Consider the following 56,525-nt stretch of genomic DNA (forward strand, 5'->3'; position numbering starts at 1 on the left):
CAAACCTTCTTTGGCAATAGCTTCTCCATCAGAATCTCCTAAAAGCAAAACTTTGAGGCCTAGGAAAATTGGAATCAAACCGAGCAAACCTAAAATCTCTTTACTAGGAATATAATCTAAGACAAATGCAAAAAGCAAACTTAGTAATATTAGACTAACAGAGCCTAGAAATTGTCCTAAATAGATGTTGATGATGTCTTTTCTGCTTTTTCTTTTGGCAAAAAATAACATTAGGATAATAAGTAAGTCTACGGCTGTCCCAGAATACAGGATTATTGAAGTAACAACATTTTGAATCATAAAACACCTCATTCAAATATATTTTTGAATGTATTCTAACATTAAACTTTGTAGATGTCAAAGAGGTCATACTGAATAATTGTTTTTTGTTCTTCATCTTATATTCACAATGCAAAATAAATTTTGGAATTTTTTTCAAAAAAAGTTAAATTGTATCAATTTCAGAACTCACACTTCAATCGCCCATTCTGGAGATATTAAAGGTGGGTACGTTTCTATTCCCACAAACTCCTTGTCAATGGAAACAAACACGTACCCACAGGGTAAATGGAAATAGAAACTGAAATTTTCTAGCTATTACTTCTACTCATTCCAAAAATTTTCTCACTCTGATACTTCCCCACCATAAAGCAAAAAGCCTTGGTTTCAAGGCTTTTCAGTATCCCTTTCGTTCCAATATTTCTAGGCTTTTACGAGCAGAGCAACACACTCGACGTGTGCTGAGAGCTTTCTTCTATACTAATAGACGAAAGTGAGTAAAAGTGATTTTAGAATTATACTGTGGAACGAAACAGTAGTCCTAGTATTGACTATCTTTCTAAAATCTCTTCAATAAGCGATTCTCCCCCTCTAGCTAATAATTCCTGAATTTTATCCTATGTATGAAATCAATTAACTTCATAGGTCACATGCCTTAGCATATCTGCTGCAATCTCATTTATTGGGTAAGGATAGTTCCCCTTCAATATCTGATAAGAGAGATTTGCAAATACATCCGCATCTTCAAAATCTTTTAGAAAAACTCCTATAGCTTGAATGGACCGATTGAATCAACTTTTTACCCTGTGCCTCATCAATTTGCATAAAGCGCAACAACGCTCTTACAAGAACACTACCTTTAAAGATACATTTTTTACACAAGTTCGCACCTGTCATTTCATAGATATAGCTCTCAACATCAGAATCAAAATCCCTGCTTTCGATCTTATCCCAAATCATTGTCTCAAAGTTTTCAGCTGTTCTAATATGGAACCACCTATTTAGGTAATTTAACATATCAATTGCATCGTCATATCTATAGTCCGGATTAAGATTTGGAGCTTTTTCACTTACTGGACGCAAGAAGTACGAAAAGTCTTCTGGATTTCTCGTCATTACAAAGTTAATAATACATCCTAATGGAAAAACATCACTTCGTTTATCAGCATCTTTCAATAAAGTTAGTTGCTCGGGAGCACAATAGAAAAGTTCCCCAAAGGACGCAGTACCCATAGTTTGGTGGGAAGTTAGAGTATTTAGGTTCTTTCCTAATCCAAAATCAGCTAGTTTTATGATATTATCCACAAAGAAAATATTTGTCGGGCTTAAATCTCGGTGTAGGACACCTCTTTGGTGAACGAGGGAGATTGTATGCACAATTTGTCGAATAATGTTTATTTTAGACTTATCACTTAAAGAACTCGCTTTTACAAAATTCTCTAATGTACTATCAGCTCTCTCCATAGTATACGAACAGCTATCTAGGTCAAAATCATATACACGAATAATACCATTGTTCTTTTTAGAAAGTTGATAGACTTTGGATAATCTACTCAAAACATTATTCATGAAAATCATAACTTCTCGCTTATTCCAAAGTTTAGGTAAAGTTTCCTAACCATCATCTTTATAGTTAATAATCACATATATTATTATTGACTATGATAATGTTGATGTGGCTGTGTTCTATCTTCGATATGACAATGACTATCTATGCATGCTTCACCTACACGCTCCAGTTCGATGTTCACATGTTTGATACCTTGTAATTTTAAATTTTCTCGAATGACTTTTTTTATATCACTTTTATCTTTATTTAGCACGATATGCATCATTGCAAGAGCATTAACACCATCAAGTGTCCATACATGTAAATGGTGGATACTTTCAACCCCATCAATCGCTAACACATTTGAGATAATCGCATCAACAGGCATATTAGTTGGCGTTTTTTCCAACAAAACATCAATAATCTGCTTACCATTTTTTAAAGCATTAGACAATACAAACGCCGATACAGCAACTGACATTAAGGGATCAATAATAGTCATATTGGTAAATTTCATTATAATTGCCCCTAATAGAACGACTAGCCATCCCAATACATCTTCAAGCATATGTAAATTTACTGCTTTTTGATTAAGTGACTCGCCTGACCTTGTAAAATAAGTAGCGCCTGCGTTCACTGCTACACCAACGATGGCAAAAATAATCATACCGTCATAATGTACATCCACAGGTGTCGCGATTCGCATGACACCGTTATATAAGGTGATTATTGAACCTACGACCAATACTGTTGTTGTCACCAAACTTCCTAATACAGAATATCTACTATATCCAAATGTATAAGCAATATCTGGTTTTTGCTTACTTTTCTTTTCTAATAAATAAGAGATCGCAATACTGATGGCATCACCTAAATCGTGTATGGCATCTGATATAATTGCTATACTCCCTGTCAATAGTCCGCCAAGTATTTCAAAAATTGTAAATGATAAATTTAATAGTAAAGCTATCAAAATATTTCTTTCAGTTTTCATTAAGTACAACTCCCTTCAAAAATGAGCTAGAAATTAGATAAACATTTTGGTATACTTGTAATATAAACTATACCTTTACGGTAATGTCAAGAGGAATTTCATGAAATCTTTTTTAACAATCGGTCAACTTAGTAAACTATCGAATATACACATTAAGGCTCTACGTTACTATGAATCCATTAATATTTTAGAACCAACATACATCGATCCAAATAACTCATATAGGTACTATTCTCATGCTACCGTCCTATATGTAAAAACTATTAAAATATGCGCTGACTACGGGATTCCACTAAAGACATTTCGTCATTTTATCAACGAAAAAAATGAAATACTAATGGATGAAATACTGCAGTTAGCACAAAAAATTATAGAAGAAAAAGAACAGACTCTAAAAAAAGATAAAGCCCATATAGAAGATTTTAAATTGCAAATTAAACTATCAAAGCAGTTAGATCAAACATCTCACTATCATATGGAAACTAATGATGAGGATTATCTATTAATTCCTTTCGAAGGGGAGATGCTATCTGATGATTATTATGTTAAGATAAATGATATACTTACTGCGTTATCGTTGTCGTCAGCAGCTTTCAATCAAAGAGTTGGATGCTATTTTAAAAGGAGTAAAGATTCTTGGATACAGTATTTAGCTTGCAAAATAAAGCATTTTTCTAATCATAAACTAGAAAATACACTCTGCCTAAAGGGGGCTCATGTACACGGAGAGCACATCACAAAGGAAAATATCATTCAAAGGATTAATGAGCTAAATACCGATCAAGATATTCAAGAAATACTAATCTTAGAAACTATCGAAAGTCCTTATAAGTTTACTAACCCTCACTTAGAATTAAGATATTTTTTATGAAACGATCACACCTCTTCTCCTATTCGATATAACCATGCACATTATTTAATCTCAAAAAATCTCAACTCCGAAGTACTCCAAGAAGTCTTGGAGACAATTGACATTTGTAAAAAATGGCAAACTACCTACCACCTTTCTTATCACTATCGGAGATACTGGCGAAAGGTTCTTATCCGCCTAAGAACGAAGGGAATACTTTTTAGAGACCAAAGAAGTTTGTAAACTATTTGGTAATAAAATGATGCTGATGAAAATCAATGAATACTTACAAAAGTTTGACAAAGATAAAGATTTATCACATTACTTTTAGTGTCTCTATCTACAATTTTATTAGTTGCATGTTCTAACCAATCAAGCAATTCTTTAGATGGCGAATGCCGTTGAATAAACGAGAGTAGAAATGAAGTTGCCTTTACCATTTCAGGTAACAAAGGAAATAGCAACAAAGGAGAGGCCGACAACTTTACAAATGATAAAGACAGTGCAACAATCGAACTGACTGGCTCTAATATCATAAACCGAAAAGAGAATTATACCTTCAAGGATGACGTATTCACTGTAGATATTTCAGGAACAAAGCAGGAGTATTACAAAAAGGATAGTGAAGAAATACAGCGACAAGTAAAACCCTCAAACTATTTGATATTCTTTATACAATAAAAACGCTTTTGTACTGACCTCAAAAGTTAGATTTTTCTGTCTAACTTTTTGGGGTCAGTACACACCCGCATAGCGGGTGTTTTTTTGTCTCGCACATAGCGGAGTGAGACAGACTAATAGTCACATAATAAAAAATTTACTTAAAGTCAGATTTTAAATACTGTAGAGTAGTTCTTTCTAAAACTTACTCCCAAATTTTTTTGCTCGTATAATTCATCAGGGGTTTGGGGATTCTCCCCAAAATAAAAAACAAATATAAGCTCAAAAGTGTCAGTCTGACCTTTACTGATGTTTGTTTTTTGCGATAGTGTGTATACACTATCTGAGCTCGCAAAGACCTAACTCCATTTTCAGTGATTTCCCGTACTTTATCCGGTGCCTCACATTGTCCGTACAAGGATTTTTAACGACTACATGATAAAAACGCTGACCACCATCAGCGTTTTTGTTGTTTTATTTAAAACTATTCTATCAAAATGACTGGAAGACTATCACTTCTTAGCTATTCGTTGCTTGTCTTCCTTCACTTGTTTCTCTACAAGTTCTACAAGTTCCTCCATCAACTGACCTAATTCCATCAAATCATGTTGGGAAATTTTCCCAAACTGTGTTGCGCTTTTAGCGATGCTATTAATTGCTCTACCAACAGATAGTAACCTGTCAGTCAGCAGCTGATATTCTGGAAAACTAACTAGCCAAGTTTCAAAATCAGGTTTTAATAATTGCTTTCTAGCAAAACGAGAAAAGTTTGAAAACCCATCTTGCTTCATTTTCTCTAACAGTTTTTGATTTTCTTCTTCAGACAAAAAGACTTGTTTAATTACGTTCCTAATTCTCCTTTTATCCATTAAGCTCCCTTAGATAATAATTTCCGTTTCTTTTTCTTGTGGTAACGAGTTAACTCCTTTTCATAATGTGAAACTAACCTTCTGCTATAGTCCATAGCTCTGTAGGCTTGACTATCTTGAGACTGATCTGCAATTTTAGATAATTGCCTTAAATTATTTTGAATACGTCTTAGAGAATAAATCAATTCATCAAACTGAGAGTCATCAAATTGAATAAAGAGTGACGTTTCCTTAAAAAGCATCCGACGAGCGTAATTAGAGAATGTTTGTAAGCCTGTATCATTTACTAGTTGATTAAGTACTTCATTCTGCAATTCCGTCACATAAAACTTCTTTAAAATAGTTCGGATACGTTCAGACATAACGGACCATCCTTAAATATCGGTCTGCCTGCTTAGTATCATATCGTCTCAACTCTCCTACCAGTTCTAAATAATCAATCATTAATGCTTCTGATAAGTTCGGAAAATCGTTATCTGAGGTCTGACAAATGATTTCAAGTTGATTTGTGATTTCTCTGATAGAAAAGCTGTAGTCCTCCGTCTCACTTTCATAGTCTCTCTTGAGAGCCTGATAGCGGTCGTACTCCTCTTGTGACTTAAATCCAGTCACTAACATATTTTCTAATTGATAATATACTGTCATCACTTGTTATCCTCCTAATCTTTCCATATATCCATAGCTGCTATGAAATCTTCAGATACTTCCACATTTGAAATTTCTAATGGACAGTAGTCTTTTTCAGATGCTATCACTTGGTCAGCAGTTATAAACCCTCTAGCTTCCCAATTCATTAGTATCCCTTTAACATAACTCATGTTTTGTTTCTTTGGCTCAAGCTCAGCTGTTTTCTGAATAGCTAACTGCAACAAGGAATGATTAACCGCGAATCCTTCTAATAATACTTTCTCCTGTTGGGTTAATTCTCGATGCCATAGTGTTTCCATTAACCAGATGTCATCAGTCAGTCGTGATAAGATTGGATTATTATCTAATCCTATCTTATCTTGACTTAACTTATCTTTACCTATCCTATCTTTACTTATCTTATCTTTAATTATATTGTGGTTCTCATCTGGATCCAGACTGGCTCCAACTTGGAGCCGAGTATTTTGAAGATAATTAATCAAGCGTGGTCCTAGATTTAGACAGTCCAACAACTGATGATCCTTCAGATAATCTATAAGAAGTTGACGATGACTACTCGGTGTGTAACGATCTGCTTTGATGGTATTCTGCTCAAAGAAATCCTTGATAAAGTAAACCATTTCATTGTTTAACAAGAGTAAATACTGCTTAAGAGTTAATAAATTTAAACTGTCCTCATTAGCATTAATCATCCGCATAACAGGAAAAGCTTCAACAATACCATCATCGTCTGCATTGACTACCAAGTGACAGTAAAGCGCCTGCGCTTCAAGTGGTAGGCGTAAAAATCGTTGTGTCTGCACCACCGTCTTACTCAACATTCGTCTATTACCCATCCTTTACCTCATCTTTCATATTGTTTCAACCAACGTGTAACCGCACGTTTATCGTACAGAGTCACACCATCAATAACCATTGTAGGCATTCCTTCTCGTGTCCACTTTTGAAGGGTTGTCGTTGACACATCAAGCCATCTAGAAAGGGCTGCCATCCGAACCATGGGTTTATATAATTCTTTATCCTCTAGCGCTCTTTCAATAGCTGTAGAGACCATTTCATCATAATGTGCCCTTAACTGTTTTTCCAAAACTTTGGGAAGTTGAACAACTAAAGTCGCTTCTTCAGACATATTATTACCTCGTTTCTATTTCTCAATTAAATAAACTCCGAAATTTGTATATTTTATTATACATTTTAAATTATAAATACTTTTTGTATTCTTGTCAAGTGACATTATACTTTTTGTATTAAATGTGTTAAAATATCAAGTAGGAGGTAACTATGACTAATAATATAGCTAAACTTATCGAAGAAAGTGGCAAAAAAATAAAAAGTATCAGTGAAACACTTGATATATCCTATCCAACATTATCTAGCTATAACCAAGGAATACGAAAGCCCAAAAAAGAAAATGCTCAAAAACTGGCAGACTATTTTGGTGTCTCAGTAGCATACATCCTTGGGATTGATGATGAGAAACACGCTCCATCAAAACTGAAGATAGTCGCTGATAGTTTTAAAATATCCGAAATTACTTCTGTAACGCCTTTTAAGAGTGATATGGAAAAACTTAAGAAAAGTATCGAGCTTGGAGAAATTCATTTGTCTATGCCCTTAAACGAGGTTTTCTCAGATGACTTTAGACGTATTCTTTCTAACTACTTGGTGGATTATGAAGAAACGTTTATCAATGACTTAATTAAGTTTATGAATAACCAAGGCCAAAAATCGGATATTTGGAAAACATGGATACAAACCGAAGAGTTTCAAATTAGACGAGCAGATCGCAACAGAAAATAGACTAATATTTCTCAATTACATAAGCTCCGAAAACTTAGAAACGGAGAATGATTATGTCTATTCATAAATACGAAACAAAAAAAGGATTTTTTTACTATGTCAGCTTTTATATCGGTTTAGATGAATACGGCAAAAAGAGACGACATCTAAAACGAGGCTTTAAAACTAAGAAAGAAGCTAGGCTATATGAAGCTAGGCTAGAAACTGGTCAACTTTCAGAAGTACTAAAAGCATCCAGGCAAAACACCAATATCAGCTATCAGGATTTATATCAAGAATGGTTTCAAGCTTATCAAAACACTGTCGAAGCCACCACCGCTGCAAAAACTAAGGATATATACCGAATTCATATCCTTCCAATATTTGGTCATAAGTCAATTAGTAGTATCAGTCCATTGGAGTGTCAAAATTTTATTACAGAAAAATCAAAGACCTTCAAAAATATGAAGCATATCAAATCTTATACATCTAAAATATTTGATTTTGCTATCAACATGAACTATATTGACAAAAATCCAATGTCAAATGTTATCATGCCGAAAATAAAAAAAGAGAAATCAGAAAATTTCTGGTCTCTTGAAGAATTGCATCGCTTTTTGAAAATCGTAAAAGAGATTGAACCCTATAAGCATTTTGCTTTATTTCGCTTACTGGCTTATAGCGGTTTACGGAAGGGAGAACTTTACGCTCTCAGATGGGGAGACTTAGATTTTGATAATAATCTACTGACCATCAATAAGAGTATCGGTAGAATTGATGGCCATGCTATTGAAAAAGGTACTAAAAATAGTTTTTCAGTTCGCTCAATATATTTAGATAGTGAAACCATTGACATCTTAAAGCATTGGCAAGAACTTTATAGGCAGGAACAAAATCAGTTAGCGATTTCAAAAATTGCCAAAATTGACCTTTCTAATGAGTACATGTTTACCTACTTGACAAACTCGGACCAGATTGAACCTTTACATGCGGACTATCTCAATAATATCCTCAAACGGATTATCAGAAAATACAAGTTAAAACCTATCAGTCCACACGGATTTCGACATACTCATGCTACCCTTATGACAGAAATCGGAATCGACCCAACTAATACCTCTAAACGTTTAGGACATGCAAGTAGTCAAATGACACTTGATATTTACACTCATACTACAAAAACTGGAGAGCAAAATTCCATCAAAAAATTTGCGGACTATCTCAATCAAGCAAAATAATATCTCTTGATTGAGATTTTTTCTAGAATAAAGTTTCTAATAGGTTATCAAAAAGGATATCACAACATCAAAAATATCAAAAAAGCACCTTGCGAAATCTTCGCAAAGTGCTCTGAAACGTTGATATAACTGGATATTAACGTTTTGAGAATTGTGATGCCTTGCGGGCTTTTTTGAGCCCTGGTTTCTTACGTTCAACCATACGAGCATCACGTGTAAGAAGACCAGCGCGTTTCAATGAATCGCGGAAATCTGGATCTACTTGAAGCAATGCACGCGCGATACCGTGACGGATCGCACCTGATTGACCACCGTAACCACCACCGTTCACGTTAACGAAAACGTCGTATGAACCTTGTGTTGAAGTTACTGCGAATGGTTGGTTGATCACCAAACGAAGGTCAGCGTGTGGGATGTACTCTTCTACATCTTTTTTGTTTACTGTGATTTTACCAGTACCTGGGACCAAACGTACGCGTGCAACCGCGTTTTTACGACGACCAGTACCTGTGTATTGTGCTTGTGCCATTTAGATTACGTCCTTTCCCTTAGATAAGACCTGAAATATCAAGTACTTCTGGTTGTTGTGCAGCGTGAGTGTGCTCAGCTCCTACAAACACTTTCAACTTCATGCCTTGTGCACGACCAAGTGTGTTGTGTGGAAGCATACCCTTAACTGATTTTTCAATCAAACGAACAGCGTTTTTAGAACGCAATTCACCAGCTGTGATTGATTTCAAACCGCCTGGGTGCAATGAGTGAGTGTAGTACACTTTGTCAGTTGCTTTTTTACCAGTCAATTTCACTTTCTCAGCGTTGATAACGATAACGAAGTCACCAGTATCAGTGTGAGGTGTGAAAGTTGGTTTGTTTTTACCGCGAAGAACGCTAGCAACTACTGCTGAAAGGCGTCCAAGAGGTACATCAGTAGCGTCTACGACATACCATTTACGTTCAACTTGGCCTGGTTTAGCCATAAATGTTGTTTTGTTCATGATTTCTCCTATACGAATCGTTTTTGTTTACTGGGCGGATGTTCCGGTCCGCAGGTATTTGGAAGGTTCCGGGGCCTTTCAAATGGGGTAAACAATACCGTCTTTCATTATAACAAAAGCCCTAGAGCAAAGTCAAGCTATTTTACTCTTATTTTCTTCTTTTTTGGTCCATAGCAGAGCTTCTAAAAATGAAAGCCTTGCCAAGTCAAAAATCAGCCACAGCTTCATTTGCACCCTACTCTTCGTCAGCACGCTTCCAATCAAAATGCGTCCCTCTCACACTATAGGCATCATAACCTTTCTTGTTCAGATAAGCGGCTGCTTGATTAGCATAAGTACAGAACAACCCCCTACAATAAAGAATAATCGGTTTATCTCGCTGTAATTCCTCCAAATGCTCCTCCAATTGATTGAAGGGAATATTGACAGCACCTGCCACATGCTCCAACTCAAACTCACTAGCAGAACGCAAATCAACCAGCTGAGCTTGACTGCTAAAGACCTTATTTTTAGCTTCTTCTAACTCAATTGTCCGTATCGCCTGATTCTGATCGATATAGCTCTGTTCAATCCAATTTAACATCGGTGATTGCTCTTCGCTAATCGAATGAATAGCTGACAATAAGGTCTCTACTGTCGGGGTAGAGATGCTATACCAAATGTATTTTCCGTCTCTTTCAATCGTCACCAAAGAGGCTTCTTTTAAGACTTGCAAATGCCTTGAAGTATTCGCCGTCGTCATGTCGGTCATTCTGGTTAACTGTTCTACGGTCTTTGGTCCATGAATTAACCGGTGGAGAATTTCTAAACGCTTTTCACTAGAAAGAGCTTTGGCAATGCGAACATATTCAAGAAAGACTCGATCCATGTAATCGCGGTCTTGGCTCATGTTGACTCCTTACTGAATTTAATGTTTCCATTATAGCACACATCAAAAATACTTTGCTAGTCATAGCTAGCAAAGTATGCTGCATTAAATCATTAACTGTTTAGCTACCCTATTGCCTAGAATCCCACCTAGAACCAGAACAACTAAGAAAATCCAGCCTGATAGGGAATAATTGGCAATTGGTGTAAAGAGAGCACCAACGTTACAACCATTTGATAGTCGTGTCCCAAATCCCATCAGCAGCCCTCCCAATGCAAAGAAGAAGGCTTGTTTTGGAGCGATTTTCAACTCTGATTTCGCCACTTTAGTAAAGGTACCTGACGTTAGTAAGAACAAGATAGTTCCCAACATAATCCCAAAATTTTGCGTGCTAATCGGATGTTCAAAGAATGGTGTTGAGAAAGCTCCTTCTGGCATCAGGGTAAACTCTGCCAAACTATTTGCATCTACGCCAAACAGCATCAAGAATTGACCAAACCAAAGACCGTAAGGTGTGCTTGCTCCCCAACCTGCTTTTGTCACTCCCATCAAAAGGGTGAAAAGAATAGCAAGAATAACCGCAGCCTTACGCAAAGACCAAGCCTTCACAAATAAACGATCATACCAACCCGCTCCATCCACAGGATTTTCCAGAGACTCTGCCACTTCCATATCTTGAATTTTCTCTCCAAAGTGACCAATATAGGTGCCCGCTTGCTTGCGTTTATTTTCATAACGATAAGAAAGCCAAATGACAATTCCACAAAGGAGACCGGTAAGTAGCAATGCTCCTAGATAACCACTTAAACCATCAAACCGGAACAAGTCTGGTAGATAAACTCCTCCGTAAAGCTTAGAACCCACTTCGCTTGTAAACCAAGATTTGGTAATCCAACTAGCTGAATTTTGTATAGGAAAACCAATAAAAACACCCAAGCAGAAGAAAACCAAGGTAATCAATCCACGAGGCAAGGCTGTCACTAAATCCGTCAATACACCAGAAGCGCAACAAGAGGAGAAGGTCATGCCAAACCCAAAGAGGATTCCTCCTAAAAGAAGACCTAGGTTAATGGGATTCACCCACAAATCGTAAGATGCTGCATCTGCATTAAATAGAAAAGCTGTACTCAACAAAGTTGTGATAAAGAACATCATCATCATGGTACGCATCAGGCGTGTAGAGCCTGTCCGATAGGCACGATTGACACTACCCGCAAACCCTGTATAACCACGACTGAGTGTGTAACCAAAAGCTACCCCCATCAGGAGACGAAAGAATAGCATCTCAGATGATAGTAGGGTTGGCCCTAAAATCAGAATAGCTGCTCCTAGTATAAAACCGCTATAACGTTCTACTTGTTTCATAAAAACTCCTTTTTATTCTGTTTATTCTTTGCAAAATGAAAATAAAGAAATCCTAAACCGACCCAAACGCCCAGAATTCCAAATGAATAGGGTGACAACTGACTCGGTGAATTGGGGAAGACCAGTAAAATAGCAAACACAATCCCCAATAACATTCCCAGCAAACTTTGAGACTTCATGATCCGTTTTTCTGTCAGTCGACTACTCACATAACAAACATAAGCGTAGGTCACCGCCGCCATCAAACTGGATAAATCAACGATATATAAAATGACACTTCTCCCCAAAAAGGGCATAAGAACACTGATCATGGTCACAAATCGTAAGGCATTTGTTGGTATCCCGTAGTGATTTTCCTGGGCAAAATAAGCTGGAAGTAATTTGTGCGTCGCTAAAGAAGCTAGTACTCGACTACTGCCAACTAGAAAACCATTGATCCCTCCGACAACTGCCGCAAAAAGAGCTAGGCATAGGCCAGAAAAACCAAGCCATCCTGCATATTCTAGAATTGCACCTCCTGACGCCCAGACAAGTCGGCTGGCCTGATTCGGAGTATAGGCCAAGGCTGTGATGATATTTAGCATATTGTAAATCAACATCCCAATTATAGTTGCTAGCAGTGTCATTCTAGTCGCAAAACGGTGGGGAAAGCCAAGGTCTGTCAAAACCTGAGGAACAATATCAAATCCGACAAAAAGAAAGGGAATAATGGCTAGCACCTTCAAGATAGCAATGCCGTCAATAGTCGATTGCTCTAAATATGTGGCTACAAATTGTCTCCTATCGCCAAAGAAAAGCATATAAACAAAGCTGACCGCTACGATGGCTACAAGGCTTATGATTAGTAGTTTTTGCAGGCGCATTGACAGATGAATGCCCTGTAGATTAATCCAATAAAATGCCAAAATGACCACAGTTGAAATCAGCACATCCGTCACATAAACAGGATAAGAAGCTATGGTGTAGAGATACCCAAAAGAAAGCTCTCCAAATAGTTCCTTTAAGACCAGTACCACTGCAGTTGCATTTAAGGGGATTAAGGTCAGGTAACAAAAGGTAAGCGCCCATCCTACTAGGAACCCATGACCTCTCCCTAAATGAGCAAATACGTAGGAAAATTCCCCGCCACGTTCATGATGGTGCTCAACCATAACGTGATAACCCATCTGGATAAAGTAAATCAATACCACTCCTATCAAGAAGGCAATTGCAGTATTAACCACTCCTGCTTCAGGTAACAGTTTATTTCCAGGAAGATAAAAAGCTCCCCAGCCAATAACAGATCCAATCACTAAGGAAATAACATCTAATTTTGATAAGGTCTGTTTGGTCTTAGTCAAAGTTATACCCCGTCACAATCGGTCTTCTAGCAGTCGTCTTATCTTTAAAGTATTCATAATAACTCAGGGCAAGGAAGGAGCCTTGGATATTGATAATATTGTCAAAACCATAACCCTTCAAAGCTCGGATAGCGTAGTAACTATTCCAAGAGGTCCGACAATGGATATAAACCGGCTTATCCTTTGGAATCTCCTCTAAGCGTTCTCGAATCTCATCTAGGGGAATATTTACCGCACCGATAATATGGGACTTGTTGAAGGCTTCTTTTCCACGAACATCGAGAATAAACGCACCTTCATCTACCAACTGACGAACACTGGTCACTGGGACTTGTTGATAATCTCCATTGAGATAGTTGAGGCCGACAATTCCAGCAAAATTCACCACATCTTTTGCTGTTGAAAAAGCAGGAGCATAGCACAATTCTAAGTCTTTCAAATCATCCAGATAGCCACCGAAGCTAATCACTGTCGCAATGACATTGATATTCTTAACAGGATTTCCCTTACTGATTGCCTGAGCTCCTAATATTTTTCCACTGGGATATTGATAGAGCAATTTGAAATGCATCGGTGCTGCATCTGGCATCAACCCAACACGGTCATTTGGAATAACCAAAGCAACCCGATAATCAATCCCTTCCTTCTGGCAATCTTTTTCATTTAGCCCTGTACTAGCTGCATTCAGACCAAAGACACGGATACAAGAAGAGCCAATGACGCCACGATTGCGATTTTGTTTTCCCGAAATCGCATCTGCTACATTGCGCGCTTGTTTTTGAGCCGGACCCGCAAGAGGTAATCGTGTCTTTCGCCCTGTAATCTGATGCACGACTTCAATAGCATCACCAACTGCATAAACGTCTAGTAAATTTGTCTGGTAGTGATAATCCACCTCGATAGCTCCAGTCTCACCTAGTTTTATGCCTGACTTGACTGCAAACTCCACATCTGGGCTGACACCGATTGCTATGATAACTGCCTGAGCTGGTAATCGCTTGCCACTATGTAAAATAACTTCTTCTGCTGTGATTTCAGCAACACCATCTTCTAAGATTAGCTGCACTCCATTGTCATAGAGTTCCTTGTGTAGCATCTGAACCATATCATCGTCAAAAGGCGTCATGATTTGCGTGCTGGCTTCAACAAGGCTCACTTCTTTACCAGAATGGCGCAAACATTCTGCTACCTCGACACCAATAAAGCCTCCGCCAATCACAACGATTTGCTCTGCTTTTGACACCTTCAAATGCTGATCGATGTTGCGAACATCTGACACATTTTTCAAAGCGAAAACATGAGAGGCGTCAATACCCTTGATGTTAGATGGTCGAATTGCCTTTGCGCCAGGCGATAAAATGAGGGCATCATACCAGTCATGAAAATCTTCACCTGTCTCAAGATTTTTGACAATAACCTTGTGTTCATCTGCAAGAATCTCTACCACTTCATGATGAACTTTGGCATCCAGATTATAGGTTTTCTTAAAACTCTCAGTATCATAAAAAACCAGGTCCTCTACATTTTCGACTTCTCCACTGAAATAGTTTGGCAAGCAACAGTTAGAGAAGGAAATGTCATAGCCCTTGTCGTAGATTTGTATCTGACTCCTTTCATCAATTCTACGAAGACGGGCTGCAACAGAAGCTCCACCTGCAACGCCACCGACAACAATATATTTTTTAGTCATCGCGACCTCCTTTGTGATTTATTTCTCAAAAAACATTCTAACATTCAATTGATTGATTGTCAACGATTTCAAAAATAAAAGAATGGACTTTCTTTCCATTCTTCTAAGATTTATTCACCTGTTCCCCTAACTGTCCAGGCAAAGCAATTTCTCTTTATAAGGGGATGTAGCACTATCTATCACTAGCATAACAAAAAAGGGTCTCAAAGTAACGATTTCGACCCTTTTCCCAATTTTTAATCAAAAATATTTCCAACTTCTACAGAGACTTTACTATTTTTGACATCAATCTCTGAGACGCTTAGGAGAGACTTATAAGCAAAACTTTCTCGACTTTCCTGAGTATTGTCTGCAAAAACAGCCACACCAACCAAGGTCGAGTCAAACTCTGTCAACAGGCTAGTCATCCCGGTGATGGTACCTCCACCTTTCAAAAAGTCATCAACGATAAGCACGCGACTATTAGGCTTCAAGCTACGCTTAGATAAAAACATTTTTTCAATGCGATCACTAGACCCTGATGCGTAGTTGACTGATACTGTTGAGCCTTCGGTAATTTTCAAATCACGGCGAACAATGACAAATGGAACATTCAGAACATTGGCAACAGCATTGGCCAAAGGAACACCTTTAGTTGCTACAGTCATAACCGCATCAATCTTTTCACCACGAAAAGCATTGGCAATAATACGGCCAACATTTTGCAAAATAGATGGTGTGCTCAAAAGGTCCGACAGGTAGATATAACCTCCTGGAAGTATACGGTCACTCTCTGACAAACGGCGGCAAAGATCCTCAACAATGGCACGCGCTTCTGCCCCACCAATTCCTGGCGTAAAAATCACACCACCACTGGCTCCTGTTACCGTATCAATCTGCCCGATCCCTGCCTCTTCAAAAGCTTTTTTGATAATGGCAATATCTTCTGAAATCGATGATTTGGCAGCTTGGTACTGCTCTGCAAACGTGTTGAGACTGGTTAAAATATAAGGATTATTGATGAGGTAGTTTGAAATGACTACCATGCGTTCACTGCGACGTAGTTTCATTTTTTCTTCTCTTTCTTGGGTAATGTTACTATTATTATAGCATATAAAACGAAAAAAGCGAGCATTTTATTCTAAAATGTTCGCTTTTTAGTTCTTATTTGTACTTAGGCTTGTAAAAAGAGCGGTTATCCATGGCAAAAATTTTACCAGTCATTTCACCCTCTGACACACGACTAAGGGCTGTCAACATCATCATCATTTCTGCGTCGATATTGTCAATCATATGGATAATCTCTGCTTCCATGATACGTGGACGGACAGGGCTACCGTACTCCAGTTGCCCGTGATGACTGAGGATGACGTGACGAAGAACAGTTACTTCTTCTTTAGTGTCATCAATTTCAAGCTCTGTAATAGCCTTGGTAATTTCTTCATTGATTAGGGCAATATGACCAATCAGATTGCCACGAACTGTGTATTCTGTATTGTCAGGACCTGTCAGTTCAATCACCTTGGCAAGGTCATGAAGCATGATGCCCGCAAAGAGGAGGCTCTTGTTGAGATCTGGGTAGATATCGCCAATGGCATCAGCCAAGCGCACCATGGTCGCTGTATGATAGGCAAGCCCTGTCTCAAAAGCATGGTGATTAGTCTTTGCAGCAGGATAAAGGAAAAATTCTTTGTCATACTTGCGGTATAAATTTCTGACAATCCTCTGCCAGGTTGCATTTTCAATGCGGAACATCATTTGTTCCAGGTAATCTCTGACATCGCTGGCTTTGACAGGTGGCTTTTCCTTGAAATCAGAAGGATCTGATGGTTCCCCTTCTCGAGGATGACGAAGCACCAGTTGATTGACCTGAGGTGTCCCATTATAAACCTCACGGCGTCCTTTCATAAAGACTACCTTACCAGCTGTAAACTCCTCAACATTATAAGGTTGAGCATCCCAGAGATTCCCCGAAATCTCGCCAGAATCATCTTGAAAAGTGAATGCAATATAGTCTTTTCCCGCTCTTGTCTTTCTAAGCTCTGCCGATTTAATCAGATAGAAGCCTTCAAAGAGCTGGTCTTGTTTCATTTGATTGATTTTCATTATTATTCCTCCTCTAGGAAAGCCTCTTCCTCCTCAGGAGGAATGTTTAATAGGGATAGGGTGTTCTGATCTTGATAAGTTTCAATAGTGCCTAGAGCTCTGATAATGGCATTAGTGCGTGTGGTTAAAAGGCTATCAACAGTTTTACTGGCTGTATTGAGCTGTTTTTGTGCCTTAAGGAGCAGGCTTGAAAACTTATCAAACTCCCCTTTGACATTGCCTAAAATCTTACTGATGTCATCAGCATTTTTCTGAAGATTGAGCGTTCTAAAACCAACGGACAAGGAATTGAGCAGAGCAGATAAGGTTGACGGACCAGCCACTACAATGTTTTCTTCCCGACGTAGCCCATCAAAGAAAGCAGCCTGTCTAACCACTTCAGCGTACAGCCCTTCTGTCGGTAAGAACAAAATACCAAAATTAGTGGTTTCTGGAGGATTAAGATACTTGGATTGAATAGCTTTAGCAAACCGTTTAATAGAGGCCAATAGATGTTTGCGATGAAGGTCAATCTGCTCCTTATCTCCAGTTTCATACGCATCCTCCAATCGATAATAGTCTTCCAGAGGAAATTTCGAATCAATAGGCAGGTAAATATAATCTCCTTGGCTTCTTCCAGGGAGTTTAATGGCATACTCCACACGCTCGCTCGAACCAGAAACAGTGCTAAATTCTCTCTCATACTGATGCGGTGTCAGCAAATCTTCAATAATTTGTCCTAGCTGTAATTCCCCAAAAATCCCTCGCGTCTTGGTATTTGAGAGGACTTTACTGAGAGAGCCTACATCCTGAGCGACGCTCTTCATCTGACCCAGACCTTGGTTGACAGATTCCAATTGTTTGGAAACTGTTTCAAAAGAAGCTTGCAACCGTGTTTGCAGTGTCTTCTCCAATTTTTCTTCAACAGTCTGACGCATTTGCTCAAGGCGTTGCTCATTAGAACTTTGTAGGTCCTTGACGGACTGTGTCAGATTTTGATTAATCAGGGCCAGACGTTGGTCGGACTGATTACGGCTTTGGGTCAGGTTATCATGTAAGGTTTCCCTGATGTCGTTTAGTTGAGTATATAAATCTGTTTGTAGGCGATTGAGTTGTTGAGCAAGAACAAGCTCCTGCTCCTTAGACAAATGAGACAGCTGATAAGAGAGCTGTTCGGATAAGTTATCTGCATTGTCATCTAAGGTTTTTGTAAGACCTGCTCTTAGCTCTGCTATTTTCAGCCACAAGACAAGGGCTAGTAGAAGACTGGCCACAGCTATTATCAGTAGTAATATATCCATTCTCATCTCCTGTCCCTAGTTCTCATGACAATTGCGTAACCCGAAGGCACTGTGACCTCAATAGGTTTATTCGTAAAAGCGTTGCTGGTGTATATTTTTTTTTGGAAAAAATTATCCTGTGTCAGTGGGTATTGAGCACCTAGAATCCTCAACTCCCCTTCTCCTTCTAGCATAAAGGAGATGTAGGAGGCTTCCTTTTCAGGAAAAATGCGGTGCTGCCCTGCTGGTAAATAGCTAATCTGGTTTTGCTGATCTAGGAGACAAATCTGCCTCATAAAAGGGGCAATAGCAGGGTCTGACGGCAAAAACAAATTCGCCATCATGTGGTCAACGCGGCCCCCAAAAGCACCAAAAACCCTTACGTGAGCTTTTGGGTAACGGTCAAAAATGAGCTTGATGGCTAATTCGGCATCCGTATCATTTTTCTCAGCAGGCACCTGAGTAAAGGTCTCTGCGGCCATTTTGATGCTTTCTAACTCGGCAGTTGACACGGAATCAAAATCTCCAATTGCCCATGACAAACTAATGCCATTTTTCAGCAGAAAGAGACAAGCCGCATCCACAGCAACATAAAGGTCAAAATCCCTTGGAAGGTCAGAACAGTCTCCTGCTAATACTAAAGCAATCTTAGGCATCGAGGGCATCTCTCAAGGTCTGTACTTGTGCTACTAGGTCCTCTGCTTTAAAGAGGTAAGATCCTGCCACAAAGACATTCGCACCTGCATCTGCACAGGCTTTGATGGTTTTATTGTCAACACCACCATCTACTTCAATATCAAAAGATAAACCTCTTTCCTCGCGCCATTGCACCAGACGGTTAATCTTTTTCAGGCATTCTGGTATGAAGGCTTGTCCACCAAATCCTGGGTTGACGGTCATGATCAGCACCTGATCCACCAAATCAAGAAGAGGTTCAAGCACCTCAACCGGTGTTCCAGGATTGATTACCACACCAGCTTTCATACCTGCGGCTTTGATCTTTTGAAGAGCGCCATGGATGTGAAGTGTTGACTCGGTGTGAATGGTCATGATATCAGCACCAGCTTGGGCGTAGGCACCTACATAGCGTTCTGGATTAACCACCATCAGATGAACATCAAAAACAAGTTTTGAATGCTTACGCATGCTGGCCACGACATCTGCACCAAAGCTGATATTTGGCACAAACTGACCATCCATAATATCAATATGAACATATTCAGCATCTGTCTCTTCAATGCGACGCAACTCACTAGCAAAGTTGGCATAATCCGCGGCTAAGATAGATGGAGCAATCGTGTATTGTGTCATGGTAAACCTACTTTCGTTTGATGATTTTTTTATAAACTTCCCGACGATTTTCAATTTCGGAGAGAATCTGTAGATAATTATCGTAGCGCACCTGCCAGAGCTCTTTGGCGTCAAGCGCCTCTTTGACGGCACAATTTGGTTCATGGGTATGGGTACATGACCTAAATTTGCAGGAAGGACTGAGCTCTTTAAATTCTGGAAAGGCTGCGTTGAGTTCTTCAGCTGTTGACACCTCATAATCCAGCGATGAAAAGCCTGGCGTGTCAGCTATTTTGCCACTATGAACATTATAAAGACTAACTGCACGAGTCGTGTGACGACCTCGACCAAGACTGTCTGAAATTTCTCGAGTTGCAAGCTCTAGGTCGGGAGCAATTTTATTTAGCAAAGTGGATTTCCCAACTCCTGTCTGACCCATAAAAACCGTTATCTTATCTGCTAAAAGTGGCAACAAGTCATCCAAATCATAGCAAAAATCATAACCAATCGCTTGATAATGCGCTCGGATACTGTCCATCTCCCCCCTACTCTCTAGCAGGTCAAGCTTAGAGATGTACACGATAGGTTGAATACTTTTATGTTCTAAAAGCACCAAAAAGCGGTCTAAAAGGTTGCTGTTGAAATCTGGCTCCTTAGCCGACATGATGACAACGGCTTGGTCAATATTGACAATGAGAGGACGCACCAAGCTATTTTTACGCTCATGAATGGCTAAAACATAGCCTTCTGAATTTTCCTCAGCCGAAAAATCGACAATATCTCCAACGTAGGGCGTTTGCCCTTTTTGACGAAAATTCCCACGCGCCCGTGTCTGATAAACCTGCCCATTTGCCTCCACATAGTAGAAACCTGCCAGAGACTTAATAATTCTTCCTTGCACATGCACTCCTAAAGGGTTTGATACCTCTATTTTACCAAAAAAACAAGAAAATGGGATGAACTGAGAAAGATATCTTAGCAAAAAGAGCCTGAAAGATTCAGACTCTTGCTAAACTAATCATCATTTCCTAAAAGCCTGGGGCACTAAGATGATGCCCAATACCAAGCTAAGTATTCCTAGGATCAAAAAGGAGGCCGAGGCATCCGGAGTTAGCTGTGATATGAGCTGTAGCACAATCGCTGCTCCGCCACCTCCAATATTACACCCAATCAGAACAAGGCTCGTTGCCTGTCCAAGCTGCTCCGTTTTAAAATGTTCTGCTACTTTATGAAAGACCAGAGTCACTCCTAAACTGTAAACAAAGCCTGTTACAATAGCCCCTATGGCAATCAACCAGAGGGAGGTCCCTTGCCAAAGCAAAAGCATTCCCAACCCCAAAATCAACACCACTGCTGGCATCAGCCATTTCTTTAAAGCCCTCGAAATCGGGCCAAACAAGGCACCTGAAATAATCCCCATTAACATCATAATGCTGAGGATCATACTCGTTTCTCCTGGTGTCCCAAGCTTGAGCTGATCAACAAAAACGGGTATTCGAAGCGTATTTCCTGTATTAAGGAGAATGACAAAACCAGCATAGAAGGCAAGTCCGATAAGATAGAAGATTTGACGCCCTGTCAATGCGACCCTAGCTACTGTCTTTTCAGAGCTGATTTTTGTTTTCTGAGGAGCAGGAATAAAGGCGAGATATAGACCTAAGCAGATTAGTCCTGCTAAGTAGACAAGGTAGGATATTTCCCAACCTAGGACGAGCAATTGCCCCGCTAAAAAGGTTAACATCGCTGACCCTAAAACTTCCGTCGAGCCACGCAAGCCCAAAAGGTGTGTCCGCTCCCTACCCTCGTAATAATGGCTAATGATATTTATCGCATGGGCATTAATCAAGCCACACCCTACACCTAAAATCAAACGAGAACAAAAAACCAAAGGGTAGCTCTGACTCAATGCTGGCAGAACACCTCCGACACTAATCAATAACAGACCTGTTATCAAAGCTTGTCGTTCGGTAAGATAACGCTCAAGGATGGGATTAAGCAACAAAACCCCTAAAATCGCAAAAGAAGAAAGTGAAAATAAGATTTCAACCCAGCCAGCAGAAATACCTTGCTTTTGGTAAAAATCAAGCATGGCTGGAAGTGCAGACGAAACTGCGAATGGGGTTACGAGCATAAAAGATAGCCCTAGTAGGCTAATCTTTTTCATCAAGTCTTTCATAATACTCCTCAATAGTGTTATAGCACGGCTTCAAGGGCATCCATATCTGCCTGAGTTGTTGACCAGCTGGTGGCTAGTCGAATCACTGTGTGCTCATCATCGTATTTTTCCCAGAAACTGTAAGCAAGCGATTTTGCCAAAACTTGAAGTTTGCTGTTTTCAACAATTAGAAATTGCTGATTGGTGGGACTTTCGAGATAGAAGCGGTAGCCTTTTTCCTTTAGTATACATTTGAGCTCTTGCGCAAAAGAAATAGCCTGACACCCAATTTCTGTATAGAGATTGTCGGTAAAGAAGCGATCAAATTGCACCCCAAAAAGGCGTCCTTTAGCCACCAAAGCTCCATGTTGCTTCACAATGGGGGTGAAATGTTTAGGCATATTCTGTTTGGTGAAAACAACAGCCTCACCTGCTAGCGCCCCAAGCTTGGTTCCGCCGATATAAAACACATGGCAGAGCTTAGAAATAATGGGGAGCGTCAGCTCATTTTCCGGTGAGCCTAGGGCATAGCCTAAGCGAGCCCCATCCATAAAAAGAGGAATCTGGTAGCGATCACAGATCGCTGACAACTGCTCTAACTCATCTTTCGTATAAAGCGTGCCATATTCGGTCGGATGTGAAATATAGACCATCCCCGGGAAAACCATGTGTTCGTGATTGCCATCTGCATAGAAATCGTGAAGATAAGTAGCAACATCCTGTGCTAACAATTTTCCATCCTGATGAGGCAAGGTTAAGACCTTATGACCTGAAAACTCAATCGCTCCCGCCTCATGGGTCGCAACATGCCCCGTATCTGCTGCTATAACACCCTCATAAGACTTGAGAAGGCTATTGATGACAATTTGATTCGTCTGGGTGCCTCCGGTCAAAAATTGGATTTGAGCTTCTGGACACTCACACGCCTGGCGAATTTTTTCAATTGCTCTTTGTGTGTAAGCATCTGCACCGTAACCGGCTAGATTTTCCTCATTGGTATCGACTATGGCTTGTAAAAGAGCTGGGTGGACACCCTCATTATAATCATTTTCAAAGTGTAACATCGCTTAAATTTTTCCTCCTAGATTTTCCTCATTGGTATCGACTATGGCTTGTAAAAGAGCTAGATGGACACCCTCATTATAATCATTTTCAAAATGTAACATCGCTTAAATTTTTCCTCCCAAATTGTTAAACCACCAAGCGCAAGAGAGCAATCGTGACACAACCAAGAACGACTGCTAACATAACATTTTTGGTTTTTAGCATCACCCAAAGTGTCGGGATAACTGCTAATAGCTCTGCTAGCTTAACCGTCGGAAACTGTCCTACTTTTGTGTCAAACAGACTCGCTAATAACAAGGCAAAGATAATGGAAATTGGTAAAAAATTAAAAAATTTAACCAACTTTTCAGGTAATGTCACCAATCTAACAATAAAGTAGGGCAATACCCTAGGTAGCCAAGTCACCAGCGCTGATAAGACAATCGCAGCTAATAGATAGGTACTAGTCATCAATCATCACCCCCACAAAACATGCTGCAATGGTCGCAAGTAGCACCGCTAGAGAGGAGGTCATCACATAGGCTGTTGCAAAAAATGTCACGGTCACTGTTGCGAGAACCACAAGAATCTTTCTCAAAGGCAGACGTAAGGCCATCCCCTCTAGCTGACCTGAAAAAATAGCCACAAACATCGCAATCAAGGCAAAATCAATACCTAGTGCTACCGGATTTGGAAGCATTTTGCCGATTAAGCTACCAAGGAAGCTAGCAGAGCACCAAGCGATATAACTGGCAAAATTATTGCCATACATCCAGCTTGTTGTGTAGGGCTTTCGTCTCACTTCTTGACCCAGTAAAACCCCGTAGCTCTCATCAGTCATAAAGGAGCCAATCAAAATCTGTTCCCAGAGCTTTGCTGTCGGAAAGAGGGTAGAAACATGTAAATTCATCAAAAAGTGGCGGAGATTTGTCAGAAAGATTGTCAGGGCAATCATGTTTAAGTCAGCTTTTGCAAGCAGTAAAGCACAGAGCACAAACTGACCCGACCCTGAATAAATCAAAAGACTTGTCAGCAGGCTCTCAAAAGGTGTGAGCCCTGTTTCACTAGCCACAATACCATAAGCTAAGCCTATGGATAAATACCCTAAAACAGTAGGCACAGCCGCCTGTGCTCCTGATTTCCAACTGATTGCCGTCATTGCCATCTCCTTGACTTAATTGTTTTCTATTGTAGCACAAAGAAAAGGGCTTGGAAAGGATTAGCAAATTTTTTCAAAAAAGATTACTAAACCATAAAAAGGTCTGTGGCATCAGCCACAGACCTTTTCATATCACACATATCTGATGATAAGGCTACTAAAAACCAGATCCGCTTGAACTTCTAGCAATTTGTCCTTGACTTCATGCCCCAGAGGATTTTCTATGGAGCTAAAGACATTATCGCCCACGACTTCAACACGCCAGTTTTTAGGGACATAGAGAGTAGCTGATGAAAAAATTGCATCCAAGTCAAAACTAGCTTTATCCCCCAAAATGACAGCATTATCAAAATAGATATTGGTGCTACCAAAAACCACATTTGCATTCCCATGAATAAAATTATCATCATTGATATAGCGGGTACTAGAGCCGATGACTTTGCCTACAAATCTTACCGGCTCACCGTCAACACTCACATAGCTCTGCCATTTCGCTTTTTTTGGGAAAATCAAACGAATCCCAAAATAAATCAAAAGTGCCGCTACAGCCATGCTCCAAATACCGACCTTCAACCAATGGTACTCACTGTTAAGCGTAATAAAGGCAATCGCTGCACCTATATAAGCCGAATGAAGGTTCTTTTTAAGCAGATGAGTCAAGCTCTCCACACTCATATAGGCAACTAGTAGTAATTTCCATATAGGCAGACCCAAGTCAGGCAAATGATTCTTAAACAGTATCATGCCTGCCAAACTAATCAGAATTAATCCCCAAAATAGTTGTTTCCCTTGCTTCATCTTTTACCGAACCTCCTGAAGTTTTTCTTTTAACAATTGGTAATAATGTCTAGAAGCATGTACTTGCTTATGCGTCTCATAAAAACGAAGGGTGCTTGTGCCTGAAAAAGACTTATCCAAAGAGTAAATCTTTTTAACATTGACGATGGTACTTTTAGCTATCCGACAAAAGTAGCTAGGCAATAGGTCTTCAAGCTCATATAGTTTTAACCGCACCTCATAAGCCTGGTCCTTTGTATGCCCATAAATCTTTGTGCCTTCCGTCTCAAAAAAGAGAAGGTCTGATAAGCTGATAAAATACTCGCTAGTCCCCTTATAAAAGGTCAAAGGAGGACTATTGACCCGACTGATAAGCCCTTGTAGCTGTTCGATTTCTGGTGTTAAACACTTGGTGCGAATCACAACCTCAGACGCATCCAAGCTATCATCCAGTTCAACCCTAATTTTCATAGCTTCTCCCTTTCCTTTGTGTTTTCATTATAACAAGACGATTTAGAAAAACAAGGAGATTTCAGCAAGTGGTTCATTTTTAAGGGTAAGTGGTTCATTTGGCTTTGGAAAATGGCAGAGCAAAAGAGCAGGTTTATCTCCTGCGAGACGTTACGGAAAGACTTTCTTGATGACTTCTCCGACTGTCGTCACTCCAATAAGCTCAATGCCTTTTGGGATATCAATCCCTGGTAGGGAATTTTTAGGAGCATAAATCCTTGTGAACCCTAGCTTTGCTGCTTCATTAATCCGCTGTTCGATACGGGTAACGCGGCGAATCTCACCAGTCAGACCAATCTCTCCGATAAAGGCTTCTTGGGGATTGGTCGGCTTTTCCTTATAGCTGGAAGTAATAGCCACCGCAACAGCAAGGTCAATAGCCGGTTCATCAAGCTTGACGCCACCAGCTGACTTAAGAAAGGCATCTTGATTCTGCAAGAGCAGACCACAACGTTTCTCCAAAACAGCCATAATCAGGCTAACACGGTTAAAATCAAGACCTGTCGTCGTGCGCTTAGCATTTCCAAACACGGTCGGTGTAACCAGCGACTGGACTTCAGCAAGAATAGGACGACTGCCTTCCATGGTCACGACAATAGCTGAACCTGTAGCACCATCTAAGCGCTCTTCCAAAAAAACTTGACTGGGATTGAGCACTTCCACTAAGCCACCTGACTGCATCTCAAAAATACCAATTTCATTGGTCGAACCAAAACGATTTTTAACAGCTCTTAAAATGCGGAAGGTATGATGCCGTTCTCCTTCGAAGTAAAGCACAGTGTCCACCATGTGTTCCAGCATCCGAGGTCCTGCCAATTGACCTTCTTTGGTCACATGACCAACAATAAAGGTCGCGATGTTATTCGTCTTAGCGAGTTGCATGAGCTCCGCTGTCACTTCACGTACCTGTGATACAGACCCCTGAACCCCTGAAATCTCTGGACTCATAATGGTCTGAATCGAATCGATAATCAGAAAATCAGGTTGGAGGGTTTCTACTTGGCTACGGATAGCCTGCATATTGGTCTCAGCATAGAGGTAAAATTCATTATCAATATCGCCTAAACGCTCACTGCGCAATTTAATCTGCTCCGCTGATTCTTCCCCTGAAACATAGAGGACTGTCCCTTTATCAGCCAGTTGGGTCGAAACTTGCAACAGAAGCGTGGATTTCCCAATCCCAGGATCGCCTCCGATAAGCACCAGACTGCCTGGCACAACACCGCCACCAAGTACGCGATTAAATTCGTCCATATCCGTTTTAACGCGAGCATAGTTAATAGATGAAACGTCTTTTAACTTAGTCGGCTTACTTTTTTCACCAGTTAAACTGACACGGGCATTTTTGACTTCTGCTACCTCCACTTCTTCCTCAAAAGATGTCCAGGCAGAACAATTTGGGCATCGTCCTAAATATTTCGGAGAGTGGTAGCCACATTCTTGACAGATAAAAGTTGATTTTTTCTTAGCGATGATTACTTCCTCTTTCTTTGTTAGATAATGCTTCTATTATAGAGTATTCGGCATTTTTTAGCAAAAGCAGAAGCTTAGTACCAAAAACAGATAGCCCAAAGACTATCTGTCATTCTCTTATTTCCCCGTTGAGCCAAAGCCACCCGTCCGAACGCCTTCGGCTTGATCACCGTCAGCCAAAAGGAAGGGAACAAAAACAGCCTGAACGATTCGCTCACCAGCTTCCACCACAACGGTTTCTTCTGTGATATTTCGCATCTGGGCAAAAATATGACCTTCATTGGCTGGATTGCCGTAGTAGTCGCCGTCAATAACTCCGACCGAGTTAATCAGAACCAGCCCCTTCTTGCGAGGATTGGACGAGCGGTCGTAGAGATAGAGGACCTCACCTGCCTGCATATAGGCTTTTACACCTGTCGGCACCAGCTTAATCTCGCCTGGCTCCAAGCTGACCCTCTCCGCAGCTTTCAGGTCGTAACCTGCTGCGTGGGCCGTCTCACGCTTTGGTAATAAATTTTCATCTGTAAACTGGCTGACCAGTTCGAATCCACGGATTTTCATGTTTGTTTCCTCAATTTCTTCTATACATGCTACGTTCCCTATTATAATTGATTCGCAGACTAAAAGCAAAACTCCAACCTAATGGCTGGAATTTTGATTTTATTCAAACACAAACTGGTTGTGGTAGAGTTCGGCATAGAAGCCGTTTAGTTTGAGGAGTTGGCTGTGGTTGCCTTGCTCGATAACTTTTCCGTCTTTGAGGACGATGATTTCGTCCGCATTGAGAATGGTTTTGAGGCGGTGTGCAATGACGAAGCTGGTCCGTCCTGCGATAATAGCCTCCATAGCTTTTTGAATTTTGGCTTCCGTTACGGTATCAACGTTAGACGTTGCTTCGTCCAAAATCAAGACTTGTGGATCTGTCAAGAGCGTACGGGCAATGGAAATCAGCTGTTTCTGACCTGTCGAGAAGACATTCTCATCATCGGTCACAAAGGTTTCATAGCCCTCTGGCAAGCTCATGATGAAGTCGTGGATATGGGTGGCACGAGCTGCGGTTTCCACCATTTCCTGCGAAATGCTTTCATCACCAAAGCGGATATTGTCCGCAATAGTACCCGAGAATAGCACCGATTCCTGCAAGACAATACCAACCTTATCCCGCAAGCTGTCCAAGTCATATTCTCGAATATCGCGACCATCAAAGGCCACACTACCACCATTGACATCATAGAAGCGGTTAATCAAGTTCATAATGGTAGTCTTACCAGATCCCGTCGGACCAACGACCGCCACCATCTTGCCCTTAGGAGCAGAGATAGACACCTTGTCCAAGACCTTCTGACCTGGCAAGTAGCCAAAGTCGATGTCCTTGATTTCAACGCCTTCTTTTAATTCGGTAAATAGCGGAGCGTTTTGAGGGCGAACTTCCTCTGGCTCATCAAACATTTCCTGAATACGATGAGCACCTGTGAAGGCTAGTTGCAATTCTGCCCAGCTGGCAGCAACCTGCATGATTGGCTGGTAATACTGTTGCGAATACTGAACAAAAGTCACCACCAGACCAAGTGCGGCAGCTGTTTCCAGCGAGCTATCGTTGAGAACAATGCTGGAACCTGCAAAGATAACAATAGCCGTATTGACCAAGCTCAGACCATTCATAAATGGGAAGAGAACACCACCAAACAAGCGTCCCTTGAAGGTCGTACGGCGAACCTCTTCATTGAGTTCCAAGAAACCTTCAATCGTCTCTTCCTGCACACCTTGTACAATAATCGCTTTTTGTCCAGAAATCTTCTCATCCATGTAGGCATTGAGCTTAGATACCGCAGCCTGTTGCTTATCCGTATATTTCCGTGATAGGCGGATGATAACGACCAAAGCAATCAAGGCAACTGGCGTGGACGCAATGGTCACCAAGGCCAAGCGAGTATCCTGACGGAACATCATAATAACCATACCAACATAAAGAGCGATGTTGGTCACCACTTGGGTCAAGGACTGGTTAAAAGCGTTTTGGATATTGTCCAAATCACTGGTAAAGCGAGAAAGAATATCCCCGTCCTTGTGGCTATCAAAGAAGGCAACTGTCAAACGTTCCAGCTTGCCAAACAAGCCCTTACGCATACGGTTGGTCGAATGAGCCACGATACGCGTGAAGAGGAGAGTGTAAATCAAGGAAGCCACAACCGTCGCCGCATAGGCAAAGAAAAGATTGAGCATAACCCCGTTAAAATCAGCCATGTCTGGTTGAAAGTCAGCCTGACCAGCTTGATTGGCCATAAAGTAAGCCTGCCCGATTTTCCCCATCTCCGCAATGGCATTTCCAAGGAAAACAGGTGTCTTAACCTGCAAGTAGGTCGCTGCCACAATGGCTAGAAAAATCACAGCAAAGGACAGTTTATAGCGTTTGAAATAAAACCAGAAAAAACGTAACGTCTTCATCTATTCCTCCCTCCCTTTCTGTGTTTCGTAGATTTCACGGTAAACGTCATTCGTCGCTACCAGCTCAGCGTGGGTACCTTGGCCGATCAGACGACCTTCATCAAGTACCAAAATCTTATCAGCTTTGACAACAGAAGAAATCTTCTGGGCAACGATGACAGTGGTTGTCCCTTTCAAATCATGGTTGAGAGCCTCTTGGACTAGTTTCTCAGACTTGGCATCCAGGGCAGAAGTCGAGTCATCCAAGACCAAAACCTTAGGCTCGCCAATCACACCACGTGCAATGGACATCCGCTGTTTCTGACCACCAGAGAAGTTATTTCCACGTTCTTCTACTTGGCTCTCATAGGTATCATCCAAGCGGTCGATAAATTCTTTGGCTTGGGCAATACCTGCGGCCCGCTCCAATCTTGCACGATCAGCACCAGGAGCCCCTTGACGCAGGTTATCCGCAATGGTCCCCGAGAAGAGAATAGCCTTTTGCAAGACAATCGATACCGTATCACGCAGGGTGTTCTTGCTGACTTCTTTCAAGTCCCGACCACCGATGGACACCGTTCCTTCTTGCGGGTCAAACAAACGCGGAATCAGTTGAGCAAGAGTAGATTTACCCGCACCTGTTGCACCAACCACACCGACCATTTGCCCTGGCTCAATCTCAAATGAGATATTTTTCAAAGTCGGCTCCGTATCGTGTGGATAGGTAAAGCTAACATTGTCAAAGACAATCTTACCAGTCAATTCTTCATCCGCCACATCCTTGAAGGTCATAGCAGGCTCCGTATCCAAGACCTCACTGATACGCTTAATAGAAATGGCAGCACGAGAAGCCTGCATCCCCATGAAGCTAGTCATGATAATGGCAAACATGATTTGCATGAGGTAGCTCATAAAGGAAGTAAAGCCACCAACTGCTTCCATATTGGTTTCCAACATCCCGGACACCAAGTAGAGCGATGCAAAAATCGCCATGTAAGAGATAAACATCATCAAGGGTTGCAAGATAGCAAAACCATAGCCGATAAAGAGGTTGAGGTCCAAGAGTTCATTGGATACATCCTTGAATTTCTTGTACTGGTTTTTCTCTTGAACAAAAGATTTGACCACACGGATTCCACGCAAATTTTCCTTGGCAATACTGTTCATCTTGTCCATGAGGGATTGGAATTTCCCAAAACGTGGTCCCATTTGCCCCATAACAACCGCCATAATGGCCATAATCAAGACCACCATGACAATAATCATCCACCAGAGTTCTGGCATGGTCCGCACCGCCATGATGAAGGAACCCACAAAAAGAAGGGGAACCCGTAGCAAGATGGTAAAAAGCATCATGGTCAAGTTCTGAATCTGGTTCACATCATTTGTCATCCGAACGACCAAGTTCCCTGCATTAAACTCTTCGACGTTAGCATAAGAAAAGCCCTGAATCTTGCGGAAGGTTTGCTCACGAATATCCGCAGACACCCCTTGTGAAATTTTCGCCGCAGCAATGGTATTGGCAAGACCAGCCAAGAGACCAATCCCCGCAATCACCAAGAGCAACTGGCCCACGCGGACAATTTCATCCTTGTCATTGGCCAAGACAGCTGTCAAGACATCTTTTAAGTAGTTGGGCTGCAAGAGGGTTGTAAGGACGACAACTGACGTCAAGGCAATACAGGCCAAGGCATACCATTTATAACGCAAAATGGCTTTTTTATACATGTTTCTTCTCCTTATAATTCCTAATATTTTCTTTTAATTGATTGGCCACCTGCTTAATCAGATGAAATTCTTCCTTTTGAATCCCTTGAAAAAGCGAGCGGTGCATTTCTTCATGGAAGGCTTCTAGGCGACTAATCTTGCTCTGGCCTTTCTCCGTCAAGACCAACTGCTTATAGCGTTTGTCAAGCTGAGAAGGCAGGACCTGGATAAAGCCATTTCTTTCCATTCGCTTGACCAGATTACTGGCAACGGATTTGGAAATGCGAAGTTCGGTTTCAATGTCTTTGACAAAGGTTTCAATATCCGACCGCTCCGCTATGAAACGCAAGGCCCAGCCCTGTGGACCTGCCAGGTGTTCCACATCATATTCCTTGGCAATGGTTTCACTGATTTGTTCAATCTGATTGAGCAAGTTCCGAAAATCTGCAATGGTATGTCCCAAGATAGCTCCTTTCCAATCAATTAATTAGCATGAGGACTATTATAGTTTTCTTGAGAACTATTGTCAAGTTTCTGCTCTGCCATTTTCCAAAAAAAAGTATCTATGATATAATGGAGAAAATACTGACATAGGGGAATCTTATGGAGAAACAAACCATTGCTGTTCTAGGACCTGGGTCTTGGGGAACAGCACTTGCACAGGTCCTCAACGATAACGGGCATTCTGTTCGTATCTGGGGAAACATTCCAGAGCAAATCGATGAAATCAACGAGCAGCACACCAACACACGCTACTTCAAAGACATTGTCCTAGATGAAAAGATTAAAGGATATAAGGATTTAGCGGAAACCTTAGACGGTGTGGATGCGGTGCTCTTTGTCGTGCCAACCAAGGTAACCCGTCTGGTTGCCAAACAAGTGGCCCAAACCCTCAAACACAAGGTGGTTATCATGCACGCCTCAAAAGGTTTGGAGCCCGATAGCCACAAGCGACTTTCTCAAGTCTTAGAAGAAGAGATTCCAGCGGAACTTCGTTCTGAAATCGTTGTAGTTTCAGGACCAAGCCATGCGGAAGAAACCATTGTCCGTGACTTGACCTTGATTTCTGCCGCTTCTAAAGACCTGGAAACGGCCACCTATGTACAAAATCTCTTCAGCAACCGCTACTTCCGCCTCTACACCAACAACGATGTTATCGGCGTGGAGACAGCTGGAGCTCTGAAAAATATCATCGCAGTTGGGGCAGGAGCCCTTCACGGCTTGGGATATGGTGACAATGCCAAGGCCGCTATTATTGCCCGCGGTTTGACCGAAATCACCCGTCTCGGTGTGAAAATGGGAGCCAACCCTCTGACTTACAGTGGACTTTCTGGTGTAGGGGACCTGATTGTAACTGGTACTTCCGTTCACTCTCGTAACTGGCGAGCAGGGGATTTGCTTGGTAAGGGCGAAAAACTCGAAGACATCGAAGCCAACATGGGCATGGTCATCGAGGGAATTTCGACCACCAAGGCTGCCTATGAACTGGCACAGGAACTCGATGTTTACATGCCTATTACTCAAGCCATTTATAGCGTGATTTACCAAGGTGCTAGCATTGAAGATGCCATAAAAGAGATTATGTCTGGTGAATTCCGCCAGGAAAATGAATGGTCTTGATAAAAGGAGAGGAATATGACTAAAATAGTTAGAAAAGCTGTGATTCCAGCAGCAGGTTTGGGAACTCGTTTCCTGCCTGCAACCAAGGCACTTGCCAAGGAAATGTTGCCAATCGTTGACAAGCCAACCATTCAATTCATCGTTGAAGAGGCCTTACGTTCGGGCATCGAAGACATCTTGGTTGTCACTGGTAAGTCCAAACGTTCAATTGAAGACCACTTTGACTCAAACTTTGAATTGGAATACAACTTGAAGGAAAAAGGAAAAGATGACCTCTTGAAATTGGTTGATGAAACCACTGGCATTCGCCTCCATTTCATCCGCCAAAGTCACCCTCGTGGACTGGGAGATGCTGTCTTACAAGCCAAAGCCTTTGTTGGAAATGAGCCATTTGTGGTAATGTTAGGGGACGACCTCATGGACATTACCGATACAAAAGCAGTACCACTGACCAAGCAACTCATGAACGACTACGAGAAGACCCACGCATCCACCATTGCGGTCATGCCTGTTCCTCATGAAGAAGTATCTGCCTACGGTGTCATTGCCCCACATGGTGAAGGTGTGAACGGTCTCTATAGCGTTGATACCTTTGTTGAAAAACCAAAACCAGAAGACGCCCCTTCTGACCTGGCCATTATCGGTCGTTACCTCCTGACACCTGAAATTTTTGAGATTTTAGAAACCCAAAAACCAGGTGCTGGCAATGAAATTCAGTTAACAGATGCCATCGACACTCTCAACAAAACCCAGCGTGTTTTTGCCCGTGAGTTCAAAGGCAACCGTTACGATGTCGGAGATAAGTTTGGTTTCATGAAAACTTCTATCGACTACGCTCTTAAACACCCTCAAGTCAAAGATGATTTAAAAGACTATATTATCGAGCTAGGCAAAAAACTCGAAGGAAAAAGCAAGAAATAAGCACAAGAGCTTTTAGCTCTTCTCAGATTGAAGAAAAGGTCTCTTCTAGACAATTTCTTCAATCTTTTTTCATTGTCAAAATCAAAAAAACTCTTAGAAACACTGGAAAAAGTGTCTCTAAGAGTTTCATTGTTATTTAGCTGATGATCCTTCAAAGGCTCTATCAACAACTTACCTTTAAACTGCCTCTTGTCCTTAAATTACCAAATGATGATACGATCTTCTGGTTCACGCCACATTCCGTCCCCTGACTCTACCCCGAACGTCGTATGGAAATCGTCAAAGTTCGGTACTTGGACATTGGTACGTAGTTTGCCTGGTGCGTGGACATCAATGGAAACAAGCAGTTTCAAGTATTCATCACGAGCCTTCATGCGCCAAATAGTTGCAAAATTGGTAAAGTACTCTTTAGCAGAGAAGTCAGCGTCTTTCTTAGCCGCCTCAAGTGCTGCTGCAAGTCCCCCTAAATCCGCTACGTTTTCAGATACGGTCAACTTTCCATTAACCTTGCTTCCTGCAAAATCAATGCCATCAAACTGGGCAACAACCTTATCTGTACGTTCTTGGAAAGCCTTATAATCTTCTTCTGTCCACCAATTATTTAAGCTACCATGCTCATCAAATGAAGCACCATTTGTATCAAAAGCATGGGAAATCTCATGAGCAATGACCGCTCCAATACCGCCATAGTTAGCCGATGAGCTTTGCTCCAAACTATAGAACGGTGCTTGTAAGATAGCCGCTGGAAAGACAATTTGATTTTGTTGAGGGTCGTAATAAGCATTCACCATATGAGCTGGCATATGCCACTCGCTTCGATCCACAGGCTTATTCCACTTGCTCCAACTATGAGCAACCGAGATTTTAGCCAGATTTTGTGCATTTTCAACTAAAGTCAGCTGATCATCAACCACTTTTTTAGCATATGTTTCTGGTAATTTTTCAGGGTAACCAATATGCGGTGTAATCACATTTAGTTTTGTAATGGCCTTGTCTCGTGTTTCAGGATTGAGCCAATCATTTGCCAACAAACGCTCCTTATATACCTCAATCATAGTAGCTACTTTTGCTTCTACATCCGCTTTGGCCTCAGGGGAGAATTTTTGTTTAGCATACCAAAGCCCCAGTGCCTGATTAAATGGCCCTTGAGCCAAATAGAAAGCTGCTTTACGCTTATCCTGAGCTTTCGGTGTCCCTGACAAAGCTCTGCCATAAGCCCCTGATAGCACTCGAATCTCATCTGTCAGATAAGCCGTATAGCTAGTCGCCGCACCTTGAATCAAGACCGCTTTGAGCAGTGGCCAATTAGCTTCTGAAAAATACTCTGCTGCAAACTCTGTCCAAAAACGCTCTTCAGGAACAATCACCTTGTCGGGCAGCTGTCCTAAAATCGCTGTAAATATCGTATCCAACGGTAATTCAGGCGCTAATGGTGTAAAATCAGCCCAGTCATAAGGATGATAAAGCTTAGCATACTCTGAAGCTTCTTCACTTGAGAGCACATATTGAGCCACTTTAGCATCTAGTGCAATGCATTTATCGAGCATGTCAGTAATGTCTTCTGATGAAAACTCAAATTTTTCCAAAAGTTCTTCCTGACTCTTGCGCCAAGTGGCTAAAATCTCTGCTCCACCTTTTGACTCATCAGTGTAGTAGCTAGTATCTGGCAAAATCGTATGTGGAGCATGTGCCCACAGGACATTTGTCCTAGCATCCATAAAATCAGGAGCAACGCCAAAGAAAAATAGATTTGGCTTAACTGCCATCTCGTAATCAGCAATACGCTCTGCAAATTGAGCAAAAGAATCGAGCCCTTGATACTCCGCAATCAAAGCGCGTACAGGATCAATTCCCGCCTCTTCACGCGCGTCAAAATCCGCGACCTGCTTATGAAAGGTTACAAAGTTTTGCAAAATGCTATCGTCAGGTACATTTTTGCCTTGTAGCCAAGCATCCGTCGTTTCTAACATCAACTCCTCAATTTCATCTGCCAAGTCCGAAAAGCCACCTGTGCGAGGTTTATCATCAGGGATAACTGCTGTTTTTTCCCACTCACCATTAATAGCATCAAAAAAGTCATCTTGTAAACGTACCATTTGCGTCTCCATTTCTTTTTTATGTCTTCATTATAGCAAAAATTCCTGATGAATGGTCACTTCAAGATAAGTGGATAGCCTTTAAAAACCATTCACCGTATCAGATATCCTCTCTAAAAAGTCAAAAAAACTGCCCTCAGACAGTTTTCAAATGTTCTATATCGATGATCTTATCACAGACCGTCGCCAGGAGCTCCTCATCATGCGAGATGAGAAGGACCAGCTTCTGTTCTTTTTTTAACAAGGCCAGTATCCTAGCCAGTTCCTTCATCTGAGCCAGATCCAATCCGCTAGAAGGCTCGTCAAAGATGAGGATATCCTTATCCGCCAATAAGCTGGCTACTATCATCACACGTTGCTGCTCACCGCCTGACAAGCTGACTGGGTGTCTGTCCAGCAAATCCTCCAAGCGAAACCGACTGATCAACTCCTCATCGAGCCGCTTGCCTTTCTGCCCCAAGGTCAATTCCCTGCGGACCTTTTCAGCAAAGAGTTGCAGGTGGACATCCTGCATGACAAAGGCTGTTTTTTCCAGACGCTTGCGGGCTGTTATTTCTTGCCCCTGCCAAGAAATACTGGCCTTCTTATCTTCTGTCAGTCCCACCAGATAGTTGGCTAGACTGGTTTTGCCAGAGCCATTTGGGCCAACTAGACCCACTACCTGCCCTGGTGCTAGACAGAGCTGCTCTACCTGATAGAGAAATTTGCCAGCTGGACTAACTGATAAGTTAGAAAGAGACAAGCCTTCTTGGTCAGACACAAACTGACTAGCCAGCTCTGCTATTGCCTGCCGATAAGGCTCTGCATCATAGCACCGCAAGCCCATGTCCTGACGGCACTCCTCTGTCCGATGGAGGAAGTCGCTAGCTGGATAATCCGCCACCAGCTGCCCCTCCTGAAAGTAGAGGTAGCGGTCTGCCAAGTCGCTCAGATAGGCCAAGAGGTGCTCGGCGATGATAATGGTCTTGCCTTCTTTTTTCAGTTTATGTAGGACTTCTCGGACCTTATTGACTGCCTCCTGGTCCAGATTGGCCGTTGGCTCGTCCAAGAGCAAGATGGGACTGCCCTGCATGGTCGCTGTTGCCAGAGCAATCAACTGCTTCTGACCACCTGACAGCTGAAAAATTGGCTTGTCATAGAAATCTTCCAGTTGAAAGAGACTATTGACCTCCTGCAAGCGAGTTGCAATTTCCTCCGTCGTCAGTCCCTGATTTTCACAGGGAAAGACCAGCTCATGCAGGAGTTGTGTATGGAAAAACTGGGTGGCTGGATTTTGAAAGACAGAGGCGACCTGGTAGGATAGGTCTTCTACGCTGGCTTGTCTGATGTCCTGCTCCCCAATCTGCACCTGTCCTGTCACCTGAGCTGGATAATATTCTGGAATGAGCCCGTTCAGTAACTTGAGCAGGCTGGACTTACCAGAACCGCTGGGACCGCAAAGGACCACACACTGCCCAGCTGGAATGGTCAAGTCCGCAATCTGCAAAGCTGGCTTGTTAGTACCTGCATAGGTCACTTGGAGATGTTTTATCGTGATAGCCGTGTCCATAGAAGAAAAATCAGACAACATAGGCAGAGACTCCAATCTAGCCAAGTCCAACGCGACTTGACAAATTCACTGGGACGTCCGTCCATAGCCATCCCCTTGGTCAAGGTTGCCACCGTCAAATCCTGGGCGGTTACCAAGAGGGAAAGCATGAGGGGGACTAAAAAGTATTCCAGATAGCGTAGCGGTTGGACAAACAGAGCCCATCTGCTGAGAAATATTCCTCTGACCTTCAAGGAAGCCTGGATATGCCTGGCGTCCGACTTAATAGCTGGCAAAAAGCGAAACATGACGCCCAAGGTCAAAAGGAAGGTTTCAGGCAACCGCCATTTCCGCAGGCCATGAATAAGGTCATAGCTACTGGTGGTCATAAGAAGCAAATGCCCTGCCAGAAGCGGTGGCCAAATGTAGCCTATCACAACTAACAAGTGTGTCAACCAAGCTGGAAGGATTGACCAATAAGATAGCCCTAAAAAGAATCCGTAGCCAAGAAGTCCGACAACTGTCATCCTAGGCTTGCCAGAAAACCAGAAAAGCAGGCTCAGTCCAGAGACCAAGACTGCATTTTCCAGTCCGCTCAGCCGCATCCCATAGGTAAAACTGGTGAAGGCGACCAAGAGAATTTTACTGCGTGCATCCAGTTTCATCCGACCAAACCTGAACGATCAAAATAGCGTTTGACCATGTATTGTCCAAAGAGGCCACTCAGACTAGCTGCCAAGATAATGGTAAAGGATAACCAGAGGACATTGGCAGGTGTAAAGTCCAGCATAACTCGGGCCACATACTCTGCTGATTTACCACGAGCCAATAGACTAGCTTCATAGGCATCTCGCATCAGCCACATGAGGATAATAGGTCCCAGGTTGCCAAAAGAGAAGACCACAAAGCTGAGGAGATTACTCCATTTGTTCTTATAAGCACCAAGCTTGGCCACCCAATCTCCCAGCAGACCAAAGGTCAAACTAGGCAGAAAGGCCGCTGTCATATAGCCTGACAGGAAAAAGAAGCATGCCATGACCGCACCAACCAAACTAATGGAGCCAAACTTGCCAACCTTGGCAATCAAGAGCATATAGACTGGACCAGCCAAGAGGGCTGCAAAAGCTGGAGCATACATCATATTACCAGACCGGTCAAAAAAGACACCGATCAAGGTCCCCAGACCCACACAAAGAAAATACAAACCAGCAAAGGCCCCCGTCACCATGAGGTCCTTAATTTTTAATTGTTTCATTTATCGTTCCTTTATAAAATTAACGCAATAGGAATACGGTCAAATTGACTCTAAAGATCAAAATGTATAGGAGCCATAGTCATTCAGTTTACTTTTAGTACTAGCTTTACCAGTCTGGGAATAGACTGGTAAAGGTTGGAAATAAAACGAACGAAGTTCGTGTCAACAACCGCAGACATAACTGAAGTTAGGCAAGGTGAGTTAACGACGTAATAAAAGCTAAAATGATTGACTATGTAAATTTCCATTCTCCAAGCGGAAAATAACATCCGCACAGGCCATGGTCGAGCTTCTATGGGAAATCAAGAAGACCATGCCCTGACAGTGTTCCTTGACCAGCTGGATAAAGCGGGCTTCATTGAGCGAATCTAGGTTACTAGTTGGCTCATCAAAGATATAACAGTCCGCATTTTTGAGCAGAGCCCGCATGAGTTCCAGGCGTTGTCCTTCTCCTGCTGAAAAGTCACTGGCTTCCACAAGCGTATCCAAGCCCTGCGGTGCTGCCAAAATCCGTTCTTTCATGTGGCATTTTTCTGCCAAGTCCATGATGGTTTCATCCGACACATCTGTCCGACCCAAGAGGAGATTTTCCCGAATGCTCTGGCGGAAGATTTGTGGCACCTGTGGTACATAGGCAAAATACCCCTGCAAATGTGCCTTATCTACCTGCCGACTATCCAAGCCAGACAGGCGGATTTGGCCTTGCTGCCAATCATACCAACGCATGATTAGTTTCATCAAAGTCGATTTTCCTGCACCGGACTCACCGACCAAACCAATAATCCCCCCCTGTTCAAACTGGACAGACAGGTTCCGGTAAAGCCCTGTTTCTCGGTCATCATAGTCAAAGTCCAGTTGCTCAATAACAATATCTTTCACGCTGACCTCAACAAGCTCACCTGTTCGCTCTGCTTCTTTTTCATCCAAAAGGGCATAGATGTTGCGACCAGCATTCATAGCCCGCTTGAAACCAAGAGGCAGACGGCTGAGCTCTAAGAAGGGAGCGAAGGAGCTGGTAAAAGAAACCAGCAGAGCCACACCAGTTGCCGAGTCCAAACTCTGACTGCCCACCAAGTCGAAGGTCAGCCAGGCAAAGCCCATGATAGACAAACCAACCACCAAGAAGGAAACGGCATACTGCATGAAGTTAGTTTGAGCGACCTTTCGCTCCTGACCATTGACCTCTTGGCTTTTCTGCGTCAGCTTGGCAAAACGAGCATCTGTCTGCTGGAACTGCATGAGGTCCTTCATGCTCTTGAGACTTTCAATAAAGTAGGAAACATAGCCCTTGCGACTGGCATTTTGCTCCTTGAGCAAGGGCTGCAGTTGTTTGGCAAACTGATTTGGAATAGCAATCGCCAACAGAGCATAGGTCCCCAGAGCCAAGAGGGCCAAGCCCCAGCTGGATAGACCAAAATAGACTGTCAGACCAAGTGCCACCAGAATCCCTGTACAAATGGGAGCAATGGTATGGGCAAAGAAAACCTCCAAGGCCTCAATGTCCTCCCCAATCATCTTAAGCAGGCTACCGCTGTCCTGTCGATCCAATTTACCAGGAGCCAGGGCCCGCAGTTTTGCGAAAATCAAACGACGATAGGCCGCCAGGGTATGAAAGGCCACATAGTGACCAAAGTAATGCTCACCATAGCGGAAGGCCCCCCGTAAAAGAGCTAGGAGAATGAGGATTCCCAAGGTCCATAGCGGAGCAGGATTGCCAGTAAGAGCATCAAAAGCCAGATAGACCAAGATGACTGGAATAGCAATGGTCACCACCTGTCCCAAGACCGCAAAGCAAACCGCCACCGCAATCCGCGGCAAGAGGTGTTTCATGGACTGCAAGAGTCTCGGAATCAGCACACTTGTTGGCATTTCTTTCTTATCCATAAACGGCTTCCTCCAATTCTCTTTGTTGATCGACCAGCTGACGATAAGCCGAGCTAGTCTGATAAAGCGTGGCATGTTTTCCTGTCACAGCCCCCTCCGCAGACAGGAAGAGGATGTCATCTGCCTGCTCCACTTGTTTCATCTTATGGGTAATGATGATGACAATGGCATCTTTTGCCACCAGATTTATCAATTCGTAAATCAAACCTTCATTGTCCTGATCGACGCTGGACGTCACCTCGTCAAAGATATAAAGGGAGCGTTTGGCCAAGACCGCACGAGCACAGATAACCTGCTGGCGTTGACCAGGCGATAAGAATGCACCATCATCACCCACAATCGTATCCAACCCGTCTGGCAGATTCTTGACAAACTGCAAGACCCCATGCTGATCTACCCAAGCCAAGATGTCCTCTTTGGACCAGTCACAAGCCATCCGCAAGTTATGGTAGATAGACTGGTTGAGTAGGGTTGACTGACCCGATACATAGAGGACCTGCTCATTCAGAGAAAGCTGACTGATACCTGAAATCTCCTGCTCACCCAAGTAAATAGCTCCCTTATCCGCCCGCAAGCGTCCCAAGAGCAGCTGGGCCAAGGTCGTTTTCCCCTGACCAGACTCACCCGCCAAGGCATAGACCTTTCCAGCTGTCATGGTCATGGAAATATCTTTTAAGACTGGCTTTTCTCCGTAGGCAAAGGCCAAATCTTCTAGTTTTAGACTGTCAAAAGCAGGCACATGGACAGAATCGATTTCCTGCTCCGCTGTCATGCTGTCCAAGAAACCAAAGATGCGATCCGCCATCTTGGTATTCATCATCACCAAGTGCATACCGTAGCCCTGCTCCCGTATGGGTGCAAAAAACTCCGTCGCAATGAGGACAAAGAAAAGCATACTAAAGAGGGACAAATTGCCTGCCGCTAGGCTATTGACCGCCACAAAACCAGACAAGCCAATCCCCAGATACATGACCGCATCCATGTAGCCCACCGCCTGTAGCTGAAAGCTGAGTAGCTCCATAGTGGCATCGCGGAAGTCCTCGGCCTGCTCATTGAAGGTCTTCTCATAAGTCGCGTCCGCCTGATAGGAATAGAGGGTATTAAGCCCCTTGAGGTCGTCCAGGAAAAGATTGCCCACATCCATATAGGAACCCCAATAGCGATTCATGATCCGCTTGGACCGCTTCTGCATAGCGATAATGGAAATGGGAATCAGGGGCAAGGCCAAGATGAAAATGACCGCACCCAGCGAGAAAATCAGAAAAACCAGCAAGAGAACGGTCGCACAGTTGAACTGGGTCCGCAAGGAAGAAGCCATGTAGTAGGAATAGTAGGTATCCAGGCTATCAACCCCTTGTGAAGCGATGTTAAAGACATCTGCCGCTGTCGCTTTTGACTCAAACTGACCATCCTTAGCCAAGAGGGCCTCGAAGAAGGACTGCTTGAGCGAATCCCGTGCAAACTGGGAGCCCAGCCCCTGCAAACGCTTGGCAATCAGAGCCACACCATAGCCAAAGGCATTGAGCCCCAGCAAGATGAGGACGAAGCGTACTAGATCAACCTGACCACCCTCATAGTAGGTCACAAAACCCTTAGCAATCAGGTAGAAGGAAATAATCCGCATCAAAAATTGCACCCAGGATAGAAAGGCTGCCAAATAAACCAGCTTCATCTTGGGCTTGATGCGTTCTTTGAGCCGCTTCAAGAGGGCTTTTTTCTTTTCTCTGGAGATTTTCTCCTGTTCTTGTGCCATAATTCTCCCATTCTTTTTAATCGTTTTATTTTAATTTCCCCTGTGAAATAGAAGATATAGAGTCTTAAAAGACATCACCAATAAACAAAGACAAAAGCTTGTCATCTACAAGCTTTTGAATCAAAGGATTGAACGGTAGGACAATGGGGTTAATTTATCCCACTGACCCTTCCATTTCATAGGCGATGAGTCGGTTCAACTCAACCGCATACTCCATTGGGAGTTCTTTGGTAAACGGCTCTACAAAGCCCATAACAATCATTTCTGTAGCTTCTTGCTCCGACAGTCCACGGCTCATCAAATAGTAGAGCTGCTCTTCGGAGATTTTAGATACCTTTGCTTCATGCTCCAGTGCCACTTGCGAATTGTGAATTTCATTGAAGGGAATGGTATCTGATTTTGAAATATCGTCCATCAGAATCGTATCGCATTCGATGTGTGAGATAGATTTCTTCGAATCCTTATTAAAAGTGACTTGCCCGCGGTAATTAACCACGCCTCCATTTCTGGCAATGGATTTCGAAACGATTGAAGATGAGGTGTGAGGCGCATTATGTATCATCTTAGCACCAGCATCTTGGTGTTGCCCGGCATTAGCAAAAGCGATAGACAACATAGTTCCACGCGCACCTTCTCCGTCTAAATAAACAGATGGGTATTTCATGGTCACCTCAGCACCTAGATTACCATCAATCCACTCCACAGTGGCATTTTTCTTAGCTGTGGCACGTTTGGTTACAAGGTTATAAACATTATCCGACCAGTTTTGGATAGTCGTGTAACGCATATAGCTGCCTTCCAGGGCAAAAATTTCCACGATAGCCGCGTGAAGACTAGCTGTCGAGTAAGTCGGTGCTGTGCAGCCTTCAACATAGTGCACGCTAGCACCTTCATCAACGATAATCAGAGTGCGCTCAAACTGAGCAGTGGCTTCGTTATTCATGCGGAAGTAAGTCTGAAGCGGGATGTCGCATTTGACCCCTTTTGGCACATAGATAAAGGTGCCTCCTGACCAAAAGGCTGAATTGAGGGCTGCGAATTTATTGTCCGTTGGTGGGACTAATTTTGAAAAATATTGTTTGAAAAGGTCTGGATACTCTTTCAAAGCCGAGTCTGTATCGGTAAAGATGATGCCCAGCTTGTCATATTCTTCTTTCATATTGTGATAAACCACTTCAGATTCGTACTGAGCTGACGCCCCTGCGAGATAGGCACGCTCTGCTTCTGGAATACCAATCCGCTCAAAGGTTTCCTTAATTTTTTCAGGCACTTCATCCCAAGAACGAGCAGGTTTATCCGATGGTTTTTGGTAGTAGGTCAAATCATCAAAGTCGATACCTGAAAGATCAGGCCCCCACTCTTGCATTGGTATTTTGTTAAAGGCTTCAAGAGATTTGAGACGAAAATCAAGCATCCACTCAGGTTCACCTTTAGCTGCTGACATGTCACGAACAACTTGTTCGCTAATCCCTTTACCTGTCGAATAAATCGGCGTCACATCATCGTGAAAACCGTATTTGTATTCCCCTAAGTCGATGGGTTTTGGTTCTACTTTTTCATTTGTTTCAGTCATAATCTTTCCTTTTTAAAGGTTTTGGTTTTGATAAACATGGCAGAGCTGATAAGATCAGGCAATAAACATATCAGCTAGGCATGTCTTTAGTGCGATGTCATCTCACTACGCTCCACTCTCCAACTTTATCAGCTACTGATGTAGCGTGATAAAGGACGCAAGTTCCTATGGTAACTTGCTAGGAGACTGACTAGCTCGCCTTACGCGGTGGCATCGACCGCTTAGGCTCACGTCGCAATTCCCCCTTCAGTCAGCACTTTCATTTCGTTCTAGTGCTTTCTTCAGGGCATTCCAAGCTAAGGTCGCGCATTTGATCCGCTGTGGAAATTTGGCAACGCCTGCCATGAATTCAGCATCCCCTAGCGCCTTTGTGTCAAGGCCAGTTTGCCCTTGAACCATTTCAGAGAAGGTCTCTGCTAAGGCTAAAGCGTCAGCCTTGGTTTTGCCGATAACAGCATCTGTCATCATGCTAGAAGAAGCTGTCGAAATGGTGCAGCCTTCTCCTGCAAAGGCAATGTCTTTAATAACGTCACCCTCAACTTTAACCGTCAAAGCAATAACATCTCCACACGTTGGGTTATTGAGCTGAATGGCTTCAACCCCATCTAAAACACCGTGATGATGCGGGTGTTTGGAGTGATCGGCAACTACTGCCATATATAAAGAATCTAATCTAGAGAGTGCCATTAAAGAACTCCTTTGTTTTTTGAATAGCGTCAAGTAGCTTGTCACAGTCTTCTTTGGTGTTGTAAACATAAAAGCTGGCGCGGACCGCAGACGAAATCCCCAACGAATGAATGAGTGGCTGGGCGCAGTGGTGTCCCGCACGAACAGCCACCCCTTCATAATCAAGAGCCGTTGCCACATCATGCGGATGAAGACCTTCAATATTAAAGGCAATCACACCGGTATGCTGATCTGGACTTTGTGGCCCGTAAACCGTCAGACCAGTAATGTTTTGAAGCTTGGGCAGAAGGTAGTTTACCAACTCCTGTTCATAAGCATGAATCTTCTCCATACCAAGACTTGTCAGGTAATCAATGGCCGCTCCCAGACCAATAGCACCAGCAATATTTGGCGTCCCTGCTTCAAACTTCCAAGGCAACTCCTTCCAGGTGGCTTCTTGTTCATAGACAAAGTCGATCATCTCGCCACCAAACTCAACTGGCGACATGCGATTGAGCAACTCTTCCTTGCCATAAAGAACTCCTATACCTGTCGGTCCCATCATCTTATGCCCAGAAAAGGCGAAGAAATCACAATCCAAATCTTGTACATCAATGGCCATATGGGGAATGGACTGAGCACCGTCAACCACCATATAAGCACCAACAGCATGTGCCCGCTCTGCGATTTCCTTGATGGGGTTAAGGCAGCCAAGAACATTTGAAACCTGAGCTAAGCTGACAAACTTTGTCTTAGACGATAGCTTAGCTGTCAAATCAGCCATATCCAGCTGCCCTTCTTTCAGGTAAACATAAACCAACTTAGCACCCGTTTGCTTGCAGACTTCTTGCCAAGGGATAATATTTGAGTGATGCTCCATAATCGAAATCAGCACTTCATCTCCCTCTGACAAGACTTCTTTGGCAAACTGAGCGACCCAGTTAAGCCCTGTCGTTGTCCCTCTGGTAAAAAGGATTTCCTTGGTTGATGCTGCATTGATAAAAGCGCGCACCTTTTCACGCGCCGCTTCATAATCAGCTGTGGCGCGCTCTGCTAATGTATGCACCCCGCGGTGCACATTGGTATTATTGGTCTCGTAATAATGCTGAAGAGCCTCCAAAACTTGACGAGGTTTTTGAGTCGTTGCCGCATTATCAAGGTATACTAGGGGTTCGTCATTGATGATCTGGTCTAAAATCCCAAAATCCTGACGAATCTTTTTAGCGTCTAACAATGACTTACCTCCTTACATGTCACTCATCTGTACTGATATCTTCAACAAATTGATTCAACTGCCTATCATAGTAATAAGCCTGGCCTGCTTGTTCAAGAACTGTCTCCAACAGTGGCTCAATCATTAAGACATCATCAATCGTTATCAGTCTGGCACTTTCTGGGTCTTCCTGTTCCTCAGGGGTCTCATAGCCTGTCAAAAATTGCCAACCGCTATCTTTTTCATGGTGCAAGTCTTCATTACGGATTGCCCAGTTGATTTCACGTCTGCGGAGACAATCAAGTGAGACAATGGCTAGTTTTTTCATGTCGTAGGATGATCCCGGTGTTAGGATAGTGGCGATATGTTCCTCTGAAAAGACAAGTTCATCCATGATGTTAATGGTCGTGATAAACTGAGGTTGATTGGTCAAAATCCCCTTGTAATGACCATCAGTGATAGCTGAAATCTCAAGCCACATGCGTTCAGCATTGCAACCATTTTCCAAGGGCTGATTCAATCGAAAAATCAACCGCACCATGTCCCCAACCTTCAAATTAGCAACCTCATCTGGGCTAGGAATGAGAAAATGTCTAGGATCAGCTTGGTTGCGCTCAGCAACATTTTCTAAGGTATAGGTGACACTATCCTCGTTACTACTTTTTTTAAGAAAATCAAACAAGCCCATTCTCTATCTTATCCTCTTTTCAAACCTGAAAAAACCATCTGGAAATTGCGCCAGCATATCATGTTCCCCATCATCAAAAAAGGCTGCTTCTTTGTGAAATGGGTTGTAATAGTCAACAATATGAAAACCACAACGATTGACATAGAAGTGAATATTACGCTTGTCATAGTAAGGCGTCATTGTTTCCCAGACCTCAACCTCAGGAAAAGCCTTTTCAACCGCTTTCCAAGCCGCTTGCCCAATCCCTTTACTATGAAGATTTGGGAAAGTGAACAGGGTATCCAAGTCACCACGCTTCCCATTAATCAGAAGGATTAAGCCGCCTACAGGCTGACCATCTGCATAAATCCAATAACCTTGTCCATGCTCCATAGCATGCTGAATCGTTGATCTAGCGATAATTTGCCCATCTTCTTCAAAGTAACTGTGGCGCTCTCCAAACTCTTCTAAAGCTCCATAATTAAAGGCTTCCTGATTGGCTCTGATAAATGCTTCTTGGTCACCGATTGCTATAGGTACCAAAGTCACTGCCTTCTGATTGTCAGTTGCCATTCTAGCGATTATCCAATTTCCTATCTAGTACCGCAATCATTTCGTCGCGCACTTCTTTGACTGGAATTTCAGTGATAACAGCTCCCAAAAATCCTCGAATCACAAGACGTTCTGCGGTTTCTTGGTCAATCCCACGGCTCATGAGGTAATACATGTCTTCTGGGTCAACTTGTCCAATAGAAGCTGCGTGACCTGCGGTCACTTCATTTTCGTCAATGAGGAGAATTGGATTGGCATCACTACGCGCTTTGTCAGACAGCATGAGCACACGACTTTCTTGCTGAGCATCTGCTCCTTTTGCACCTTTAATGATATGACCGATACCGTTAAAAGTTAGCGTGCCTCGCTCCAAGATAACCCCATGTTGCAAAATATGCCCGACGGAATTATTGCCATAGTTGGTCACACGCGTATCAATCCCTTGTACCTGACGGCCACTCGATGCCGCAACCACCTTAAGGTTAGCGTGGCTACCATTTCCAATCAAATCAGAATCAAAATCAGCTACCACATTGCCTTCGTTCATGACACCAAGCGCCCAGTCAATACTCGCATCATTTGCCAAGCGACCACGACGACTGATAAAGGTCGTGACGTTCTTCCCCAAACGATCAATGGCTGCAAATTTCACTTGACTGCCAGCTTCAGCAATGACCTCAACACAAATATTAGCAGACACTTCTATTGCCCCATCGCCAATGGTTTCAAAACGCTCGAGATAGTTCACTTTAGCGTGTTTGCCTGCAATGATGAGAATATGCTTGTTAAAAGGCACAGCACTATCACTATCTTGAAGGAAAATCCCCTCTACAGGAACATCAATCTCGACATTTTCTGGCACATAAAGAACAGCTGCGCTGTTGAAATATGCTGCATGGTAAGCCGCTAATCGGTGTTCATCAAAAGCAACTGCAGACCCTAAATACTTTTCAATCACTTCTGGGATTTCTTCTAAAGCCGCGTGAAAATCAGTGAACACTACACCTTTGTTGATTAATGCCATAGGCAACTGTTCAAGGACAGTCTGCGTTCCCACTTGGACGAGCTTTGGATTGTCTCCAAGGGCTGTAAAGTCTGGCACATTATCGGTATAGTCAGACTCCGCAATGTTACTATCACCAAGATTCCAACGGTGAAATTTGACGCGCTCAATTTTAGGTAAATCCAGCTCTGCTATTTTCTCAAAAGCCGCCAAACGACGGTCTTGTAACCAAGTAGGCTCCGCTTTTGCTTGAGAAAAATGTAGAATATCTTGTTTAGACATGTTTATTCCTTTTTCGTTTTATCTGAGAGATTTTTCTGCAACAACAATATCGTACTTTTTGTCATGCACGATTTGACCGGTAGGGACAATGCCCTGTTTTCTCCAAAAGTGCTCTGCCTGAGGATTGCCTTTGACAAAACCTAGGCGCACTTTATCAAAATGACTCCTTAAGACGTCAAGTAATTCAGTGATGATAAAGCTACCCATACCCGTTCCTTGCGCAGCTTTATCAAGCATGAAAAAACCGATAAAAGCTGTCGCATCATCAGGATAAGCCTGAATCAAATCCAAAACTGCAATTAAGTTTTCTCCCTCAAAATAGCCTAAAAAGTACTTATCTTCAGCCTTTTTCCCCTTAGGGAGGGCACTCATATCCTCTAAAACCAAAGATAGGGTAGGCTCTGGTGGACAATGCTTAAAATACAAGGGATTACTTTGGTACACAGACAGTATGCGCTCTATATCGTCTGAAATGAGTTGACGAACAGTAAATCTTTGTGAGAAGCGATCAATGGGAAGCATAGATTTCTCTAGTCTAATTCTTCGTGGTAGTCAATACCAAGCTCTTCAGCAATCTTAACATAACCTTCTTTTTCCAAGCGGGCAGCAAGTTCTGCACCACCTGAAAGAACCACGCGGCCATCCATCATAACGTGAACCACATCAGGTGTGATGTAGTTAAGGAGACGTTGGTAATGGGTGATAATCATAGCACCAAAGCCCTCGCCTCGCATAGCATTAACACCTTTTGACACCACTTTTAAAGCGTCGATGTCAAGACCTGAATCGATCTCATCAAGGAGTGCAAATTTTGGCTCAAGCATGAGAAGTTGTAGGATTTCATTGCGTTTTTTCTCACCACCAGAAAAGCCCTCGTTAAGGTAGCGCTCGGCCATTTCTTCTTTCATGCCTAGCAATTCCATTTTTTCGTCCAACTTGGTGATGAAATCACGGACAGAAATCTTGTCTTCGTCTTCTTTACCAGCATTCATCGCTGCACGGATAAACTCAGCATTGGTAATTCCTGGAATTTCAGATGGGTATTGCATGGCTAAGAAAAGTCCCAAACGTGCACGCTCATCAACTTCCAATTCCAAAATATTCTGACCGTCTAAAAGGATTTCCCCTTCTGTCACTTCAAAGCTAGGATTTCCCATAATCGCTGCTGACAGCGTCGATTTCCCTGTCCCGTTAGGACCCATAATCGCTGCCACTTCCCCTGTTTTCAAGGTCAAATTGACCCCTCTCAAGATTTCTTTGTCTTCGATAGAGACATGTAGGTTTTTGATTTCAAGTACAGACACGATAGACTCCTTTTTTATTTTCATAGTGTTTCCATTATAGCAAAAAAGCCCTAGAAAGGCTTTTCTTCTGCTTATTTCTTTTGCTTTTGTTCAAAATATTCTTTACGATAAACTGGATTTCCAATAAGTTTCAAGAGGGTAAAGAGAGGAGTACGTTTTTCACCCCAAATTTCCAAACCTTCTATAAGCACCTCCAAGCCAAGCAAAAGCCCTAAAACTAATAGGATACCCCCTAACCGCGTCGACACATTCAAAAGAAGGGAAGTCAGGGAAAAGAGCAGAGCAATACCATAAATAACCAAAACAGCTCCCTTATGGGTAAATCCCATGGCTAGCAATCGGTGATGCAAGTGCATCTTGTCTGGCTCATAAAATTTCTTACCTGATAAGGTCCGTCTAATAATGGCAACAAACGTATCTACAATAGGAACACCTAAAATGATAACTGGGGTCACAACCGCTACTGCCGTTGCGTTTTTTAACCCTTGAAGGGATAGAACCGAAATCATAAACCCAATAAAGAGCGCCCCCGTATCCCCTCCATAAATCCAAGCAGGGTTGTAATTATAGGGTAAGAAACCTGCAATCGCTGCAATCAATATAAAAATCGTCAGGGTAATAAAAAGATTGGTATCAGTCAAAAAGAAGTTAGACACCAGCCCCATCGTCGACAGACTGATAATCGAAACACCGCTAACCAGACCGTCTAAACCATCCATAAGATTAACCGCATTGGTAATCCCTACAATCCAAAGAATGGTCGCCACAAAGGTCAATACTGGATCAAACTCAATCAAAGGACCACCAAATGGAATCTTGAACGAATCAAATCGGAATTCAGTAAAATACCAAATCAAGACAGCTGCTAAGATGATACCGAGTAGCTTTTTCTTAGCAGTCAGCTCGACAACATCATCAATAAGACCAGTCACAGCGACAATCAGACCTGCACTAACAACAGGTAACATATAGGAAAAATAAGTCTGTCCGTGCACCGTTTGATGAACGGCCATAGGCATAAATACCATCGTAGCCAGCACAAAGGAAGCTACAACTGCTAACCCCCCCGCACTGGGCATAGGAATTTTATTGATTCGGCGAGCATTTGGATGGTCCACTGCCCCGATTTTAAAAGCTAAGACGCGAACAATCGGCGTTAACAACAAAGATAAACAGAAGGTTGCAATTAAGACTAAAATAAAGTCTAAAGAGAAAGAAGCCATTAAGCCACCTCAATCGCCTGCAAAAGCCCTACTGCATCATCTAGCAAAAGTTGTACCCCATGTTCTTGCAAATAAGATCTTGTTTTGCTAGCTTTTTGAGCATGCTCAATTAAACGAGCAAATATGAGATTGGCGTAATGAGCTGGTTGATTTTCAAGTGACACCAAAATCGTCATGTAGTATTCTTTTTCAGCCTTGTAAAGCTCTGAGGCTTCTACAGGAAAATCAATCGTTCTAACGAAAGACAAGACCTCTTCAAAATCTGAGAAGCTTAACACATAGTGGACATAGTCCAGCTCTTCTTCTGCTTCAGAAACATCTGTGTCTTGAGCCTCTTCAGCAGCCTCGATTTCTGCCAAGCGTTTGTGAGCATCCACGTCTCCTTTTTCAAGCATTTTTTGCTCTAAATTCTTGAAAAATTCTTCTGGAGACATTTGCGACATGTCTCCAAAATCAGCAAAATCTTCAAAATTCAAATCTTGGCTAATTTCTGACTTAGTAACAAACACATCTAAGCGATCTTTCCTCGGAGTCACACGAAAACTGAGCATGCCACTCTGCTTAAAATTATCTGGCAGGTCAAGCTCATCCATGACTGTATAGAAAAATTCTTCTGTTTTTTCCTGTGGAATTAGAAAATCGTGCATGGCCATGCCACGTTCTTCCAAGTCTTCCAAACTTATGGTAATTTTCAATGTGGTTTCATTGATTTGTTTCATTTCCATGGTAATACCTCGCACGGGTCTAGTTATTTCATTATACAGGAAAGGTGCGGAAATAGCAATTTCTGACTTTCAGATACTCTTTCCATTACTTAGCTCTGCCATTACAAAAAAGAAAAAGGCAGAGAGCCTTTTTCTTATGCAAATACAAAGGACAGACCTGCATAAGCTAGCAAAATCAAACCAAGCACTATGCGGTATTTCCCAAAAATAGTAAAGGTGTGTGTCTTAACATAGTCTGTCAGGAAGCGAATAGCATAATAACTAACTACAAAAGCTGTCACACTGGCAATCACTAATAAAAAGCTCTGCGAAAACGTCAGCACATTTCCATCAAGGAAGAACTTGACTGCTTTGAGACCACTGTAACCAAACATCGTCGGGATGGCTAAAAAGAAGGTGAAATCCGCAGCCACACTTCTGCTGGTCCCCAGTAAAATCCCCCCCAAGATTGTCGCACCTGAGCGGCTAGTACCAGGGACAATACTGAGAACTTGAAAGAGCCCAATATAGAATGCTGTCCTGTAAGACATTTTTGACAAACTGGTTACCTTTGGCGTCACATCTTTATCCTCAATTAAAATAAAGGCAACTCCGTAGATAATCAGCATGAGAGCAACCGTTGGCATGTTTTGAAAATACTTTTCAAACCAACTGTCTAGAGGAAGTGCCACTAAAATGGATGGGATACAGGCAATGAAGACTTTAACCCAAAGTTGCCAGGTTTTCTGAACCTCAAGAGCGGTTTTCCCAGGCTGAAATGGATTGAGCCGTTTGAAATAAATGACAATAACTGCACAAATAGCTCCTAGCTGAATGACAATGTTAAACATGTCCATAAATGCTTTACTCTGGTTGCTGAAATTGATGAATTCCTGAACCAGTATCAAATGCCCCGTACTCGAAATAGGTAGCCACTCTGTAATACCTTCAACGATGCCAAAAAAGAGGGCTTTTAAAATATCAAAAAACATATTGTCTCCTTGTTGATGTCATACTAACAACCATTATACCAGATGGGGTGCACTTTAGCAAGAGCCTCCACCCCCACCTCCTCCACCGCCAGAAAAACCTCCGCTTCCGCCACTCCCACCAGAGGAAACGGAAAAATTAGCATCGGTGTTAACCTGATGGGAAGTCATCGTCAAATGATGAGATGATACAAGCAAATAGGTCGTCAGGTGGAGGTTTAAGCGCTCCATATCCTCAGGTAGCGCAATCTGATGCACCTTCAGGTAGCGTTCAACCTTCTTAGCATAGCCTAACAAATTCGCGTATACCAGCAATCTATTCCAAACCACAAGCCCTTCTAATTCCACCGTCTCAAACTTGTTAATGTCATCCATCATCCGTTCAAAGCTCTGCCATTGTTCCAAGCGATAAGCACCTTCTGGACTGATAGCACCTTGCTTATGATAAGTCAGTGATAATCGACTTAGGATAAGCGTCACCACAAGTGTTAGGATAGTCAATAAAAAGTAGGCCACTGATAATAGACTTGCATTGAGTAGAAAATAAAAGCTAAGCCCTCCTGTAACCAAACACAGGAAGCAACCCATACCTGATGCCCAGTCAAGTTTCCTTTTTTCGTCCTTGGTCAACTTACGATAAGGAACAGGTCTCTTGGCTTTTTGTGTCTCACCGGCTACCGCCTGATCAATGGCTGCTAAATTCACAATGATTTTACGACGAATCTTGCTCGCCTGACTTCTGACCATTTTTTCCAATTGTGTGCCCGAGTACTGTTTGCCTAGTTTCTTAACCGTATTCTCCTCATACTTAAAATCAGAAAACAGCTTATCCAAAGCCACCTCTAAACGATCGCCAAAGGCCATATTTAGAAAAGCAAGGTCGGACTTAGTGGTTTTATCTAAATCAACCAGTTTGAGATACGGCACCGGCTCTCTCTTATCAAGAGATAAAATGCCTCGATCAAGCATATCCAAGATCATTGCCTGAACAAGATTATCAAATCGCACCTTTCCAGATTTTGGATGCTCCACCAATTCTTTAAAGGTTACTTGATAGATTTCACTTGCTAAAACCGCAGGAGATAACTCTTCTGGAACTTCGTATAGCCTTGTTTTTCCTAACTTAGGTCGGTATTTATCCAAATCTTTCTTAACTTTAATGAAACGCCACACTTGACTAATAACGATTACCAAAATAGTAGCTGGTAACATGGTTCCAAAAGCAGTCTGTAAGAGCTTGCTTTTCCTTGCAATTGCCTTCTCAGTCTTCTCGATTCGTGACAATGCTTTTTCAGACAGAAGAGCGACCTGATCCGTCAAAATTTCCTTGTCCCAATAGGCATGTAGCTCTAAAACGCCACTCAGTGAATCTACCGACACCTGATACATCCCTTGATCTGTGCGACTAACCTGGGGTTGCCCTTTAAAGTAACCACGATGCGCCCAGAGTTCACTCTCGTCAGTCACACGGTCTGTTTTAATCGTAAAACTTACCTTATCAATGGTTTGATCCCAATCACTAATTGGTTTCCAATTGAGTTCAGCGACATCCTGGTAAGGAAAGAGGAGATTGGCTAACTCCCAAACGACCTTGACCGTAACACGATCACCACTTTGCCCGCCATTATATATCTTCAAGCGATAGCCATCCCCAAGATAATCAAAATCAATCTGACTTGCTGAAACAGCTGAACCATTCTTTTGGATGACAACTAGTGGCTGTCCTAGAATATCAAAACCTTCTGGCATATTTCCCGCTGTTCCCAAGCTAATATACTGACCGTTATAATCAGAGTCATAACTAAAGGTCACAAGTTGCGTAAAGGTTGCCCCATTGTCCTCATGAATCACTAGTTCTCCCACATAAGAATCAATCGTATAATCGACTTCCGCGGCATAAACGCCCTGGGAAAATAGCAGAGCAAAAAAGATAATGACTAGGCTGATTACTTTTTTCATGCTGACCCTTCCTTCAAAGTGATGTTATTATTTTATCACAATTGGCAAATTATCGGGCATTTCCCATTGAAAAGTATAGAACTTTCCTGTAAAATGAATAAGTATAACTTTTATAGGGGTATAAAAATGAAAAAACGATTACTTTCCCTCTTAGCCTTACTCCTTATGGCTTTGACTGGTTCAACAGCTGCGCTCGCAGCCGAAGAGGATAACTATCTCCGTGTCGGTATGGAGGCAGCCTACGCTCCATTTAACTGGACGCAAAACGACAACTCTAATGGAGCAGTTGCTATCGAAGGAAGCAGCCAATACGCCAACGGTTACGATGTGCAAATTGCTAAAAAAATCGCAGACAGCTTAGGAAAAGAACTTTTAGTGGTCAAAACCGAATGGGATGGTCTAGTCCCAGCTTTAACCTCTGGAAAAATTGACCTCATCATCGCAGGCATGAGCCCGACCGAAGAACGTAAAAAAGAAATCTCCTTTTCTGACAGCTACTACACCAGTGAGCCTGTCATCATGGTGCGTAAGGATGGCAAATATGCTAATGCAACTAGCATTTCTGACTTTTCTGGCGCCAAAATAACAGCCCAACAAGGTGTCTGGCACGTCAACCTCCTGTCACAAATGCCAGGTATTGAAGCGCAGACACCAATGGGAGATTTCTCTCAAATGCGACAAGCTTTAGAGTCAGGCATTATTGACGCTTATATTTCTGAGCGACCAGAAGGGACGACCGCTGAAAATGCTAACGCTGCCTTTAAAATGCTCTCTCTAGAAGAAGGCTTCCAAGTGTCAGAATCAGATGCTGCCATTGCAGTCGGCCTCCGAAAAGATGACGATCGCATCGGCGCAATCAATCAAGTGCTTGCTACCATTTCAGAAGAAGACCGTGTCGCTCTCATGGATGACATGATTGGAAAACAACCTGTTGAAGAAGAAAGCGACACAGAAACCAGTCAACCAACTTTCTTCCAACAAGTCTGGAGTATCCTTAAAAGCAATTGGCGAGAGCTTCTTGCTGGTACCGGAACGACACTCCTTATCTCCATTACAGGAACCATCTGCGGTCTCATCATCGGTCTTTTGATTGGTATTTTTAGAACTGCACCAAAAGCGACAAGTAAAGCAGGCGCCTTCCTTCAAAAAATCGTGGGCGGACTCCTTAATATCTACATCGAGGTTTTCCGTGGAACTCCTATGATTGTACAGTCAATGGTCATCTACTACGGAACAGCACAGGCTTTTAATATCAATATCCCTCGTCTCTGGGCAGCTATTTTCATCGTGTCCATTAACACAGGTGCCTATATGTCTGAGGTGGTGCGTGGTGGTATCTTCGCTGTGGACAAAGGGCAGTTTGAAGCAGCTACTGCGCTCGGCTTTACCCACGGGCAAACCATGCGCAAGATTGTCTTGCCTCAAGTCATCAGAAATATTCTCCCTGCCACTGGTAACGAATTTGTCATCAATATTAAAGACACCTCTGTGCTCAATGTGATTTCAGTTGTAGAACTCTACTTCTCTGGAAAAACTGTCGCCACACAGAATTACCAATACTTCCAGACCTTTACCATTATTGCAACCATCTACTTTATTTTGACCTTCACCGTCACTCGCATTCTACGTTACATCGAAAAACGCATGGATGTCGATACTTACACCACAGGTGCCAACCAAATGCAAATCGAGGAGATTCCACATGTCTAATACCATTTTAGAAATCAAACATCTGAAAAAATCTTATGGGCAAAACGAAGTCCTCAAAGACATCTCACTCACCGTTGAAAAAGGGGAAGTCATCTCCATCATCGGCTCTTCCGGTTCTGGGAAGTCAACCTTTTTACGCTCTATCAACCTTTTAGAGGAGCCTTCTGGCGGTGAGATTCTCTACCACGGGCAAAATGTTCTTGAAAAAGGCTACGACCTGACCACCTACCGTGAAAAGTTGGGGATGGTTTTCCAATCTTTTAACCTCTTTGAAAACCTCAACGTCTTAGAAAATGCAGTTGTCGCACAAACCACTGTCCTCAAACGCGAACGCTCAGAAGCTGAGGCAATCGCTAAAGCAAACCTTGAAAAAGTAGGACTTGGCTCTCAATACTGGACAGCAAAACCTAAGCAACTCTCTGGCGGGCAAAAGCAACGTGTGGCTATCGCCCGTGCCCTTTCAGTAGACCCAGAGGCCATCCTCTTTGACGAGCCAACATCAGCCCTTGACCCAGAAATGGTAGGCGAAGTTCTCAAAACCATGAAAGCATTAGCCGAATCTGGATTAACCATGCTGATTGTCACCCATGAGATGGAATTTGCTAAGGAAGTATCA

56 protein-coding genes and 1 pseudogene are annotated in these 56,525 nt (G+C 42.5%); 8 read left to right on the top strand and 49 right to left on the bottom strand.

The features are described 5' to 3' along the window. The 3 genes from G575_RS0109145 to G575_RS0109155 form a co-directional block, all read right to left on the bottom strand. The coding region (locus G575_RS0109145) for a cadmium resistance transporter (RefSeq protein ID WP_027972466.1) at nucleotides 1–300 on the bottom strand (300 nt) is incomplete at its 3' end. Nucleotides 301–1,023: 723 nt separating this feature from the next. Further along, a complete protein-coding gene (locus G575_RS11415; protein ID WP_051177024.1) occupies nucleotides 1,024–1,857 on the bottom strand; it encodes a protein kinase domain-containing protein in 834 nt (277 codons plus the stop codon). 74 nt (nucleotides 1,858–1,931) lie between these two features. Beyond that, complete coding sequence (locus G575_RS0109155) at nucleotides 1,932–2,822, bottom strand: cation diffusion facilitator family transporter (protein WP_024383347.1); 891 nt, start codon at nucleotides 2,820–2,822, stop codon at nucleotides 1,932–1,934. Nucleotides 2,823–2,922: 100 nt separating this feature from the next. On the opposite strand from G575_RS0109155, the gene G575_RS0109160 reads away from it, so the two are divergent. Both G575_RS0109160 and G575_RS12480 read left to right on the top strand, forming a co-directional pair. Next, nucleotides 2,923–3,693 (top strand): MerR family transcriptional regulator, encoded by a 771-nt coding sequence (locus G575_RS0109160; RefSeq protein WP_018368558.1) that lies wholly within the window; start codon nucleotides 2,923–2,925, stop codon nucleotides 3,691–3,693. 294 nt (nucleotides 3,694–3,987) lie between these two features. Next, a pseudogene (locus G575_RS12480) lies at nucleotides 3,988–4,353 on the top strand (hypothetical protein). A gap of 491 nt (nucleotides 4,354–4,844) precedes the next feature. On the opposite strand, the gene G575_RS0109165 reads toward G575_RS12480, so the two are convergent. The 5 genes from G575_RS0109165 to G575_RS0109185 are packed head-to-tail and all read right to left on the bottom strand — an operon-like array spanning nucleotide 4,845 to nucleotide 6,978. Then, on the bottom strand, nucleotides 4,845–5,201 hold the full coding sequence (locus tag G575_RS0109165; protein ID WP_027972467.1) for a hypothetical protein: 357 nt from the start codon (nucleotides 5,199–5,201) through the stop codon (nucleotides 4,845–4,847). After that, the gene (locus G575_RS0109170; RefSeq protein ID WP_027972468.1) at nucleotides 5,201–5,563 is read right to left on the bottom strand and encodes a plasmid mobilization protein; all 363 of its coding nucleotides are present in this window, start codon (nucleotides 5,561–5,563) and stop codon (nucleotides 5,201–5,203) included. The genes G575_RS0109165 and G575_RS0109170 overlap by 1 nt, the downstream gene beginning before the upstream one ends. Then, nucleotides 5,556–5,846 (bottom strand): DUF5962 family protein, encoded by a 291-nt coding sequence (locus G575_RS0109175; RefSeq protein WP_027972469.1) that lies wholly within the window; start codon nucleotides 5,844–5,846, stop codon nucleotides 5,556–5,558. Before G575_RS0109175 ends, G575_RS0109170 begins: the two co-directional genes overlap by 8 nt. A gap of 14 nt (nucleotides 5,847–5,860) precedes the next feature. Continuing rightward, nucleotides 5,861–6,685, bottom strand: coding sequence for a DnaD domain protein (locus G575_RS12485; protein ID WP_027972470.1), 825 nt, complete (start codon nucleotides 6,683–6,685; stop codon nucleotides 5,861–5,863). Nucleotides 6,686–6,693: 8 nt separating this feature from the next. Beyond that, the gene (locus G575_RS0109185) at nucleotides 6,694–6,978 is read right to left on the bottom strand and encodes a hypothetical protein (protein WP_001287945.1); all 285 of its coding nucleotides are present in this window, start codon (nucleotides 6,976–6,978) and stop codon (nucleotides 6,694–6,696) included. 152 nt (nucleotides 6,979–7,130) lie between these two features. On the opposite strand from G575_RS0109185, the gene G575_RS0109190 reads away from it, so the two are divergent. Then, entirely contained in the window at nucleotides 7,131–7,649 is a 519-nt protein-coding gene (locus tag G575_RS0109190; protein ID WP_024383343.1) for a helix-turn-helix domain-containing protein, read from the top strand. A 53-nt stretch (nucleotides 7,650–7,702) separates the two neighbouring features. Continuing rightward, a complete protein-coding gene (locus G575_RS0109195) occupies nucleotides 7,703–8,866 on the top strand; it encodes a site-specific integrase (protein ID WP_024383342.1) in 1,164 nt (387 codons plus the stop codon). Nucleotides 8,867–9,002: 136 nt separating this feature from the next. Here G575_RS0109195 and rpsI read toward each other — a convergent pair whose 3' ends face one another. The 23 genes from rpsI to G575_RS0109320 form a co-directional block, all read right to left on the bottom strand. Then, nucleotides 9,003–9,395 (bottom strand): 30S ribosomal protein S9, encoded by a 393-nt coding sequence (gene rpsI / locus G575_RS0109200; RefSeq protein ID WP_002942223.1) that lies wholly within the window; start codon nucleotides 9,393–9,395, stop codon nucleotides 9,003–9,005. A gap of 19 nt (nucleotides 9,396–9,414) precedes the next feature. Then, entirely contained in the window at nucleotides 9,415–9,861 is a 447-nt protein-coding gene (gene rplM / locus G575_RS0109205; RefSeq protein ID WP_027972471.1) for a 50S ribosomal protein L13, read from the bottom strand. 235 nt (nucleotides 9,862–10,096) lie between these two features. Further along, nucleotides 10,097–10,750 carry an ArsR/SmtB family transcription factor gene (locus G575_RS0109215; RefSeq protein WP_027972472.1) on the bottom strand — a complete coding sequence of 218 codons (654 nt, stop codon included), beginning with the start codon at nucleotides 10,748–10,750 and terminating at the stop codon, nucleotides 10,097–10,099. Nucleotides 10,751–10,834: 84 nt separating this feature from the next. Beyond that, nucleotides 10,835–12,094 (bottom strand): YeeE/YedE family protein, encoded by a 1,260-nt coding sequence (locus G575_RS0109220; RefSeq protein WP_027972473.1) that lies wholly within the window; start codon nucleotides 12,092–12,094, stop codon nucleotides 10,835–10,837. Continuing rightward, entirely contained in the window at nucleotides 12,091–13,434 is a 1,344-nt protein-coding gene (locus tag G575_RS0109225) for an APC family permease (RefSeq protein WP_037622967.1), read from the bottom strand. The genes G575_RS0109220 and G575_RS0109225 overlap by 4 nt, the downstream gene beginning before the upstream one ends. Further along, a complete protein-coding gene (locus G575_RS0109230) occupies nucleotides 13,427–15,124 on the bottom strand; it encodes an FAD-dependent oxidoreductase (RefSeq protein ID WP_027972475.1) in 1,698 nt (565 codons plus the stop codon). The genes G575_RS0109225 and G575_RS0109230 overlap by 8 nt, the downstream gene beginning before the upstream one ends. A gap of 236 nt (nucleotides 15,125–15,360) precedes the next feature. Further along, entirely contained in the window at nucleotides 15,361–16,173 is an 813-nt protein-coding gene (gene purR, locus G575_RS0109235; RefSeq protein ID WP_027972476.1) for a pur operon repressor, read from the bottom strand. A gap of 94 nt (nucleotides 16,174–16,267) precedes the next feature. Continuing rightward, nucleotides 16,268–17,209 carry a 3'-5' exoribonuclease YhaM family protein gene (locus G575_RS0109240; protein WP_027972477.1) on the bottom strand — a complete coding sequence of 314 codons (942 nt, stop codon included), beginning with the start codon at nucleotides 17,207–17,209 and terminating at the stop codon, nucleotides 16,268–16,270. A 2-nt stretch (nucleotides 17,210–17,211) separates the two neighbouring features. Continuing rightward, nucleotides 17,212–18,489, bottom strand: a complete 1,278-nt coding sequence (locus tag G575_RS0109245; protein ID WP_027972478.1) for a DNA recombination protein RmuC — start codon at nucleotides 18,487–18,489, stop codon at nucleotides 17,212–17,214. 2 nt (nucleotides 18,490–18,491) lie between these two features. Continuing rightward, nucleotides 18,492–19,124 carry a thiamine diphosphokinase gene (locus tag G575_RS0109250; RefSeq protein ID WP_027972479.1) on the bottom strand — a complete coding sequence of 211 codons (633 nt, stop codon included), beginning with the start codon at nucleotides 19,122–19,124 and terminating at the stop codon, nucleotides 18,492–18,494. Further along, nucleotides 19,117–19,779: a ribulose-phosphate 3-epimerase gene (gene rpe / locus G575_RS0109255; RefSeq protein WP_027972480.1), complete on the bottom strand. Its 663-nt coding sequence runs from the start codon at nucleotides 19,777–19,779 to the stop codon at nucleotides 19,117–19,119. The genes G575_RS0109250 and rpe overlap by 8 nt, the downstream gene beginning before the upstream one ends. A gap of 7 nt (nucleotides 19,780–19,786) precedes the next feature. Further along, nucleotides 19,787–20,659 (bottom strand): ribosome small subunit-dependent GTPase A, encoded by an 873-nt coding sequence (gene rsgA, locus G575_RS0109260; protein WP_027972481.1) that lies wholly within the window; start codon nucleotides 20,657–20,659, stop codon nucleotides 19,787–19,789. Nucleotides 20,660–20,779: 120 nt separating this feature from the next. After that, complete coding sequence (locus tag G575_RS0109265; RefSeq protein WP_027972482.1) at nucleotides 20,780–21,934, bottom strand: MFS transporter; 1,155 nt, start codon at nucleotides 21,932–21,934, stop codon at nucleotides 20,780–20,782. Between the two features lie 17 nt (nucleotides 21,935–21,951). Next, a complete protein-coding gene (locus G575_RS0109270) occupies nucleotides 21,952–22,977 on the bottom strand; it encodes a threonine aldolase family protein (RefSeq protein WP_027972483.1) in 1,026 nt (341 codons plus the stop codon). A gap of 127 nt (nucleotides 22,978–23,104) precedes the next feature. After that, nucleotides 23,105–23,428 (bottom strand): AzlD domain-containing protein, encoded by a 324-nt coding sequence (locus tag G575_RS0109280; protein ID WP_027972484.1) that lies wholly within the window; start codon nucleotides 23,426–23,428, stop codon nucleotides 23,105–23,107. Then, entirely contained in the window at nucleotides 23,421–24,116 is a 696-nt protein-coding gene (locus tag G575_RS0109285) for an AzlC family ABC transporter permease (protein WP_027972485.1), read from the bottom strand. The genes G575_RS0109280 and G575_RS0109285 overlap by 8 nt, the downstream gene beginning before the upstream one ends. A 132-nt stretch (nucleotides 24,117–24,248) precedes the next feature. Next, complete coding sequence (locus G575_RS0109290; RefSeq protein WP_027972486.1) at nucleotides 24,249–24,914, bottom strand: LiaF transmembrane domain-containing protein; 666 nt, start codon at nucleotides 24,912–24,914, stop codon at nucleotides 24,249–24,251. Nucleotides 24,915–24,917: 3 nt separating this feature from the next. Beyond that, complete coding sequence (locus G575_RS0109295) at nucleotides 24,918–25,364, bottom strand: LytTR family DNA-binding domain-containing protein (RefSeq protein ID WP_027972487.1); 447 nt, start codon at nucleotides 25,362–25,364, stop codon at nucleotides 24,918–24,920. A 150-nt stretch (nucleotides 25,365–25,514) separates the two neighbouring features. After that, entirely contained in the window at nucleotides 25,515–26,876 is a 1,362-nt protein-coding gene (gene radA / locus G575_RS0109300) for a DNA repair protein RadA (protein WP_083958903.1), read from the bottom strand. A gap of 117 nt (nucleotides 26,877–26,993) precedes the next feature. Beyond that, nucleotides 26,994–27,437, bottom strand: a complete 444-nt coding sequence (locus tag G575_RS0109305; protein WP_027972489.1) for a dUTP diphosphatase — start codon at nucleotides 27,435–27,437, stop codon at nucleotides 26,994–26,996. Between the two features lie 99 nt (nucleotides 27,438–27,536). Beyond that, nucleotides 27,537–29,321 carry an ABC transporter ATP-binding protein gene (locus tag G575_RS0109310; protein ID WP_027972490.1) on the bottom strand — a complete coding sequence of 595 codons (1,785 nt, stop codon included), beginning with the start codon at nucleotides 29,319–29,321 and terminating at the stop codon, nucleotides 27,537–27,539. Continuing rightward, nucleotides 29,322–31,028 (bottom strand): ABC transporter ATP-binding protein, encoded by a 1,707-nt coding sequence (locus G575_RS0109315; RefSeq protein ID WP_027972491.1) that lies wholly within the window; start codon nucleotides 31,026–31,028, stop codon nucleotides 29,322–29,324. Beyond that, nucleotides 31,021–31,470 (bottom strand): MarR family winged helix-turn-helix transcriptional regulator, encoded by a 450-nt coding sequence (locus tag G575_RS0109320; protein WP_027972492.1) that lies wholly within the window; start codon nucleotides 31,468–31,470, stop codon nucleotides 31,021–31,023. Before G575_RS0109320 ends, G575_RS0109315 begins: the two co-directional genes overlap by 8 nt. Before the next feature lie 140 nt (nucleotides 31,471–31,610). Between G575_RS0109320 and G575_RS0109325 the strand changes: the two genes are divergently transcribed. Then, nucleotides 31,611–32,627 carry an NAD(P)H-dependent glycerol-3-phosphate dehydrogenase gene (locus G575_RS0109325; protein WP_027972493.1) on the top strand — a complete coding sequence of 339 codons (1,017 nt, stop codon included), beginning with the start codon at nucleotides 31,611–31,613 and terminating at the stop codon, nucleotides 32,625–32,627. A gap of 15 nt (nucleotides 32,628–32,642) precedes the next feature. After that, nucleotides 32,643–33,548 carry a UTP--glucose-1-phosphate uridylyltransferase GalU gene (gene galU / locus G575_RS0109330; protein ID WP_027972494.1) on the top strand — a complete coding sequence of 302 codons (906 nt, stop codon included), beginning with the start codon at nucleotides 32,643–32,645 and terminating at the stop codon, nucleotides 33,546–33,548. A gap of 200 nt (nucleotides 33,549–33,748) precedes the next feature. Here the strand turns inward: galU and G575_RS0109335 are convergent, their stop codons facing one another. The 18 genes from G575_RS0109335 to G575_RS0109420 form a co-directional block, all read right to left on the bottom strand. After that, the gene (locus G575_RS0109335) at nucleotides 33,749–35,644 is read right to left on the bottom strand and encodes a M13-type metalloendopeptidase (protein WP_027972495.1); all 1,896 of its coding nucleotides are present in this window, start codon (nucleotides 35,642–35,644) and stop codon (nucleotides 33,749–33,751) included. Nucleotides 35,645–35,780: 136 nt separating this feature from the next. Next, nucleotides 35,781–37,214, bottom strand: a complete 1,434-nt coding sequence (locus G575_RS0109340) for an ABC transporter ATP-binding protein (protein WP_027972496.1) — start codon at nucleotides 37,212–37,214, stop codon at nucleotides 35,781–35,783. Then, nucleotides 37,172–37,837 (bottom strand): energy-coupling factor transporter transmembrane component T family protein, encoded by a 666-nt coding sequence (locus G575_RS0109345; RefSeq protein WP_027972497.1) that lies wholly within the window; start codon nucleotides 37,835–37,837, stop codon nucleotides 37,172–37,174. Before G575_RS0109345 ends, G575_RS0109340 begins: the two co-directional genes overlap by 43 nt. Then, nucleotides 37,834–38,427 (bottom strand): MptD family putative ECF transporter S component, encoded by a 594-nt coding sequence (locus tag G575_RS0109350; RefSeq protein ID WP_027972498.1) that lies wholly within the window; start codon nucleotides 38,425–38,427, stop codon nucleotides 37,834–37,836. The genes G575_RS0109345 and G575_RS0109350 overlap by 4 nt, the downstream gene beginning before the upstream one ends. A 219-nt stretch (nucleotides 38,428–38,646) precedes the next feature. Then, nucleotides 38,647–40,311 carry an amino acid ABC transporter ATP-binding/permease protein gene (locus G575_RS0109355; RefSeq protein ID WP_027972499.1) on the bottom strand — a complete coding sequence of 555 codons (1,665 nt, stop codon included), beginning with the start codon at nucleotides 40,309–40,311 and terminating at the stop codon, nucleotides 38,647–38,649. Continuing rightward, the gene (locus G575_RS0109360; RefSeq protein ID WP_027972500.1) at nucleotides 40,304–42,064 is read right to left on the bottom strand and encodes an ABC transporter ATP-binding protein/permease; all 1,761 of its coding nucleotides are present in this window, start codon (nucleotides 42,062–42,064) and stop codon (nucleotides 40,304–40,306) included. The genes G575_RS0109355 and G575_RS0109360 overlap by 8 nt, the downstream gene beginning before the upstream one ends. Nucleotides 42,065–42,218: 154 nt before the next feature. Continuing rightward, nucleotides 42,219–43,637 (bottom strand): Fe-S cluster assembly protein SufB, encoded by a 1,419-nt coding sequence (gene sufB / locus G575_RS0109365; RefSeq protein ID WP_027972501.1) that lies wholly within the window; start codon nucleotides 43,635–43,637, stop codon nucleotides 42,219–42,221. Between the two features lie 246 nt (nucleotides 43,638–43,883). Further along, entirely contained in the window at nucleotides 43,884–44,324 is a 441-nt protein-coding gene (gene sufU, locus G575_RS0109370) for a Fe-S cluster assembly sulfur transfer protein SufU (RefSeq protein ID WP_027972502.1), read from the bottom strand. After that, nucleotides 44,311–45,537 (bottom strand): aminotransferase class V-fold PLP-dependent enzyme, encoded by a 1,227-nt coding sequence (locus G575_RS0109375; protein ID WP_027972503.1) that lies wholly within the window; start codon nucleotides 45,535–45,537, stop codon nucleotides 44,311–44,313. The genes sufU and G575_RS0109375 overlap by 14 nt, the downstream gene beginning before the upstream one ends. 19 nt (nucleotides 45,538–45,556) lie before the next feature. Next, entirely contained in the window at nucleotides 45,557–46,204 is a 648-nt protein-coding gene (locus tag G575_RS0109380) for an immunity protein Imm33 domain-containing protein (RefSeq protein WP_027972504.1), read from the bottom strand. A gap of 3 nt (nucleotides 46,205–46,207) precedes the next feature. After that, the gene (locus G575_RS0109385; protein ID WP_027972505.1) at nucleotides 46,208–46,756 is read right to left on the bottom strand and encodes a GNAT family N-acetyltransferase; all 549 of its coding nucleotides are present in this window, start codon (nucleotides 46,754–46,756) and stop codon (nucleotides 46,208–46,210) included. Between the two features lies 1 nt (nucleotide 46,757). Continuing rightward, a complete protein-coding gene (gene sufD / locus G575_RS0109390) occupies nucleotides 46,758–48,020 on the bottom strand; it encodes a Fe-S cluster assembly protein SufD (protein ID WP_027972506.1) in 1,263 nt (420 codons plus the stop codon). Nucleotides 48,021–48,038: 18 nt separating this feature from the next. Beyond that, on the bottom strand, nucleotides 48,039–48,542 hold the full coding sequence (locus G575_RS0109395) for a GNAT family N-acetyltransferase (RefSeq protein WP_027972507.1): 504 nt from the start codon (nucleotides 48,540–48,542) through the stop codon (nucleotides 48,039–48,041). 8 nt (nucleotides 48,543–48,550) lie between these two features. Further along, entirely contained in the window at nucleotides 48,551–49,324 is a 774-nt protein-coding gene (sufC, locus tag G575_RS0109400; RefSeq protein WP_027972508.1) for a Fe-S cluster assembly ATPase SufC, read from the bottom strand. 71 nt (nucleotides 49,325–49,395) lie between these two features. Continuing rightward, complete coding sequence (locus tag G575_RS0109405) at nucleotides 49,396–50,547, bottom strand: glycosyltransferase family 4 protein (protein WP_027972509.1); 1,152 nt, start codon at nucleotides 50,545–50,547, stop codon at nucleotides 49,396–49,398. Then, nucleotides 50,547–51,272 (bottom strand): adaptor protein MecA, encoded by a 726-nt coding sequence (gene mecA / locus G575_RS0109410; RefSeq protein ID WP_027972510.1) that lies wholly within the window; start codon nucleotides 51,270–51,272, stop codon nucleotides 50,547–50,549. The genes G575_RS0109405 and mecA overlap by 1 nt, the downstream gene beginning before the upstream one ends. 134 nt (nucleotides 51,273–51,406) lie before the next feature. Next, nucleotides 51,407–52,243: an undecaprenyl-diphosphate phosphatase gene (locus G575_RS0109415; protein WP_027972511.1), complete on the bottom strand. Its 837-nt coding sequence runs from the start codon at nucleotides 52,241–52,243 to the stop codon at nucleotides 51,407–51,409. Nucleotides 52,244–52,297: 54 nt separating this feature from the next. Continuing rightward, nucleotides 52,298–54,199 (bottom strand): DUF2207 domain-containing protein, encoded by a 1,902-nt coding sequence (locus tag G575_RS0109420; protein ID WP_027972512.1) that lies wholly within the window; start codon nucleotides 54,197–54,199, stop codon nucleotides 52,298–52,300. A gap of 126 nt (nucleotides 54,200–54,325) precedes the next feature. Here G575_RS0109420 and G575_RS0109425 point away from each other — a divergent pair, with 126 nt between their 5' ends. Further along, nucleotides 54,326–55,909: an ABC transporter substrate-binding protein/permease gene (locus G575_RS0109425; protein WP_027972513.1), complete on the top strand. Its 1,584-nt coding sequence runs from the start codon at nucleotides 54,326–54,328 to the stop codon at nucleotides 55,907–55,909. Next, on the top strand, nucleotides 55,902–56,525 hold a 624-nt coding region (locus G575_RS0109430), incomplete at its 3' end, for an amino acid ABC transporter ATP-binding protein (protein ID WP_027972514.1). The genes G575_RS0109425 and G575_RS0109430, both read left to right, overlap by 8 nt.

The sequence above is a fragment of the Streptococcus plurextorum DSM 22810 genome (assembly GCF_000423745.1).
In the GTDB taxonomy this organism is placed as follows: Bacteria; Bacillota; Bacilli; order Lactobacillales; family Streptococcaceae; genus Streptococcus; species Streptococcus plurextorum.

What these genes read in the sequence shown, in the direction of transcription:
- G575_RS0109415 (WP_027972511.1), bottom strand. Translation starts at nt 52,243, where the DNA reads ATGTTTTTTGATATTTTAAAAGCCCTCTTTTTTGGCATCGTTGAAGGT.
- G575_RS0109170 (WP_027972468.1), bottom strand. Translation starts at nt 5,563, where the DNA reads ATGTCTGAACGTATCCGAACTATTTTAAAGAAGTTTTATGTGACGGAA.
- G575_RS0109325 (WP_027972493.1), top strand. Translation starts at nt 31,611, where the DNA reads ATGGAGAAACAAACCATTGCTGTTCTAGGACCTGGGTCTTGGGGAACA.
- G575_RS0109250 (WP_027972479.1), bottom strand. Translation starts at nt 19,124, where the DNA reads ATGCCTAAGATTGCTTTAGTATTAGCAGGAGACTGTTCTGACCTTCCA.
- G575_RS0109345 (WP_027972497.1), bottom strand. Translation starts at nt 37,837, where the DNA reads ATGAAACTGGATGCACGCAGTAAAATTCTCTTGGTCGCCTTCACCAGT.
- sufU (WP_027972502.1), bottom strand. Translation starts at nt 44,324, where the DNA reads ATGGCACTCTCTAGATTAGATTCTTTATATATGGCAGTAGTTGCCGAT.
- G575_RS0109310 (WP_027972490.1), bottom strand. Translation starts at nt 29,321, where the DNA reads ATGAAGACGTTACGTTTTTTCTGGTTTTATTTCAAACGCTATAAACTG.
- sufB (WP_027972501.1), bottom strand. Translation starts at nt 43,637, where the DNA reads ATGACTGAAACAAATGAAAAAGTAGAACCAAAACCCATCGACTTAGGG.
- G575_RS0109215 (WP_027972472.1), bottom strand. Translation starts at nt 10,750, where the DNA reads ATGAGCCAAGACCGCGATTACATGGATCGAGTCTTTCTTGAATATGTT.
- G575_RS0109380 (WP_027972504.1), bottom strand. Translation starts at nt 46,204, where the DNA reads ATGGGCTTGTTTGATTTTCTTAAAAAAAGTAGTAACGAGGATAGTGTC.
- G575_RS0109395 (WP_027972507.1), bottom strand. Translation starts at nt 48,542, where the DNA reads ATGCTTCCCATTGATCGCTTCTCACAAAGATTTACTGTTCGTCAACTC.
- G575_RS0109190 (WP_024383343.1), top strand. Translation starts at nt 7,131, where the DNA reads ATGACTAATAATATAGCTAAACTTATCGAAGAAAGTGGCAAAAAAATA.
- G575_RS0109265 (WP_027972482.1), bottom strand. Translation starts at nt 21,934, where the DNA reads ATGAAAGACTTGATGAAAAAGATTAGCCTACTAGGGCTATCTTTTATG.
- G575_RS0109185 (WP_001287945.1), bottom strand. Translation starts at nt 6,978, where the DNA reads ATGTCTGAAGAAGCGACTTTAGTTGTTCAACTTCCCAAAGTTTTGGAA.
- G575_RS0109290 (WP_027972486.1), bottom strand. Translation starts at nt 24,914, where the DNA reads ATGAAGCAAGGGAAACAACTATTTTGGGGATTAATTCTGATTAGTTTG.
- G575_RS0109280 (WP_027972484.1), bottom strand. Translation starts at nt 23,428, where the DNA reads ATGACTAGTACCTATCTATTAGCTGCGATTGTCTTATCAGCGCTGGTG.
- G575_RS11415 (WP_051177024.1), bottom strand. Translation starts at nt 1,857, where the DNA reads ATGATTTTCATGAATAATGTTTTGAGTAGATTATCCAAAGTCTATCAA.
- rpsI (WP_002942223.1), bottom strand. Translation starts at nt 9,395, where the DNA reads ATGGCACAAGCACAATACACAGGTACTGGTCGTCGTAAAAACGCGGTT.
- G575_RS0109315 (WP_027972491.1), bottom strand. Translation starts at nt 31,028, where the DNA reads ATGTATAAAAAAGCCATTTTGCGTTATAAATGGTATGCCTTGGCCTGT.
- G575_RS0109285 (WP_027972485.1), bottom strand. Translation starts at nt 24,116, where the DNA reads ATGACGGCAATCAGTTGGAAATCAGGAGCACAGGCGGCTGTGCCTACT.
- G575_RS0109165 (WP_027972467.1), bottom strand. Translation starts at nt 5,201, where the DNA reads ATGGATAAAAGGAGAATTAGGAACGTAATTAAACAAGTCTTTTTGTCT.
- G575_RS0109240 (WP_027972477.1), bottom strand. Translation starts at nt 17,209, where the DNA reads ATGAAAATCAATCAAATGAAACAAGACCAGCTCTTTGAAGGCTTCTAT.
- G575_RS0109295 (WP_027972487.1), bottom strand. Translation starts at nt 25,364, where the DNA reads ATGAAAATTAGGGTTGAACTGGATGATAGCTTGGATGCGTCTGAGGTT.
- mecA (WP_027972510.1), bottom strand. Translation starts at nt 51,272, where the DNA reads ATGGAAATGAAACAAATCAATGAAACCACATTGAAAATTACCATAAGT.
- G575_RS0109245 (WP_027972478.1), bottom strand. Translation starts at nt 18,489, where the DNA reads ATGGATATATTACTACTGATAATAGCTGTGGCCAGTCTTCTACTAGCC.
- G575_RS0109305 (WP_027972489.1), bottom strand. Translation starts at nt 27,437, where the DNA reads ATGAAAATCCGTGGATTCGAACTGGTCAGCCAGTTTACAGATGAAAAT.
- G575_RS0109350 (WP_027972498.1), bottom strand. Translation starts at nt 38,427, where the DNA reads ATGAAACAATTAAAAATTAAGGACCTCATGGTGACGGGGGCCTTTGCT.
- G575_RS0109340 (WP_027972496.1), bottom strand. Translation starts at nt 37,214, where the DNA reads ATGTTGTCTGATTTTTCTTCTATGGACACGGCTATCACGATAAAACAT.
- G575_RS0109355 (WP_027972499.1), bottom strand. Translation starts at nt 40,311, where the DNA reads ATGGATAAGAAAGAAATGCCAACAAGTGTGCTGATTCCGAGACTCTTG.
- rplM (WP_027972471.1), bottom strand. Translation starts at nt 9,861, where the DNA reads ATGAACAAAACAACATTTATGGCTAAACCAGGCCAAGTTGAACGTAAA.
- G575_RS0109335 (WP_027972495.1), bottom strand. Translation starts at nt 35,644, where the DNA reads ATGGTACGTTTACAAGATGACTTTTTTGATGCTATTAATGGTGAGTGG.
- G575_RS12485 (WP_027972470.1), bottom strand. Translation starts at nt 6,685, where the DNA reads ATGGGTAATAGACGAATGTTGAGTAAGACGGTGGTGCAGACACAACGA.
- G575_RS0109175 (WP_027972469.1), bottom strand. Translation starts at nt 5,846, where the DNA reads ATGACAGTATATTATCAATTAGAAAATATGTTAGTGACTGGATTTAAG.
- G575_RS0109405 (WP_027972509.1), bottom strand. Translation starts at nt 50,547, where the DNA reads ATGGCTTCTTTCTCTTTAGACTTTATTTTAGTCTTAATTGCAACCTTC.
- G575_RS0109220 (WP_027972473.1), bottom strand. Translation starts at nt 12,094, where the DNA reads ATGAAACAAGTAGAACGTTATAGCGGTTTTATACTAGGAGCAGCTATT.
- purR (WP_027972476.1), bottom strand. Translation starts at nt 16,173, where the DNA reads ATGAAACTACGTCGCAGTGAACGCATGGTAGTCATTTCAAACTACCTC.
- G575_RS0109360 (WP_027972500.1), bottom strand. Translation starts at nt 42,064, where the DNA reads ATGGCACAAGAACAGGAGAAAATCTCCAGAGAAAAGAAAAAAGCCCTC.
- G575_RS0109155 (WP_024383347.1), bottom strand. Translation starts at nt 2,822, where the DNA reads ATGAAAACTGAAAGAAATATTTTGATAGCTTTACTATTAAATTTATCA.
- G575_RS0109195 (WP_024383342.1), top strand. Translation starts at nt 7,703, where the DNA reads ATGTCTATTCATAAATACGAAACAAAAAAAGGATTTTTTTACTATGTC.
- galU (WP_027972494.1), top strand. Translation starts at nt 32,643, where the DNA reads ATGACTAAAATAGTTAGAAAAGCTGTGATTCCAGCAGCAGGTTTGGGA.
- sufD (WP_027972506.1), bottom strand. Translation starts at nt 48,020, where the DNA reads ATGTCTAAACAAGATATTCTACATTTTTCTCAAGCAAAAGCGGAGCCT.
- G575_RS0109230 (WP_027972475.1), bottom strand. Translation starts at nt 15,124, where the DNA reads ATGACTAAAAAATATATTGTTGTCGGTGGCGTTGCAGGTGGAGCTTCT.
- G575_RS0109420 (WP_027972512.1), bottom strand. Translation starts at nt 54,199, where the DNA reads ATGAAAAAAGTAATCAGCCTAGTCATTATCTTTTTTGCTCTGCTATTT.
- G575_RS0109425 (WP_027972513.1), top strand. Translation starts at nt 54,326, where the DNA reads ATGAAAAAACGATTACTTTCCCTCTTAGCCTTACTCCTTATGGCTTTG.
- G575_RS0109385 (WP_027972505.1), bottom strand. Translation starts at nt 46,756, where the DNA reads ATGGCAACTGACAATCAGAAGGCAGTGACTTTGGTACCTATAGCAATC.
- G575_RS0109160 (WP_018368558.1), top strand. Translation starts at nt 2,923, where the DNA reads ATGAAATCTTTTTTAACAATCGGTCAACTTAGTAAACTATCGAATATA.
- rpe (WP_027972480.1), bottom strand. Translation starts at nt 19,779, where the DNA reads ATGACACAATACACGATTGCTCCATCTATCTTAGCCGCGGATTATGCC.
- G575_RS0109270 (WP_027972483.1), bottom strand. Translation starts at nt 22,977, where the DNA reads ATGTTACACTTTGAAAATGATTATAATGAGGGTGTCCACCCAGCTCTT.